Source organism: bacterium (assembly GCA_037147175.1).
GTDB lineage: Bacteria > Cyanobacteriota > Vampirovibrionia > Gastranaerophilales > UBA9971 > UBA9971.
Genome location: JBAWVS010000004.1, coordinates 1 through 57,671 on the forward strand (window position 1 = coordinate 1; position 57,671 = coordinate 57,671).

59 protein-coding genes (1 of these 59 running past the window's edge) are annotated in these 57,671 nt (G+C 33.7%); 30 read left to right on the forward strand and 29 right to left on the reverse strand.

Annotation, left to right across the window (positions count from 1 at the left end):
- The 4 genes from coaE to WCG23_01690 form a co-directional block, all read right to left on the reverse strand.
- The coding region (gene coaE, locus WCG23_01675; protein MEI8388571.1) for a dephospho-CoA kinase at window positions 1-901 on the reverse strand (901 nt) is incomplete at its 3' end.
- 1 nt (window position 902) lies between these two features.
- Window positions 903-1,553, reverse strand: coding sequence for a pantetheine-phosphate adenylyltransferase (coaD, locus tag WCG23_01680; protein ID MEI8388572.1), 651 nt, complete (start codon window positions 1,551-1,553; stop codon window positions 903-905).
- 122 nt (window positions 1,554-1,675) lie between these two features.
- On the reverse strand, window positions 1,676-2,203 hold the full coding sequence (locus WCG23_01685) for a bifunctional nuclease family protein (GenBank protein ID MEI8388573.1): 528 nt from the start codon (window positions 2,201-2,203) through the stop codon (window positions 1,676-1,678).
- A 68-nt stretch (window positions 2,204-2,271) separates the two neighbouring features.
- Window positions 2,272-3,660, reverse strand: a complete 1,389-nt coding sequence (locus WCG23_01690) for an aminotransferase class I/II-fold pyridoxal phosphate-dependent enzyme (GenBank protein MEI8388574.1) — start codon at window positions 3,658-3,660, stop codon at window positions 2,272-2,274.
- A gap of 109 nt (window positions 3,661-3,769) precedes the next feature.
- Here WCG23_01690 and WCG23_01695 point away from each other — a divergent pair, with 109 nt between their 5' ends.
- The 5 genes from WCG23_01695 (at window position 3,770) to WCG23_01715 (ending at window position 7,056) form a co-directional block, all read left to right on the forward strand.
- A complete protein-coding gene (locus tag WCG23_01695) occupies window positions 3,770-3,928 on the forward strand; it encodes a hypothetical protein (GenBank protein ID MEI8388575.1) in 159 nt (52 codons plus the stop codon).
- Between the two features lie 149 nt (window positions 3,929-4,077).
- The gene (locus tag WCG23_01700; GenBank protein MEI8388576.1) at window positions 4,078-4,278 is read left to right on the forward strand and encodes a hypothetical protein; all 201 of its coding nucleotides are present in this window, start codon (window positions 4,078-4,080) and stop codon (window positions 4,276-4,278) included.
- Between the two features lie 120 nt (window positions 4,279-4,398).
- Window positions 4,399-6,435 (forward strand): NAD-dependent DNA ligase LigA, encoded by a 2,037-nt coding sequence (ligA, locus tag WCG23_01705; GenBank protein ID MEI8388577.1) that lies wholly within the window; start codon window positions 4,399-4,401, stop codon window positions 6,433-6,435.
- An 18-nt stretch (window positions 6,436-6,453) separates the two neighbouring features.
- Window positions 6,454-6,792: a hypothetical protein gene (locus WCG23_01710; protein MEI8388578.1), complete on the forward strand. Its 339-nt coding sequence runs from the start codon at window positions 6,454-6,456 to the stop codon at window positions 6,790-6,792.
- 99 nt (window positions 6,793-6,891) lie between these two features.
- Window positions 6,892-7,056: a hypothetical protein gene (locus WCG23_01715; protein MEI8388579.1), complete on the forward strand. Its 165-nt coding sequence runs from the start codon at window positions 6,892-6,894 to the stop codon at window positions 7,054-7,056.
- A 32-nt stretch (window positions 7,057-7,088) separates the two neighbouring features.
- Here WCG23_01715 and WCG23_01720 read toward each other — a convergent pair whose 3' ends face one another.
- On the reverse strand, window positions 7,089-8,702 hold the full coding sequence (locus WCG23_01720) for a hypothetical protein (GenBank protein MEI8388580.1): 1,614 nt from the start codon (window positions 8,700-8,702) through the stop codon (window positions 7,089-7,091).
- A 255-nt stretch (window positions 8,703-8,957) separates the two neighbouring features.
- Between WCG23_01720 and WCG23_01725 the strand changes: the two genes are divergently transcribed.
- The 9 genes from WCG23_01725 to WCG23_01765 all read left to right on the forward strand — a co-directional run bounded on the left by WCG23_01725 (window position 8,958) and on the right by WCG23_01765 (window position 16,238).
- Complete coding sequence (locus WCG23_01725; protein ID MEI8388581.1) at window positions 8,958-9,212, forward strand: hypothetical protein; 255 nt, start codon at window positions 8,958-8,960, stop codon at window positions 9,210-9,212.
- Entirely contained in the window at window positions 9,212-10,363 is a 1,152-nt protein-coding gene (locus WCG23_01730; GenBank protein ID MEI8388582.1) for an anhydro-N-acetylmuramic acid kinase, read from the forward strand. Before WCG23_01725 ends, WCG23_01730 begins: the two co-directional genes overlap by 1 nt.
- Window positions 10,364-10,555: 192 nt before the next feature.
- Window positions 10,556-11,368: a hypothetical protein gene (locus WCG23_01735; GenBank protein MEI8388583.1), complete on the forward strand. Its 813-nt coding sequence runs from the start codon at window positions 10,556-10,558 to the stop codon at window positions 11,366-11,368.
- Between the two features lie 42 nt (window positions 11,369-11,410).
- The gene (locus WCG23_01740) at window positions 11,411-11,821 is read left to right on the forward strand and encodes a flagellar protein FlaG (GenBank protein MEI8388584.1); all 411 of its coding nucleotides are present in this window, start codon (window positions 11,411-11,413) and stop codon (window positions 11,819-11,821) included.
- A gap of 120 nt (window positions 11,822-11,941) precedes the next feature.
- Complete coding sequence (gene fliS / locus WCG23_01745; GenBank protein MEI8388585.1) at window positions 11,942-12,379, forward strand: flagellar export chaperone FliS; 438 nt, start codon at window positions 11,942-11,944, stop codon at window positions 12,377-12,379.
- Window positions 12,376-12,741 (forward strand): hypothetical protein, encoded by a 366-nt coding sequence (locus tag WCG23_01750; protein MEI8388586.1) that lies wholly within the window; start codon window positions 12,376-12,378, stop codon window positions 12,739-12,741. The genes fliS and WCG23_01750 overlap by 4 nt, the downstream gene beginning before the upstream one ends.
- Before the next feature lie 122 nt (window positions 12,742-12,863).
- On the forward strand, window positions 12,864-14,309 hold the full coding sequence (gene gcvPB / locus WCG23_01755) for an aminomethyl-transferring glycine dehydrogenase subunit GcvPB (protein MEI8388587.1): 1,446 nt from the start codon (window positions 12,864-12,866) through the stop codon (window positions 14,307-14,309).
- Window positions 14,306-14,914 carry a hypothetical protein gene (locus WCG23_01760; GenBank protein ID MEI8388588.1) on the forward strand — a complete coding sequence of 203 codons (609 nt, stop codon included), beginning with the start codon at window positions 14,306-14,308 and terminating at the stop codon, window positions 14,912-14,914. The genes gcvPB and WCG23_01760 overlap by 4 nt, the downstream gene beginning before the upstream one ends.
- A gap of 67 nt (window positions 14,915-14,981) precedes the next feature.
- On the forward strand, window positions 14,982-16,238 hold the full coding sequence (locus tag WCG23_01765; GenBank protein MEI8388589.1) for a glycosyltransferase: 1,257 nt from the start codon (window positions 14,982-14,984) through the stop codon (window positions 16,236-16,238).
- Window positions 16,239-16,282: 44 nt separating this feature from the next.
- Here WCG23_01765 and atpG read toward each other — a convergent pair whose 3' ends face one another.
- The 9 genes from atpG to WCG23_01810 form a co-directional block, all read right to left on the reverse strand.
- A complete protein-coding gene (atpG, locus tag WCG23_01770) occupies window positions 16,283-17,206 on the reverse strand; it encodes an ATP synthase F1 subunit gamma (protein ID MEI8388590.1) in 924 nt (307 codons plus the stop codon).
- Window positions 17,207-17,258: 52 nt separating this feature from the next.
- A complete protein-coding gene (gene atpA, locus WCG23_01775; protein ID MEI8388591.1) occupies window positions 17,259-18,779 on the reverse strand; it encodes a F0F1 ATP synthase subunit alpha in 1,521 nt (506 codons plus the stop codon).
- A 31-nt stretch (window positions 18,780-18,810) separates the two neighbouring features.
- Window positions 18,811-19,362, reverse strand: a complete 552-nt coding sequence (gene atpH / locus WCG23_01780) for an ATP synthase F1 subunit delta (protein MEI8388592.1) — start codon at window positions 19,360-19,362, stop codon at window positions 18,811-18,813.
- 18 nt (window positions 19,363-19,380) lie between these two features.
- Window positions 19,381-19,959, reverse strand: coding sequence for a hypothetical protein (locus tag WCG23_01785; GenBank protein ID MEI8388593.1), 579 nt, complete (start codon window positions 19,957-19,959; stop codon window positions 19,381-19,383).
- A gap of 5 nt (window positions 19,960-19,964) precedes the next feature.
- Window positions 19,965-20,537 carry an ATP synthase F0 subunit B gene (locus WCG23_01790; protein MEI8388594.1) on the reverse strand — a complete coding sequence of 191 codons (573 nt, stop codon included), beginning with the start codon at window positions 20,535-20,537 and terminating at the stop codon, window positions 19,965-19,967.
- Between the two features lie 137 nt (window positions 20,538-20,674).
- On the reverse strand, window positions 20,675-20,914 hold the full coding sequence (locus tag WCG23_01795; protein ID MEI8388595.1) for an ATP F0F1 synthase subunit C: 240 nt from the start codon (window positions 20,912-20,914) through the stop codon (window positions 20,675-20,677).
- Window positions 20,915-20,976: 62 nt separating this feature from the next.
- Window positions 20,977-21,666: a F0F1 ATP synthase subunit A gene (atpB, locus tag WCG23_01800; GenBank protein MEI8388596.1), complete on the reverse strand. Its 690-nt coding sequence runs from the start codon at window positions 21,664-21,666 to the stop codon at window positions 20,977-20,979.
- 105 nt (window positions 21,667-21,771) lie between these two features.
- Window positions 21,772-22,068: a hypothetical protein gene (locus tag WCG23_01805; GenBank protein MEI8388597.1), complete on the reverse strand. Its 297-nt coding sequence runs from the start codon at window positions 22,066-22,068 to the stop codon at window positions 21,772-21,774.
- 107 nt (window positions 22,069-22,175) lie between these two features.
- On the reverse strand, window positions 22,176-22,988 hold the full coding sequence (locus tag WCG23_01810) for a carbon-nitrogen family hydrolase (GenBank protein MEI8388598.1): 813 nt from the start codon (window positions 22,986-22,988) through the stop codon (window positions 22,176-22,178).
- 167 nt (window positions 22,989-23,155) lie between these two features.
- Between WCG23_01810 and purD the strand changes: the two genes are divergently transcribed.
- The 3 genes from purD (at window position 23,156) to WCG23_01825 (ending at window position 26,976) form a co-directional block, all read left to right on the forward strand.
- Window positions 23,156-24,439, forward strand: coding sequence for a phosphoribosylamine--glycine ligase (gene purD, locus WCG23_01815; GenBank protein MEI8388599.1), 1,284 nt, complete (start codon window positions 23,156-23,158; stop codon window positions 24,437-24,439).
- An 86-nt stretch (window positions 24,440-24,525) separates the two neighbouring features.
- Entirely contained in the window at window positions 24,526-25,944 is a 1,419-nt protein-coding gene (glmU, locus tag WCG23_01820; GenBank protein ID MEI8388600.1) for a bifunctional UDP-N-acetylglucosamine diphosphorylase/glucosamine-1-phosphate N-acetyltransferase GlmU, read from the forward strand.
- Window positions 25,945-25,998: 54 nt separating this feature from the next.
- Entirely contained in the window at window positions 25,999-26,976 is a 978-nt protein-coding gene (locus tag WCG23_01825; GenBank protein MEI8388601.1) for a ribose-phosphate pyrophosphokinase, read from the forward strand.
- A 57-nt stretch (window positions 26,977-27,033) separates the two neighbouring features.
- On the opposite strand, the gene WCG23_01830 is transcribed toward WCG23_01825, so the two are convergent.
- Complete coding sequence (locus WCG23_01830) at window positions 27,034-28,137, reverse strand: chemotaxis protein CheW (protein ID MEI8388602.1); 1,104 nt, start codon at window positions 28,135-28,137, stop codon at window positions 27,034-27,036.
- 21 nt (window positions 28,138-28,158) lie between these two features.
- Window positions 28,159-29,631, reverse strand: coding sequence for a diguanylate cyclase (locus WCG23_01835; protein MEI8388603.1), 1,473 nt, complete (start codon window positions 29,629-29,631; stop codon window positions 28,159-28,161).
- A gap of 331 nt (window positions 29,632-29,962) precedes the next feature.
- Between WCG23_01835 and WCG23_01840 the strand changes: the two genes are divergently transcribed.
- Together WCG23_01840 and WCG23_01845 are read left to right on the forward strand one after the other, a co-directional pair.
- The gene (locus WCG23_01840; GenBank protein MEI8388604.1) at window positions 29,963-31,060 is read left to right on the forward strand and encodes a methyl-accepting chemotaxis protein; all 1,098 of its coding nucleotides are present in this window, start codon (window positions 29,963-29,965) and stop codon (window positions 31,058-31,060) included.
- A gap of 60 nt (window positions 31,061-31,120) precedes the next feature.
- Window positions 31,121-34,432 carry a hybrid sensor histidine kinase/response regulator gene (locus WCG23_01845; protein ID MEI8388605.1) on the forward strand — a complete coding sequence of 1,104 codons (3,312 nt, stop codon included), beginning with the start codon at window positions 31,121-31,123 and terminating at the stop codon, window positions 34,430-34,432.
- Between the two features lie 12 nt (window positions 34,433-34,444).
- Here WCG23_01845 and WCG23_01850 read toward each other — a convergent pair whose 3' ends face one another.
- The gene (locus WCG23_01850; GenBank protein MEI8388606.1) at window positions 34,445-35,647 is read right to left on the reverse strand and encodes a serine hydrolase; all 1,203 of its coding nucleotides are present in this window, start codon (window positions 35,645-35,647) and stop codon (window positions 34,445-34,447) included.
- A 158-nt stretch (window positions 35,648-35,805) separates the two neighbouring features.
- Between WCG23_01850 and WCG23_01855 the strand changes: the two genes are divergently transcribed.
- Entirely contained in the window at window positions 35,806-36,186 is a 381-nt protein-coding gene (locus WCG23_01855; protein MEI8388607.1) for a hypothetical protein, read from the forward strand.
- 101 nt (window positions 36,187-36,287) lie between these two features.
- On the forward strand, window positions 36,288-37,163 hold the full coding sequence (locus WCG23_01860; GenBank protein ID MEI8388608.1) for a GGDEF domain-containing protein: 876 nt from the start codon (window positions 36,288-36,290) through the stop codon (window positions 37,161-37,163).
- Window positions 37,164-37,254: 91 nt separating this feature from the next.
- On the opposite strand, the gene WCG23_01865 is transcribed toward WCG23_01860, so the two are convergent.
- Window positions 37,255-40,032 (reverse strand): glycosyl hydrolase family 65 protein, encoded by a 2,778-nt coding sequence (locus WCG23_01865; protein ID MEI8388609.1) that lies wholly within the window; start codon window positions 40,030-40,032, stop codon window positions 37,255-37,257.
- Between the two features lie 542 nt (window positions 40,033-40,574).
- On the opposite strand from WCG23_01865, the gene WCG23_01870 reads away from it, so the two are divergent.
- The 5 genes from WCG23_01870 to WCG23_01890 all read left to right on the forward strand — a co-directional run bounded on the left by WCG23_01870 (window position 40,575) and on the right by WCG23_01890 (window position 45,410).
- On the forward strand, window positions 40,575-42,947 hold the full coding sequence (locus WCG23_01870; protein ID MEI8388610.1) for an endonuclease MutS2: 2,373 nt from the start codon (window positions 40,575-40,577) through the stop codon (window positions 42,945-42,947).
- Window positions 42,948-43,135: 188 nt separating this feature from the next.
- Window positions 43,136-43,381, forward strand: a complete 246-nt coding sequence (locus WCG23_01875) for a hypothetical protein (protein ID MEI8388611.1) — start codon at window positions 43,136-43,138, stop codon at window positions 43,379-43,381.
- A gap of 13 nt (window positions 43,382-43,394) precedes the next feature.
- Entirely contained in the window at window positions 43,395-44,285 is an 891-nt protein-coding gene (gene rnhC, locus WCG23_01880; protein ID MEI8388612.1) for a ribonuclease HIII, read from the forward strand.
- Window positions 44,286-44,528: 243 nt separating this feature from the next.
- A complete protein-coding gene (locus WCG23_01885) occupies window positions 44,529-44,954 on the forward strand; it encodes a CBS domain-containing protein (GenBank protein MEI8388613.1) in 426 nt (141 codons plus the stop codon).
- A 189-nt stretch (window positions 44,955-45,143) separates the two neighbouring features.
- Window positions 45,144-45,410 (forward strand): hypothetical protein, encoded by a 267-nt coding sequence (locus WCG23_01890; protein ID MEI8388614.1) that lies wholly within the window; start codon window positions 45,144-45,146, stop codon window positions 45,408-45,410.
- A 2-nt stretch (window positions 45,411-45,412) separates the two neighbouring features.
- Here the strand turns inward: WCG23_01890 and mnmE are convergent, their stop codons facing one another.
- On the reverse strand, window positions 45,413-46,786 hold the full coding sequence (mnmE, locus tag WCG23_01895) for a tRNA uridine-5-carboxymethylaminomethyl(34) synthesis GTPase MnmE (GenBank protein ID MEI8388615.1): 1,374 nt from the start codon (window positions 46,784-46,786) through the stop codon (window positions 45,413-45,415).
- A gap of 25 nt (window positions 46,787-46,811) precedes the next feature.
- Entirely contained in the window at window positions 46,812-47,948 is a 1,137-nt protein-coding gene (yidC, locus tag WCG23_01900; protein MEI8388616.1) for a membrane protein insertase YidC, read from the reverse strand.
- A 210-nt stretch (window positions 47,949-48,158) separates the two neighbouring features.
- Here yidC and WCG23_01905 point away from each other — a divergent pair, with 210 nt between their 5' ends.
- On the forward strand, window positions 48,159-48,470 hold the full coding sequence (locus WCG23_01905; protein ID MEI8388617.1) for a hypothetical protein: 312 nt from the start codon (window positions 48,159-48,161) through the stop codon (window positions 48,468-48,470).
- A 28-nt stretch (window positions 48,471-48,498) separates the two neighbouring features.
- On the opposite strand, the gene yidD is transcribed toward WCG23_01905, so the two are convergent.
- The 3 genes from yidD to rpmH all read right to left on the reverse strand — a co-directional run bounded on the left by yidD (window position 48,499) and on the right by rpmH (window position 49,592).
- Window positions 48,499-48,705, reverse strand: a complete 207-nt coding sequence (gene yidD, locus WCG23_01910) for a membrane protein insertion efficiency factor YidD (GenBank protein MEI8388618.1) — start codon at window positions 48,703-48,705, stop codon at window positions 48,499-48,501.
- Window positions 48,706-48,960: 255 nt separating this feature from the next.
- On the reverse strand, window positions 48,961-49,350 hold the full coding sequence (gene rnpA / locus WCG23_01915) for a ribonuclease P protein component (protein ID MEI8388619.1): 390 nt from the start codon (window positions 49,348-49,350) through the stop codon (window positions 48,961-48,963).
- 86 nt (window positions 49,351-49,436) lie between these two features.
- Window positions 49,437-49,592 (reverse strand): 50S ribosomal protein L34, encoded by a 156-nt coding sequence (gene rpmH / locus WCG23_01920; GenBank protein ID MEI8388620.1) that lies wholly within the window; start codon window positions 49,590-49,592, stop codon window positions 49,437-49,439.
- Between the two features lie 184 nt (window positions 49,593-49,776).
- Between rpmH and proC the strand changes: the two genes are divergently transcribed.
- Window positions 49,777-50,592: a pyrroline-5-carboxylate reductase gene (gene proC, locus WCG23_01925; protein MEI8388621.1), complete on the forward strand. Its 816-nt coding sequence runs from the start codon at window positions 49,777-49,779 to the stop codon at window positions 50,590-50,592.
- A gap of 33 nt (window positions 50,593-50,625) precedes the next feature.
- Window positions 50,626-51,540 carry a site-specific tyrosine recombinase XerD gene (gene xerD, locus WCG23_01930; protein MEI8388622.1) on the forward strand — a complete coding sequence of 305 codons (915 nt, stop codon included), beginning with the start codon at window positions 50,626-50,628 and terminating at the stop codon, window positions 51,538-51,540.
- A gap of 11 nt (window positions 51,541-51,551) precedes the next feature.
- On the opposite strand, the gene WCG23_01935 is transcribed toward xerD, so the two are convergent.
- Complete coding sequence (locus WCG23_01935) at window positions 51,552-52,601, reverse strand: sodium:calcium antiporter (GenBank protein MEI8388623.1); 1,050 nt, start codon at window positions 52,599-52,601, stop codon at window positions 51,552-51,554.
- 140 nt (window positions 52,602-52,741) lie between these two features.
- Between WCG23_01935 and WCG23_01940 the strand changes: the two genes are divergently transcribed.
- A complete protein-coding gene (locus WCG23_01940) occupies window positions 52,742-53,734 on the forward strand; it encodes a bifunctional oligoribonuclease/PAP phosphatase NrnA (GenBank protein MEI8388624.1) in 993 nt (330 codons plus the stop codon).
- A 14-nt stretch (window positions 53,735-53,748) separates the two neighbouring features.
- Here WCG23_01940 and WCG23_01945 read toward each other — a convergent pair whose 3' ends face one another.
- The 5 genes from WCG23_01945 to WCG23_01965 all read right to left on the reverse strand — a co-directional run.
- Complete coding sequence (locus tag WCG23_01945) at window positions 53,749-55,026, reverse strand: amidohydrolase family protein (GenBank protein ID MEI8388625.1); 1,278 nt, start codon at window positions 55,024-55,026, stop codon at window positions 53,749-53,751.
- A gap of 38 nt (window positions 55,027-55,064) precedes the next feature.
- Window positions 55,065-55,526, reverse strand: coding sequence for a deaminase (locus tag WCG23_01950; protein MEI8388626.1), 462 nt, complete (start codon window positions 55,524-55,526; stop codon window positions 55,065-55,067).
- A 65-nt stretch (window positions 55,527-55,591) separates the two neighbouring features.
- A complete protein-coding gene (locus WCG23_01955) occupies window positions 55,592-56,356 on the reverse strand; it encodes a hypothetical protein (GenBank protein ID MEI8388627.1) in 765 nt (254 codons plus the stop codon).
- 181 nt (window positions 56,357-56,537) lie between these two features.
- Entirely contained in the window at window positions 56,538-57,215 is a 678-nt protein-coding gene (locus tag WCG23_01960) for a response regulator transcription factor (protein MEI8388628.1), read from the reverse strand.
- A 167-nt stretch (window positions 57,216-57,382) separates the two neighbouring features.
- A protein-coding gene (locus WCG23_01965) for a folylpolyglutamate synthase/dihydrofolate synthase family protein (protein ID MEI8388629.1) crosses the window boundary here: on the reverse strand, window positions 57,383-57,671 show its end. The gene runs 938 nt beyond the window's last position; 289 of the gene's 1,227 nt are visible here — the last part of the coding sequence; its start codon lies beyond the right edge, outside the window; its stop codon occupies window positions 57,383-57,385.

Here is a 57,671-nt window from a genome sequence, read left to right on the forward strand (position 1 = left end):
TAATTTCATAATTTTTAAGTTCTTTTAACATTTTTTCAATATGTTTGATTCCATGGTAACTTCTGCTTTTATCATCATAAGCACTAATAACACTACTAAAACCCTCTGAAATATCAACGGATTTAATTCCAATTTGTTTCAAGGTTTCATCCCAAGTGTATTTAAGAAAGGGAATCCCAATAAATAAATTTGAGTTATTAGGTGTAAACGTCCCATTTAATTTAGAAATCAACGTGTCAACTTGTTTTTCAACACTCTTGGTTCCTTTGGAATTGTCTATTACAAAATCAGCACGGCTTTCTTTTAAGAATTGAGGCATTTGAGAATTTATTCTCTGTATAGCCGTTTCGGGAGTAAGAAAAGAATTTCTGGAAAGTAATCTTTTTAACTGTTCTTGAGGATCAATTTTTATCAAAACCACATAATCATAATGGCTTTGTTTATTAGTTTCAAACAAAAGTGGATTAAAAATGGCAACATTTTTATTGCTTTTATTTTTTTGAATAAATTCTTCAACTCGTCGTTCTACAGCAGGATGAACTATATCCTCCAAACTTCTTTTCAGTGCCTCATTTTGGAAAACGATATCTCTAATTTTACTTCTATCTATAAAATCATCATCTTTTAATGAATGAAATCCATAATCAGCAAATATTTTTTTTACATCTTGTATTACAACATTGTCATTGTTATATAGTTCGTGTACAACGTGGTCAACATCTATACAAGGAATACCTTTCTTTTCAAATAGTTCTTGCACGGTAGATTTTCCTGCTGCAATATTTCCCGTAATTGCGAGTGTTCTTGCCGTAAAAAAAATTGAAGAACTTCTATGTCTAATTTCATTCTTTCTTGATATGTTATTTATAACAAAAGAACTTTTAACAGGAGATATAATCATATTATTGACCTTTCTGGTGTTTATATAAATATTCTGCAACAGATTGGGGAACGAATTGAGAAATATCCCCATCATTGTTCAGAATTTCACGCACCGCACTAGAAGATATGGCGTTATTCTCTGAGCTTGCAGGTAAAAATATTGTTTTCAATTCAGGGTTCAGCCTTCTGTTTATTTCAGAAAGTTGCATCTCGCTATCAAAGTCCGACACCGTTCTTAAGCCTCTTAACAAGAAACCTGCACCTTTTTCCTTAGCATAATTAGCAGTCAAACCTTTATATGTATCGACTTTAACATTATTTAAATCCTCAACGGATTTTTTGATAAGATCAACAGCGTCATCAATAGGGATGTATCTTGTTTTTCTAGGATTCTTTGCGATAAGAACTATAACTTGATCAAAAAGCTTTGCGGCGATTTTAAGAATATCCAAGTGCCCCTTGGTAATAGGGTCAAAACTGCCTGCATAAACTGCTGTTGCCTTAACTCCAAATGGCAAAGTAATACCCTTATTTTTATAAATAGAAAAATCATAGCGACTATCATTTATTTTATTTTGATTAATGTTACTTTGTGACTGGCTTTGTGCTAATTTATTACGAGGAAAAACCGGCATTAAGTTTAAATAAGTTTTTTTTATGGCAACATTCATGAAAATCCCACCTTTTAAATTATTTTAAAACTAACAATTGCTTTAAAATTCAAACAAAAAAATTCATGATATTGTCCGTCATGAATTTTTACAATTCGTTACATCACTAGGACTTCACGGCTTTAACTATTTTCCTCGTTAAAGCCTTCGGGTTTTTCAAAATTTTCTAAAAGATTTTTAAAATCAGAAGGCTTGATGTCATTTACAAACTTTTTAAATTCTTCTGATTCCTGTTCATCTCTTTCTTCATCTGTAGAAATAGTTCCATCCGCTATAACATTAGGCGTTACAAATATCGGGGCTTTGTTTTTTAAGGCTATAGTTATAGCATCTGATGGTCTTGCATCTAATTTAAACTTCTCATTCTTTTTGCCTTTAATAAAAATGGTCGCATAATAAGTCGTATCGCTATAATCATTTATTTCTATTTTTTCTACGACAAAAGAGGACAAATCAAGCAAATTAGAAATCAAATCATGTGTCATTGGTCTTGGAGTTTTAATGTTTTCAAGTTGTCTTATAATTGCACTGGCTTCAGCCTGTCCGATCCATATAGGAAGAGCCCTTCTCTTTTCTACATCGTTAAGGACAACAATGGGAGAACCTGATTTGGTATCTATAGCTATTCCCATTACCTGCATTTCAATCATAAATTAACTCCATTAAATTTTTATAATTTAATTATACCTCAGTATAACATATTAGCTAAAATTAACGACTAGTCAAGAATGACATCTATTTCCTTTTTTCCTGCTTCAACTTCGCAAGCAAAAACTTCCAGATGCTCGGGTTTAATTTCTTCTCCTGCGATAATCAAAGGAATGCCAGGAGGATAATTAACGATAGTTTCTTTTGAAATAAAACCAACTGATTTTGAAATCTCAATTTTTTTGGACTTTTTATAAAAAGCATCAGCAGGGGAATAAATAACTGTCGGTTGTATAAAAGGCTGCAAAATTGATACATCTTGGGATTTTTGCAGAATTTTTTCAGCTTTAATTAAAGAAAAAGCAAACTTTTCAAGTTTTTTTCTTGTTGTTCCTATTCCTGTAAGCGCAAGAACACCTTTATTATTATCAAGTTCAAACTCTACATTAAACTTTTTGAACAAGATATCAGAAAGGTTATATCCTGATATGCCGTTTAATCCCATAAAAATTTTTGTAGGGTCATGCTGATAATTTTCACAACTTTCCAAAAAATTTATGCCAACATTTTTTTTGATAAAAGATTTTATTTCTTCAATATCCTTCAGCAACTCATCAATATTTTGCCGACCTTCTTTTGAATGCAGATATTCTATAGATGCCTCTATGCTTGATAAAATCAAATACGATGGTGAAGTTGTATTGACCAGATTAAGACTTTGCGACAATTTTTCGAAATTAATTCCGGAATTTTTGCTCAAATGAAGAACTGCTCCCTGAGTAAGACATGATCCTGTCTTATGCAAAGACTGGACACAGGCGTCCGCTCCAAGATGAATTGAAGATAACGGCAATTTTTCAGAAAAATTCCATAAAGCGCCATGCGCTTCATCTACAACAAGAAGAACTTTTTTTTCTTTGCATATTTTTGAAATTGATTCTATATCGGAAACTATACCCTCATAAGTTGGGCTTGTAATCCATACAGCTTTTATCTTTGGATTTTTTTCAAGTTTTTGCCTTATTTTTTCAGGGTTTATGCAGGAAGGAATATTCCATTCGTTTTCCCACTCAGGACTTATCCAGACAGGATGAGCCCCTGACAGAGTTAGTGCGCTTATAACGCTTTTATGGACATTTCTTGAAATTAAAACAGAATCCCCTCTGCCGACCGTGGCGAGCATTAACGCAATTATGCCCGAGGTCGAACCGTTGACGAGATAAAATGTATTTTTACTTCCGTAGATTTCACTTGCTCGAACTAACGAATTTTTTATTATACCTGACGGATTTTGAAGATTATCCAGACCTTCAAGCTCAGAGAGGTCTGCTTTAAAAATTTTTTTGCCTACAACTTCTTTATACTCATCTAAAACGCCTTTGCCCCCCGAATGTCCCGGTGTGGTAAACAAAATCGGTTCATGCCTGATTATTTTATTTATCGCCTGAATAATATACATAAACTAGCTCGTCTGTAATTTTATTAAGTCTTCCTGTTTAATATTAATGCGTCTAAAAAAAGAGTAACATCCAGATTATAACAAAAATACTTCGGAGGCAAAATTGGGGATGGAAAACAAACTTTTTTTAATAGCCGCCATCGGATTTGTACTAAATTTAATTATTATTTCATTTTGCACAACATATTATATTGCTTTCATAAATGACAGCAGCCCTCTAACACACATAAACAGGGCTCATTCAGTAATTAATATAAACGGATATTAAGAAATATTAAATAGATTATTTATCCATTATTAATATTTAAATCGTATTTTTTAAAAAACAATTTAAATTTGCTCAGCAATTTTTTCTCTTCACGTGATTTATAAATTTAGAAATTAAAAATAATTTAATAAAAGAAAAGGAAAACAATTATGGACGCAATTAGATTAGGATCAGCTATATTTTTACCAAATTTAAATGACAAAGGGTCATATGTAGATGTTTCTAAAGCCAGCAAAATGAAAACCTACCCAGGATCAGACATTATTTCTTTTTTTAAGGATACTGATGTGCCTTTGGTCAATGTAAGAGGCACAATAGATGACATTAAAAAATTAGATTTAAAAGCATAAAAAATCTAATGGCATAACCATTTTTATAGTAAAATCTTCATAATGTATTAGATTGCCGCATCGAACTTTCAGTTCTCCTCGCAATGACAAATTTACATACAGTGAAGGAAATATTTTGGAATGAGTTTGCAGGGTTTAACAAAACAGGAAATTGAAAAAAAAATTAAAGATTTGCGCGATAAAATAAATTATCATAATTATCTTTATTATGTAAAAGACATCCCTGAAGTCCCTGACAGCGAATATGACAGACTGTTTAACGAATTAAAAGAACTTGAATATTTATATCCGGAATTTATAACGCCTGACAGCCCGACTCAACGAGTCGGAGAAGTCCCGTCAGAAAAATTTGAGCAGGTTAAACATAAATACAGACTTTTTAGCCTTGATAACGCTTACTCGCAAGAAGATTTAACAGACTGGTATAACCGCATAAGAAAAGCTTTTTCCGATGAAAAAAACATAGAACTTTTCTGCGAACTAAAAATTGACGGGCTGGCAATCTCTTTAAGCTATGAAAACGGGCTTTTTGTAAGAGGTGCAACCAGAGGCGACGGCAAAATCGGAGAAGACATCACCGTAAACTTAAAAACTATAAAAAGCATACCCCTAAAGCTCTATTCCGGAGAAGTTAAAGAAGTCCCGGAATTCATAGAAGCGCGTGGAGAAATTTTCATGCCGGTTTCTTCCTTTGAAAAACTTAATGAAAAACGCAGAAAAAATGATGAGCCTGAATTTGCAAACCCGAGAAATGCAGGCAGCGGCTCAGTAAGACAGCTTGATCCCAAAATCACTCAGGAAAGAGATCTGGATATTTTTATTTACGCAGGAATTGTGGAGGGAAACCACAATCCTTCCTCCCACAAAGAAACTCTGGAACTTTTTAAAAAATTAGGTTTCAAAACCAACCCCACGAGCAAATTGTGCAATAATATCGATGAAGTTATCGAATTTTGTGAATTTTGGAAGGAAAAAAGATTTGAACTTAACTACGCAACAGACGGTGTAGTTATAAAAATTAACGACATCCCAACACAGGAAGAACTCGGTTATACATCAAGAGCTCCAAGATGGGCAATAGCTTATAAATTTCCTCCTGAAGAAGCTTTAACAACCCTTCTTGATATAGAAATAAATACAGGAAGGACAGGAGCAGTAACTCCTGTTGCAGTTCTTCAACCGGTAAAGCTTGCAGGGACGACTGTTTCAAGGGCAAGTCTTCATAATGCAGATGAAATAGAACGACTGGACGCCAGAATTGGCGATAAAGTATGGGTAAAAAAAGCCGCAGAAATCATTCCAAAAATAATCGGAGTGGATGTATCTCAAAGATGGGCCTTAAGCCAGCCTTTCAAATATCCTGACGTTTGCCCTTCCTGCGGAACAAAACTTGAAAGAAAAGAAAATGAAGTTATCACATACTGCCCTAACCTTGCAGGCTGCAAAGCACAGCTTCAGGGATGGCTGGAATACTGGGTTAGCAGAGGAGCTATGGATATTGACGGAGTGGGTAACTCTCTTGTTGCGCAGTTTATCGAAAAAGATTTAGTGAAAGACCCTGCTGATTTATATACGCTAACAATGGAAGATGTGCTTTCTCTGGATAGAATGGCAGAAAAATCGGCATTAAATATCATAAATGCTATTAATTCCTCAAAAATTCGTCCTCTTGCTAATTTAATAAACGCTCTGGGAATAAAATATGTCGGAAAAGAAACCGCTGAAATTCTAAGCCAGAGTTTCAATTCTGTTGAACTTTTAAAATCGGCATCTATTGAAGAACTTTCCTCCATAGAGGGTATTGGTGAAAAAATAGCACAAAGCATTGTAAAATATTTTGAAAATCAAAATGTCATGTCCATGCTAAAAAAACTTGAAGATTTAGGAGTAAAACTTGAAGAAGAAAGACAACAAACAGTCGGAGAACAACCGCTGGCTGGCAAATTTTTTGTATTAACAGGGGTTTTAGAGTCTATGGACAGAAACAAGGCTGGTGATATAATTAAAAAGCTTGGCGGTAAAGTTACAGGCAGTGTAAGCGCTAAAACTTCTTATGTGGTGGTTGGAGAAAACCCCGGTTCAAAATATGAGAAAGCTTTGAAATTAAATGTTACAATCTTAAATGAAAATGATTTCTTAAAATTAATTTCCCGATAATTTTTATCAAGGATGCTTATGAACAAAAATTTCAAAATATTTCAAATACACGGCTTATCAGGACTTTTATTAGTAGGATTTATTTCAACTTGTCTGTTTTTTGGATTTATCGTCTTTCCTGTCTGGTTAGTTATGGCGGGATGGAATGAAGTAATAGCAACAAGACTCCAGGCTCCCATAATAAATTACGTTCAGGCATCTCTTTTATGGGCTTTCGTCATAATCTCAATGTATCTTGTTTTCCGAAACAGTATTTCCATCAAAATTCACACTTCTAACGAAGAAATGACAGATGATGAAATAAAAAAAGTTATACATGAAGCTGACGAAATACAGGAAAAAGCTTCAGAAGACTAGTTTAAATTAAAATATTTTTACAAAAAAATCCTTTAAATCATCTACGCCGTAAAAAAATAAAACTGCTAAAATAAGGGTTATTAATGTAGGAGAAAATAAATGAGTAGTGTTCAAATTTGCCCTTTAATCAGCGCAGGAAAAGAAGTTACACAGCTTTGTCTTGAAGAAAACTGTGCCTGGTATCTAAAAAATTATAAAGCATGCAGCGCATATATCCTTGCTTATGACGCAGCTCTGGATATTAAGAAAAAGCAAACAGGTTAGAAGAATTTCTAACCTGCTTAAATTAAGATTTACTATTTCTTTGTATATCTATTAAATAAAGCGTTAGTTTTTTCGAATAATTCTTCTATTGGTATTGTATAATTTTCATCTTTTGTAGCATCTGTCATAACTTGATTGATTTTTTGATTATATTCAGGCGCGTTACTATTAATATCCATAAACTTTTGCGTTTTACCGTTCAAGGTGATTGCCTTTAGTTCTGAGTTATACTTAAGGTTTTTCACTGACTTAACAACTAATGTTTGTCCATTGGGTCCTTTTATTTCAATTGCGTTTAGAGGCTGCCCCTGCCAAATCGATTTGGATATTTTTATTGTACCTTTAGGCTGTTTTATATAAGTAGCCGTTATATCGCCACTGCTGTTAAACTCAATTCTTCTAATAGGCTCTGTTTTGGCAGCATCAGCATATATAGTCTTTGAAGCTATTTGTCCATTAGCATGCGTCGTTTCTATAACATTTGGTTCTACTGGCGCTATCGGCTTGGCTGGTGCTGATGGTTGCACAGGTGCTGGAGGTTCGACTGGAGCATTTGTTGTTTGCGCTTTGGGCGGAGTCAATAGTTTTTGCGCTTTAGGCGAGGGTAATAGTTTTTGTGTCGTTACCGGATTTGATGATACTTCCGTATATTCTGTAAACTCTCCTACGGGTGAACCGGAAGTTTTTCCTGCCATTTTTAAGCCTGCTTTAGCGCCTAATAAGGATAATGCTATCCCTGTAGTTCCTGAACCCATTTCACTATAAGCGTTTTTGGCTTCGTTATCCGTTTTTGCATTATTTGCTTTCATTACTCCTTTAACAAGTTGAGTTGCTCCTATTGCTGTTCCAACAACAGCTGCCCCTACAATTACGACAGGAGAAGCCACAACAGCTGCCGCTGTAGCGCCTAGAAAACCTGCTGCAGCAGCAGTAACAGCTGCAACAGTACCAACTGTTGCAGCTGTTCTGCCAAGACTAAATCCTTTTTCATCACAAAACATTCCTTTAAAAAAGTTTCCAACGCCGCCAACAAATGCTTTTGCTTTTTCTCCAAAAGATATATTTCCATCATCTTTGCTGTCTGTTGTCTTTGCAGGCTTATTATCTGTAACAACTTTATTTACAACTTTTTCAGGTTTTGCAGGCAACGCAGCTGCGCTTGCGGCAGCTTCTGTTTGTTTGACTGTAGTTCCAAAAGGTTTTTTGCTGCCACTAGCCTCAACTGCCTTTGCTGATGCAGGGGTAGTTTTCCCTTCTGATTTTACTTCTGTGGGTTTCACAGCAGATTCTTTAACCGAATCCAAAAGTTTTTTCAAGTTAAATGATTTATCTGCAAACATTTTACTCGTGTTATTTTGTTGGATTATTTTTTCGTTTTCAAGATAGGTTTGAAGTTTTTTATCGTCAATTTTTTCATTAGTCAATTTTTCTAAAGCTTGGTCAAGTTCTTCAAAAGTATACCCATTTTCAATTTTATATTCAAAATCATTGTCATTGATTCCTTTTTTCTGAGCATCTTTTTCTTTTTGTAAATTTTTAAAGATAGCATCTTCTACGGTATTTGTTTTTTGCTCTTTGCGAAGATTAGCTCTTGTTTGCCCCCATGACAAACTTGAATCTTGTTTTTTTACACTTTCTAATGCCATTCCAAATTCCCCCACGTTCTCTTATTTTTTTATCTCTACCTCTTAAATATATAAAGTATAAAAATAATAAAAAATTGCCATGTTTTTTCTTTTTTATGCTCAATTATTAAGTTTTTTTAATAATCAACCAAATATTAAATTCAGAATTAAAATCATAATAATAATCTAAAAAAAGTATGACAATTATAAATTTTATTAATATAATTAAATTTGTGCATGATTAAAGTTATGCAATAAAAAGAGGTATTATATAAATTGCTTCCATTAATTACAGAAGAGATAAAAGAATCAATACTGGTAGAAGTTCTTCCTACTGTAGCCGACTGGCGAAAAAAAATGATTCACTACATCAAGGAAGAAAATCCTGAAGTTAACGCATTAATAATAGAATCTGCTCAACAGACGAATTTAGACCCTAAGGCGATTGCGCTTGGTGCATATTTAACTTACGTAGCTCTGGAAAAAGCTGATAAAGCAGAACTGAACGTCATTGAAGACATATTGGAATAATGGCGGAAGCGTTAAAACCTAAGCTCGTAATAGGATTAATGTCAGGAACTTCTGTTGACGGTATAGATGCATGCCTTGTCAGAATTAACTCATTCCCTGATTTTTCGTTTGAAATATTAAGCACTCTTGTTTGGGATTATCCGGAAAATATAAAACAAAATATTTTCAAAATCTTTGAAAATAAAGCCTCCATCGAAGAAATTTGCTGGATGAATTTTGTTATAGGAGAATATTTTGCTCAAGCGGCTCTGGAAGTAATAAAAAAAGCAGGAATTACTCCCAAAGAAGTTGATTTAATAGGTTCTCACGGTCAAACTGTTTATCATAAACCGATTGATGAATTTATAAACGGATTTACTAAAAAAAGCACTCTGCAAATAGGCGAATCTGCAATTATTGCAGAAAGAACAGGAATAACCACTATTTCTGATTTCAGACCGGCAGACATTGCCGCAGGAGGTCAGGGCGCACCGCTCGTGTGCTTTGCCGATGAAATTCTTTTCAAATCAAGCACAATCTCTAGAGCAATCCAAAATATCGGAGGAATGGCAAATGTTACTGTAATAAGCCCTAATGCCGACATTTTTGCTTTTGACACCGGGCCGGGAAACGTAATGATTGATTATTGTGCAAGAAAATTTTTCAATCAGGCTTATGATAAAGACGGATTACTTGCAGCAGCGGGGCAAATTGATGAAAACTGGCTTAATTATCTGCTTGACGAACAATATTATAGCCTAATCCCTCCAAAAACAACGGGGAGAGAGTTATTTTCTCCTGAATATGTAGAAAAAATGCTCTTAAAAGCACCTCCAAATCCTTACAACATCATGGCAACTATAACTGCCCTGAGCGCAAAAACTATTTTTAATGCTTATGATCAGTTTATTTTCCCTAAAACAAAAATTGACGAGCTTATTATAGGTGGAGGCGGAGCTTATAATCCGCAACTCTTGAAAAGGATGGGGAAATATTTCGGAAAATCCGTAAAAATATTGAGCCACAAAGACTTTGGAGTTTCAGACAAATTCAAGGAAGCTCTGGCTTTTGCTATGTTAGCCTATACTACTTTTTATAAAATTCCAAATAACGTGCCTTCCTGCACAGGCGCTAAATACAAAAAAATTCTCGGTAAAATTTCTTATGCATAAATGGTCTTCCTCTCAAAAAAGGCCATTACCGTTTGTTTAAGATTAACGTTACAACATGTAAAATGTTCTTAAAAACATGTTTGTAATTCCCCTGAAAGGGTATATAGTTTTTATAAGTTTTGTCAACAGTATGCATATTTTATCATTGAATTATCAAATTAATTTACGGAATTGGTTGTTGGAGTACAAAATATGTCGTTTGCCATGGATGACTTAAGTAGGTCTTATGGAATAGATTCCGCTCTCCAGACAAAATTGGCTGAAGAAGCACGAACGGCTGAAAAAACAAATAATACTAAAGCAACAGACTCTACAGTAAAAGAGCCTGTGGTTAATGATGTGTTTGAAGCTTCATCGCAAAAGCCTGATACTGCTCAAAGTTCGTCTGAAAATATTCAGAGCCAATCTACAGCTATTGATATTACTAATGAGTCCCTCAACAAAATAGCTTCATTAGTTACGGATATTAAAACTAATGTTGAAAAAGGAAATACAGAAGAGGTTTTCGGACAAAAAATTAATGAAAATTATGACAAAATTAACCAAATTGCAAAAGAAACTTCTTTTAACGGCACAAGTTTGATTAAAGCAACAGATGATAATACAAAAAATGCTCCTGATAGCAAAACAGAAGCTGTTTCTCTTGCAGAAATAAAAGTTTCTGACATTAAAAACCTTGAAACGGCAACAACAGAACAACAAGACAAATCTGTTAAAAAACTTAACGACATAATAGATAACATAAAAACTAAAGAGCAAGATCTTAATGATAAAAAAGAAAAACTGGCTCAAAGTGTGAATAAAAACAGTCTTGTTGAAATTAAGCGCTCATCTTCAACAGCAACGGAAGAAGATACAGAAAAAAGAGATGAAGCCTCAGCAGAAAAACTAAAAAACACTACTATAAAAAATATAAATGAAGCTCCCAGTAAAAGTATAAAAATGCATATAAGACATCTTGATAAAAATCTGCTTCTTGCTATGCTTAGTTTAAGAGGTGCTTAAACCATTTACTCAGAAATCTGAGAAAACAGGAATTAGACAATAATGCCTTTTGACGGAATATCATTTACAGAAGCCGGCTACAAAATCACACTTCCTTCCGAATTGAATATTCAGGCGGAAATGTCTGCTCAAACGCAGGCAAAAACTTTTGTGAAAAAACTTGATGGAAGCCATAAAGTTCAGGCTGACGGCAAAAATAAACAAAATTCTCAAAAACAGAATACCCAAGAAAACAATTCCGATGAACTTTCTGACGAAAATTCTCCGGAATTTCTTAATAAATCTAACAAAATAAATAAATTCAAAGTGTTGTTTAATCAATCAAACGACATGGTAGAGCTAATTGACAGAGAATCAGGCAACATTATCGAAACCATTTCGCCAAATGATCTCTTACATCTTGTTTCAAAGAGCAAAACAGCTTCTGGAATTTTGGTTGACAGAAGAATATAATGCGTCTGTAGGAGAAATTTATTTTAGAAAAGTTTAAAATAAATATATATACCTGCTTGTGCTAGACTTTAAATACACACTTGCTAAGATAAAGAGGGAATGAGTTTAAAAGGTTAATTAATGAATCCATATCTTAAACAATACCAAACAAGCCAAATTCAAACAGCAAGTCCTGAAAAAATACTAATTATGCTCTATGACGGAGCTATTCAGTTTTTGAATAAAGCTAAAAAAGAACTTGAAAACAAAAATATTCAAGAAGTTCATAATAATATTATAGGGGCGCAAAAAATCGTTGCCGAATTTATGAACACACTTGATATGGAAATTGGCGGGGCTACAGCTGTTAATCTTTATAATTTATATGAATATATGCACTTTAGACTGGTGCAGGCAAACATGAAAAAAGACGTTGCTATGATTGATGAAGTTCTTATCCACTTGAAAGACCTAAAATCAACATGGGAAGAAGCTATAAGAATTGCCAACAGAGAAAAATCAAGCGTAAACATGCTGGATGATGAAGAAGACGAAGAGGATTCAATCCGAAAAGCATGATAAAAGAAATGAAAAATCTTTATGAAAAAATTTTGGAATTAAATCTTCAAATAAATTTAATGCTTAATAATTTTCCTAAAGATGATTTTGACAGTTTTAACGAAAATTTGCAGGATTTTCTTGAGCAGAAAGATATATTTATTCAAAAATTAATTTCTTTATCTAAAACAGGTAATGAAGAAGATTTAAAAGAAATTTCTGAACAGGTTAATAAGATTGAAGAAGAAAATCTCAGACTTATTCAAGAAAAAAAGCATTATTTATCAACTGAAATAAACAAAACTGCTAAAACTGTAAAAGCTTTGTCTGCCTACAAATTTGATAAACAAAACACACCTCGTATTTTTGACGAAACAGATTAAGAGCCGGTCTTTTTAAAAACTTGCCATTGCAACCAAAATAGCTTGCACAAGCTTTGGCAAGACAGCTTTTAAAGTTTGTGCTAATATACGAATGTCCTGAAGTTTAATTAAGGATACGAGAAATGGCAGAAACAGTTTATACAAAAAGCAAAGCCGGCAGAAGAGGAATAAAATTTCCTGCCTCCGGTGTTGCAGAAAAGAATTTGTCTGAATTTATTCCTGAAAATCTTTTAAATAAAGAACAAATTAAATTGCCTGAATTAACAGAACTTGATGTAATGAGGTATTTTACAAATCTGTCACACAAAAATTTCTCTATTGATAACGTATTTTACCCGCTCGGTTCGTGTACAATGAAATATAACCCGAAAATAAACGAATTTGCAGCAAATTTGGACGGATTTACAAATACCCACCCTGAACAAAACGAAGAATATGCGCAGGGTTCGCTGGAATTAATGTATGAGCTTCAGCAAAATCTTAAAGAAATTACCGGTATGGATGCAATTTCTTTGCAACCGGCAGCCGGAGCCCACGGCGAACTTGCAGGAATGCTTATTGTAAAAAAATATTTTGAAAAAATCGGAGAAAAACGAACTAAAGTAATTATTCCTGATTCTGCACACGGGACAAACCCTGCTACAGCAAAAATGTGCGGCTTTGATACAGTAGAAATCAAATCTAATTCTGACGGTCTTGTTGATGTAGAAGAACTTAAAAAAGTTCTCGATAACGAAACTGCCGCTATCATGATGACAAATCCCAATACGCTCGGGCTTTTTGAAGAAAAAATACTTGAAATTTCAAAACTTGTCCATGAATCCGGAGCTCTTCTTTATTACGACGGTGCAAACCTGAACGCAATAATGGGAATCACCAACCCGAAGATTATGGGATTTGATATAGTTCACCTTAACTTGCATAAAACTTTCTCCACTCCTCATGGCGGAGGCGGACCCGGAGCAGGACCTATAGGGGTAGTAGAAAAGCTGTCCGGCTTTTTGCCTGTGCCTGTTGTAAGTTTTAACAACGAAAAATATTATTTAAACTTCGATTTAAAAGATACCATTGGAAAAGTTAAAGCATATTACGGAAATTTCGGGGTGCTTGTAAGGGCTTACACTTATATTCTTATGATGGGAGGAAAAGGGCTTAGACAGGTTAGTGAAGATGCTGTACTTAACGCTAATTACCTTAAAGAAAAGCTTAAAAAGACTTATAAACTTCCCTACGACAAAGTTTGTATGCATGAATTTGTACTTTCAGGCGATATTCAAAAAGAAAAAGGCGTAAACACAATGGGTATTGCAAAAAGACTAATGGATTCAAATATCCATCCGCCCACAGTTTATTTTCCGTTGATTGTACATGAAGCAATGATGATTGAGCCGACAGAAACCGAATCCAGAGAAACTTTGGATAATTTTATTGAAATTATGGAAAAAATCAATGAGGAAATCAACGAAGACCCTGAACTTGTGCTTGAACGACCCGTCAAAACGCCTGTATCAAGAGTGGATGAAACACTTGCCGCCAGACAACCAAACTTGAGATGGAGAGAACTATGAAATTTTCGAAAATCATAATAACAACATCTGTAGGATTTGCTATATTAATTATAATGGCTGCAATCGGTGTATTTTCTCTTAAAAACGTTGTAAGCGTGCAACTTCACCCGCAAAAATCGGAATTAATACAAAGAGCTGAAAAAATTGCCGATTTTTCAAAAATTCTTAATACTTATACAGTTACAAAAGCCTTAAACGTAATAGGAGTAACGGCAGTAGTTGCAGAACATCCAAAAACAGGTCAATATATGGCAATAATAGATCCGGGATGGGCTATGAATATTTCAAAAAATGATATTCAAACAGGCAGACTTCATCAAAAGCTTACGGATTATGCCTCAAAAATATCTTCGCCAGGTATAAAACTAAACAAACTTGAAATTATGCCTAAAGGAAATTTTAACGCCTTTAATCAGTCCATTCCTTATGCACAAATAAAAGTAAAAATTTCCGGACTCAGCTCTGAAACAACCTATGACGGAATGATAGGAATTGTTGTAAATCCTGAAACAAGTAAAAGCGAACTTATAGTTTCACTAAACAAAAATGGAACTTTTAAGCAGAAAATCGCGGAAAACTTCTTTAAAGACGTTAAACTCCAGTAAGAAACTGTTTACAAAACCCGCTTTCAAGATTATTATTATCTTGATATAAATTATTTGGAGAAGATATATGCCTAACTGGGTTAATTATCATAAAATGAAGCAATATTATACTAATCCCAATATTGACAAACCTTTAGACCAAATTTATTCAGATTTAAATGATCATACAAATGAAATCTTCGAAGGTGATACTGTTTATCACAAACATCTTGTATCTTTTGTGCTGCTACCGCCTCTTTTTTACGAAGGTAAGTTTCTAAAAGGCATAATTTTTAGTCAGGGTGTTGATTTCCTGTACAAAATTAATCCCAGACTTCAAGATGTTTTCCTGTCAATGGCTTATTCTATGTGCTGCGGCTATCCATGGTCAGAATCAGCGGACGCTTATTTTACATTATATAAAAACCCTCAAAGAGAAGAATGGTTCAGAAAAAACCATCCGGATAAAGCCGATAAAATACTTATCCCGTTTGAAGATTCGGATTATACAAACGAATATATAATGGCTCCAACTGAAATTAATAAAGCTAAAGATATTGATATTTTGTGCATATCAAGATTTATAGACCTTAAAAATATTCCGATAATAGCCGAAGCATTAAAAATATACAGGCAAAAATATCCTGAAAAAACAATAAAAATGTCTCTAATAATCGGCAAAGACTTTGGTTCAAACTTTGAAGGAATTGATGAACAGGAAAAAGCAGAGATTCAAAAGGTAGAATCGATTCTCGATGTTCCGAAAGACTACATCGATCTTATTCCCAGAGTTGATTACCACAAGCTTCCCGAATATTATTCAAGAGCCAAATTAACAATATTAGGAACTTTAGTTGAAGGCAAAAATCGTTCATTGCATGAATCAATGAGTTGCAATACACCTATAGTTTATTTTAAAGATTTTAACAAATATCTTAGGGGAGATGATTTTGCTTTCCCTGAAGGTGCAGGACTTTGCGCCCCTGAATTCACTGCAGAATCTCTAGCAGACACTATTCATACTGTTCTTGAAAATCAGGACGCTTTTAAACCGCGCAGAAAATATCTTGAGTTTTACGGTCGGAAAAATTTCTTTAATACATGTATTAACAGTTTTCCTTACTATAAATCGAATTTGCCTGAATACAAAGAAAATGAGCATTTCAATAATTTATGGCTGGATCTTGCTATGCAATATAATTATCAACTTAGCCTGAACGATTTTATATATGACAAAAACACCGGTCTTTCCTGGTCTTCAACTCCGGAAAATATTAACACGCTTATTAATTTTTACCTGTCCAGATTTGATTACTTTAGAGATGTAATGAAATATGAGATATAAAATTAATAAACAGTAGCAAATTTATTCTTTAATAGTTATAACTTTTAGCCCTCAAGAGCTTGCGCTCCGCTGACAACTTCAAGAAGCTCCTGCGTTATAGAAGCCTGTCTTGCTTTGTTATAATCAATAGTAAGTATTTTAATCATATCTCTTGCATTATTCGTCGCCGCAGACATTGCCTGCATTCTTGCTGCCAGCTCACTTGCGGAAGCTTCTGTCATTGCTTGAAAAATTCTGTTTGTAAAATAAAGAGGAACAATTTTTTGTAAAACTGTTTCTATATTAGGCTCAAAAAGCATTTCAGGCTCAATTTTTTGTTGCTCTTTCTCTTCACTGCCTTTTTCAGGAGCAATGATTACCGGCAAAAGCTGCCAGAGCTGAACTTGATACGATAAAGTTGATTTAAAATGTGTTGTTATAATTTCAATTTTATCAATTTCTTTATTCACGTAGCTTTCAGCAAGATCTTCCGCTATAACTGAGCACCCACCAGGTGTTGCAATAGCCGGAAGCTTGGTATAAGTCTTAATAGTTTCAATATTATATTTTTTTAATGCCTGAACACCCTTTGTCCCGACAATAAAAAGCTTTACATTCAGACCTTCTCTTAATATTTCTCTTACTCGAGAAACTGCTTTTCTCACAACATTTGCGTTATAAGCACCTGCAAGCCCTTTATCTGATGTAATTACCATCAGACCGACTGTTTCAAGTTTTCTTTGCTTTAAAAGTTCCGGATAATTATCCAATGGATTTAAAGAAGTCACTTTTTCCTTGTCAATTTCCGGTTTTGCAGCTATCAGTTTTGTAAAAGATCTTGCAAGCTCATTCGAAAACGGCCTTGATGATTTAACCTGATTTTCGGCTTTTTTTACTTTTGCAGCCGCAACCATTTTCATTGCCTGTGTTATTTTTTGAGTGTTTTTAACACTTTTTATTCTTGTTTTTATAAGTTTTAAATTGGCCATTTTTAATTCACTCTCGTTGCTCTTCAGCCGGACTCTTCAGAATGACTGTTGACTAGTCTGCAAAACGCGTTTCTTTAAACTTTTTAAGTTCATTTTCAATTGTTTTAACATCCTCTTCGCTTGGTTTCTGAGCAGAAGCTAATTTTTGCTGAATCTCAGGAATAATTCCTTTGAGATTGATAAACCATTCTCTTTTAAATTCAGCTATTCTGTCAGTTTCAACATCATCAAGAATACCTTTGTTAACTGCATAAAGTATTGTATACTGCTCAGGCACTGATAAAGGCTGGTATTGAGGCTGTTTAAGTACTTCAATAAGTTTTTGACCACGTTTTAACTGGTCTTGAGTCGCTTTGTCAAGATCACTTGCGAACTGTGAAAACGCTTCTAACTCTCTATATTGAGCCAAATCAAGTCTCAATTTTCCTGCAACTGACTTTATACCAGGTGTTTGCGCTGCTCCGCCAACCCTTGATACAGAAATACCTGCGTTTATTGCAGGTCTTATTCCTGCGTTAAACAAGTCAGACTCCAAGAAAATCTGTCCATCGGTAATACTGATAACATTTGTAGGGATATATGCGCTGACATCGCCTGCCTGTGTTTCAATAATAGGTAAAGAGGTCAAACTTCCCGCTCCAAGTTTATCGGAAAGCTTTGCGGATCTTTCAAGCAGTCTGGAGTGAAGGTAAAAAACATCTCCCGGATAAGCTTCTCTTCCAGGTGGTCTTCTTAGCAAAAGACTCATTGTTCTATACGCCCATGCGTGTCTGGTAAGATCATCATAAATTATAAGAACATCTTTGCCCTGTTCCATAAACTCTTCACCGATAGTAGTTCCTGCAAAAGGCGAAATATACTGCAACGGTGCTGTTTCATTAGCTGATGCCGCAACTACTATTGTATAATCCATAGCTTTATTTTCTTCAAGAGTTTTAATTGTTTGCGCAATAGTGCTTGTTTTTTGACCTATTGCTACATATATACAAATAACGCCGGAATTTTTCTGGTTAATAATTGTATCGATTGCTATTGCAGATTTGCCTGTCTGCCTGTCCCCGATAATTAATTCTCTTTGTCCTCTTCCTATTGGAGTTAAAGCGTCAATAGCCGTTAATCCTGTTTGAAGCGGTTGGTGAACTGATTTTCTTCCGACAATACCGGGAGCAACTTTTTCAATTGGCATTGTTTTTGTGCAATTAATAGGTCCTTTACCGTCCAAAGGCTCGCCGAGAGGATTGATTACCCTGCCTATCATTGCATCGCCAACCGGTACAGAAGCGATTTTGCCTGTCGTTTTTACAACCATACCTTCTTTAATATGAATGTATTCACCCATAATTACAACGCCAACATTGTCTTCTTCAAGGTTTAATACTAATCCGTAGGTTTCATGACCATCTTCGAACTCTACCAGCTCTCCTGACATTGCTTTTCTTAAACCATAAATCCTTGCAATACCGTCCCCTACTTCTATAACAGTTCCAATATCCGCAACTTCAAGACTACTTTCGTATTGTTCTATTTTACTTCTGATAATTGAACTTATTTCATCAGGTCTAATGCTTGGCATACCTTTTTACCTCTTTTATATTGATTATCGATTAGATTACTTGTTTTTTCATATTTTCAAACTTGGTTTTTATACTTCCGTCAATTATTTTATCGCCTACTTTTACAATCATACCGGCAATTATTTCTTTATCTATTATTGTTTCTATTTCTATAGTCTGACTAAACACTCTTTCAAGCTTTTCTTTAACTCTATTTTTAGTATCTTCATCTATTTCAACAGCTGTAATTATTTGAGCAGTTGAAATATTACGCTTCTTATTAAGAAGTAATTTATAATGATCTGTAAGAAGGGCTATGATATGAGTCCGATTTTTATCGATCAATAATTTAACCAGATTCAGTGTATATATAGAAACACTCTCCCTGAAAATCCTGTCAATGACATCTTTTTTATCATTTAACTGAATCAAAGGGTGTTCCAGAAAGTCCTTCAGGTCTTTATTGGCGTTAATAGTTTCTTTAATAAGCGCAAGATCAGAGTTAAATTTATCAAACAAATCGTGCTTTTCAGCCAATTCCATAAATGCCAGTGCATACCTGTCAGCTATTATTGATAATCCAAATGTATTTGTATCACTCATTATTTGTTGTTCCAAATCCTAATTTTGTACTGCGTCGAGATCTTCTATAAATTCGTTGATGTATTTTTTATGAAGCCTGTCATCGATTGAATTTTTGATGTGCTCTTCTGCGATGAAAAAAGCAGCACCTGTGATTTTTTCTATAACATCACGGGAAACCAATTGCTTTTCATTACCGACAGAAATCACAGCTTTATTATGCATATCTTCAGCCTGTTTTTGCGCATCAGATATAATGCTTTCAGAGAGATTGCCCGCAATTTGCTCTCCTTCAACAACAATTTTCTGCACTTCCTGTTCAACATTACTAACTTTAGTTTTAGTAACCAAAAGTTGATTTTGTTTAATTTTTTTCTCTTCGGCAGCGTTTTTAATTAACTCGGCAATTTCTTGCTGTTTTTTAGCTAAAAGCTCGGATATTTTTGCTTTTTTGATTAACCAGACTATCAATATAACAACAATAACAAAATTCAGCACATTTGAATGAAGAATAATATTCATGGCGTTATTTTCCGAAACATCAGTACTGTTTTTAACCAGAGTGATTTCTTTTGTCTGGCTTGGTGAATATTTTAAATTAAGTGCTGTTTCAGCCATAAATTTTACCTTTCGGTTTCACAAATCGCTTTATTGACTATTTCAGGGCTTAACCCTTCCATTGAAACTTCTTCTCCGAGTATTTTTGTTGAAATTCTGTACGCATAATCCATAACCTGACTTTTAAGAGCTTCAATAGCCTGAGCTTTGTCATTTTGAATAATTTTTTTTTGTTCACCTAAATACTTGGAAATTTCTTGTTTTTTATCATCCAGAACTTTGTTTTTTTCTTCGTTTGCTTCATTCATCTGTTCTTTAGTCTGTTCGGAAACTTTTTTACGAGCTTCTTTGATGTTTAACTGGTAGTCTTTATTAAGTTTTTCAGTTTCCAGAAAAGCCTGATCAGCTTCGTCTATCATCTTTTTGATATATTCGCTTCTCTTGCGTCTGATTTCTGTGATCGGACCATAGAAAATCTTCTGCATCAAAACAACAAATATAATGAAGCTTACAACAATTACAACCAGCGTACCGTTAATTGTTAACAGCCCGCCTTCATCCTTTTTTTCAGGGAGATTTACAGGTTTTGCAACTGTGCTGATTGCTTTCATATTATGATTTTGATTTTCTGAATTCATTTTTCGCCTTTAAATCAATTTCCTCTGTCATCCTGAGCGAAGCGAAGAACCTGCCTAATAACGCAAACAGTCAAATGGACTGACTCTTCGGACTAAAGCCCTCAAAATAACAATCTATTATTTGAACAAACGATTTCTTAAAATAATTTGAATACGTATTTGCAAAGTAATACGCCCAAAATTGCGTAAATTACGAGCACTTCCATAAATACTATACCCAAAAGAAGCATATTTCTTGCTCTGCCTTCAACTTCCGGTTGACGGGCTACAGCATTAATAGCAGCAGCGGTTGCGATACCCATACCGATACCGGGACCTACAGCCGCAAGTCCTAAACCTGCAATTATCGCTAATGTTGAAATACCTTGAACATCCATTTGAATTTTCCTCCATAAACTATTATTTTTATAAACTAGCGTTGTCTTTACTTAACCGAATATTAGTGGTGCTCCTTTGATGTCGCTGCCGCTATATAATTTGTTGCAAGCACCGCAAAGATGTAAGCTTGCAAGAATGCAACAAACAATTCAAAAAGCATCATCGGAATTGGTGCCAGATAAGGAACCATACTTACCAGAATAACTACTATCAGCTCTCCCGCAAGTATATTACCAAAAAGCCTCAAAGAGAGGGATAAAGGTCTTGTGAAATCTTCCAGAAGGTTAAACGGGAATAAAAACCACATAGGTTGAAAATAATGTTTAAAATACCCGAAACCTTTTTCCAGAATACCTGCGCCTATATAATAAAACGAAACAATGAGAGCCAGTGCTAATGTAGTATTTATGTCATTTGTCGGAGATGCCGGTTCTCCGGGAAGAGGAAATAACCTCCAGGGAAGTTGTCCTTCAAGGTTTGCTATAAGTATAAATAAAAACAACGAAGCAATTAAAGGCGTATGTTTAAGCCCGTCTTTGCCCATATAACCTTTTATTATTCCTTCTATAAAACCCATAAACTGTTCGGCAACAGTTTGTAAACTGTCAGGAATTATATCAAGTTTTCTTGTTACAACAAACGTCAGCAACATAATTGCAATCATTGCAATCCACGCTGTAAGTACTGTATCCATATTCACAGAAAGATGTAAAAAATTAACTATCCAGTGTTCGCCAACTTTTATTTCCAACTTTTTCTTTCACTCCAGCCAAAATTCAAACAATTTTTTCGAGATTTTATTACCATATTTTTAACTAGTAAACCATAAAAATGGCTTTTAGGCTAGGGGAAATTTTTACTCGGATTTTTCGTTTTCATAAACTTCCGTATTTTTTTTATTATCGGGAGAAGGAAGATTTGAGCAGACTTCCACCACGACTCTATCCAAATCAGGGCTCGCGATTATTACTTCAATAATCAAATTCGGATTAATAAGCACCACTTCGTAATAATCAAGATTATCTCTGTCGATAATTTCAAATTCTATAAAATCACGTCCGACATATTTAATACGTCCGTATTCTTCGGTATCTTCCCATCTAATGAAAACAATTTTTCTTTCATAAGATTTTAATTTTTGTATTAAATTCATTTTAACCATTACTCCTCAAAGATTTTTTTTTAAAAATGTTCTTTTGATCTCATCTTAATGAAATTATGAAAGAATTACTTGAATTAGTCAAATAATTTACAAAGACGCTAAAGCTTGTAAGCATCGAGATTTCTATCATTCAAAACGGGGAATTCCTCACGAATTTTGCGCAAATAATCAAAATTTATTTCTCCAAAAAATACTCCTTCATCTCCGCCAGCTGAAGCCACAACATCACCCCATGGATTAACAAGCATAGACATTCCAACATTTTGTCTTTTTGGATTTACTCTTCCTGCTTGATTAACCGCAATCATGTAAGCAGTATTTTCGACAGCTCGCGCCTTATTTAAAGTAATCCAATGATCAAGTCGTGGATAAGGCCACGCGGCGACGCATGTAACAATTTCAGCTCCCGCATAAACTAAAGCCCTGTATAATTCCGGAAATCTTAAGTCATAGCAAATACTTAGTCCTATTTTACCGATATCTGTTTGAACAACAACAGCTTTATCGCCACAGGAAACATAATCGCCTTCATTGCTGCCATAATAGTTAAACATGTGGATTTTTTGGTACTTGCCTAGGATTTCGCCTTTTCTGTCAAAAACAACTGATGTGTTTCTGTATTCAGGGCTTTCTCCTTCAATTTCTTCTATAAAGCTGCCTGAAATTATATTTGTTTCATATTTTTCTGCAATTTTAGAGAAAAATTCTGTTGTTTGGCCGCCCGGAATTTTTTCTGCCAGTTTATGAAGGTATCTATGGTCAACACCCGAATTGAAAACTTCCGGCAAAACGATTAAATCTGGCTCAAATCGGATATTTTCTTCGATAAGTTTTTGGACTTTATCGAGATTTGCCTTTTTATCGCCTATTTCCGGCTGAATTTGTATCCCAAGTACTCGCGCTTTAGTCATTTTTCATCCTTATTTTTTTAATATTATATCAAACTTAAAAACTTTTAATTCTCTTGATGTTTATTTCTTATTTTTCTTAAAATTATTTATCAAATGATTAACAAAAATTTACAAAAAAAAATTTATTGCTATAATTAAAATTGTATTCGGTTGAAAGTTTTTTATTTATGAAAGTTTTAGTATTAGGTTCCGGCGGAAAAGAACACGCCATAATTTGGAAACTCTCACAAAGCAATAATGTTGAGAAAATTTTCTGCACTTTTAAAAATGCAGGGATAAAAGACCTTGCCGAATTCATTGATATCAGGGAAGATGACACAAAAAACCTGATAGAATTCATAAAAACCAACGAAATAAATTTAACGGTTGTGGAGTCTGACACCGCTATAAATTCAGGAATAGCTGATTTATTAAGAATGGAAAATATTCCTGTTTTCGGCTCAGGTGTGGCTTTCTCCAAAATAGAAAAATCAAAAAACTTTGCAAAGAAATTTTTTCACAAATACAAAATCCCGACAGCCCATTTTGGAACGTTTGACAAGGAAGCGCAGGCAATTGATCACGCCAGAAAAGCTAACTATCCCCTTGTTATAAAGTTTGACAGCAGATCTTCCTCTTCAGGAACAATTATTTGCGAATCTTTTAACGAGGCCAAAAACACAATACTTTTTTGCCTGAATAATTTGTATAAACCTATAATAATAGAAGACTTTATAATAGGCAGACATGTTACTTTTCACGTAATTACAGACGGATATAATGCCCTTCCTCTCTCTTCTGCTTATGTATACAAAAAATCAGACGAAGGAAACAGCGGATATCTCACGGAAGGAATCGGAGCTTATGCGCCTGTTTCTTATATGGACGAGAAACTTGAAGAAAAAATAGCCCATCAGATTTTCTTTCCGCTAATTGACGGTCTAAATTCCGAAAAAATGACTTCTTGCGGGGTTTTAAAAGCAAATATAATAATAGATGATCATGATAATCCTTATCTTACCGGAATTAATGTGAGTTTTGGCGACCCTGAAGCCCAGACAATACTTCCTCTTTTAGATGAAGATTTATTTGCGGTGATGTACTCGGCGGCTATTGGTGCTTTATCAGATGATTACGAGTTTTTAAATATAAGCGAAGACCATTCTGTTTGTGCAACCCTAACTTCTTCCGGATACCCGAATAAATTCAAAAAAGGTCAACTTATAGAAGGTCTTGATGAAATTGATGATGACAGTGTTCTGGTTTTTCATTCTGCCACCGCAAAAAATATCTATGAAGAAACCATTACAAACGGCGGACGTGTTTTATCTGTAGTTACAAAAGCATCTACTCTTCGCAGAGCGCGTGATTTGGCTTATGAAACAATTGATTTAATACATTTTGACGGAATGAAGTACAGAAAAGACATTGCAAAGCAAAAAATTCTCGAAGAAATTAATGAGCTGAAATAAAACTTCATAAATTTCGCCCATTAAACTATGTTTGTTTCATAATAATTTATGTAAGAAATTTTATTCCAACGGGTAAAATTGAAAACATGAGTGATTCTGTTAAAGCCATAATACTTGCAGCAGGTAAAGGAACAAGGATGAAATCCTCGCTTCCTAAAGTGCTGCACAAAATTTCAGGCAAAGCTCTGGTTGAAAGAGTTATAGATTCAGTTTTAAAAATTAACAACCTGTCAGAAATTTTTGTTATTACAGGGCATCAATCAGAATTAGTTACCGATTTTTTAAATAATAAATACAAAAACGAAATTGTCAAAACAGTACTTCAAGAGCCGCAGCTCGGCACAGGACACGCTGTATTCCAGGCTTATGAAGATATCAAAGATTTCAAAGGGACAGTTATTATTCTTTGCGGAGATACTCCGCTTTTAACTACTCAAACCCTCCAAAATTTTATTGAATTTCACAAAAAATCAGAAGCTGCTCTAACTGTGATGTCAGCTTTATTTGATGATCCTACAAACTACGGCAGGATTTTAAGGGATAACCCCGGAAACATAAAAAAAATCGTTGAAGAAAAAGATGCAAACAACGAAGAGAAACAAATAAAAGAAATTAATGCAGGTGTATATTGTATAGAATGGGAAAAAATATCACCTGCATTTTTTGAACTTACTACAAATAACGAACAGGGTGAATATTATTTAACAGATATTATTGACTGGTCGGTAAAAAAAGGTTTAAAAACCTGTGGATATATTCTTGAAAGTAATAAAGAGATTTTTGGAATCAATTCAAGGCAACATTTGGCAGAAGCCTCAAACTTCTTAAACACTATAACCGTAAAAAATCTTATGGACAAAGGTGTTACATTTATTTCTCCTGAAAACACTTTTGTTTCTCCTGAAACAAAAATAGACCGGGACAGCATAGTTTATCCGGGATGCGTTTTTGAAGGCTCTAATGTCTTCGGTGAAAATTGTATAATAGGTCCGAATACTTTTATTGAAGGCAATGTTAGAACAGGAAATAACGTAAAAATAATTCAATCAAAAATATCAAATGCTTATTTAGGGAATAATTCAACCATCGGTCCTTTTGCACACCTGAGAGATAACGTGGAAATCAGGTCTGATGTAAGAATAGGCAATTTTGTCGAAGTCAAAAAATCCACTGTGGATTCTTCTACTAATATTTCGCATTTAAGCTATATCGGGGATTCTTCTGTCGGAAAAAATGTAAATATAGGAGCCGGCACAATTACAGCAAATTATGATCCGCTTTCAAAAAAGAAAAGCCGGACCATAATTGAAGACAACGTAAAAATAGGTTCAAATTCAGTACTGGTTGCACCTGTTACTGTTAAAAACAGTGCAAATATAGCGGCAGGATCTGTAATTACAAAAGAAGTTCCCGAATTTTCACTTGCAATAGCTCGTGAAAAACAAAAAAATATAGAAAATTGGGTAGAAAAAAAGATGGGTTGTGCAATTAAAAAAGATGATTGACACTGCCTTTAAAGAATACGGAGGATTACTAAATTGGCATTGGAACTAAGCGAAATGACTCAAAAAAATAAAATAAAAGTTATTCAAGATATCAAGATTTTTACGGGAAGAGCAAATCCTGAAATTGCAGAGGATATTGCAAAACACCTCGGCGAAGATCTTGGAATTTTACAAATCAAAAACTTTAGTGACGGAGAAATTTATGTAAGAATTCAGGAAAGCATAAGAGGCGATGATGTTTTCGTCGTTCAATCATTATGTGATCCTGTTAACAAAAATATTATGGAATTGTTGATTATGCTTGATGCCTTTAAACGTGCGAGCGCAAAATCAATAACCGCAGTTATTCCATATTATGCTTACGGAAGACAGGACAGAAAAACTTCCGGACGAGAAGCAATTACAGCAAAGCTTGTTGCGGATTTGCTTGCAACAGCGGGGGCAACCAGAGTTTTGGCAGTTGATCTTCATACCGGTCAGCTTCAAGGTTTCTTTAATATTCTTGTTGACCATATCAGCGTTACGCCTGTTCTAATCGACTATATAAATCAAAAAGGCTTTTCAACCGATGAATTGGTTGCTGTCAGTCCTGACGGTGGCGGTGTTGCAAGAACAAGAAAATTTGCAGAAAAACTTAATTGCTCACTTGCTATTGTTGACAAAAGACGTCTTTCTCACAACGTAGCACAAGTCGAACACCTCATAGGGGATGTGAAAAACAAAATTGCCATTATAGTTGATGATATGATTGATACAGCAGGAACTATAACTGAAGCAGCCAAGCTATTACTAAAAGAAGGTGCAAGAGAAGTTTATGTATGCGCAGCTCATGCTGTTTTTAGCGGTCCTGCCCTCGAAAGACTTGAAGAAAGTCCTATTAAAGAAGTTATAATAGCAAATACAATTCCTTTAAAAGGCGGCACTCCTTCAAAAATTACCCAGCTTAGTATTGCACCGCTTTTAGCAGAAGCAATAAAAAGGATTCAAAGCAACGAATCAGTAAGCGAAATTATCGAAACTTTTAACGGATAAAAAATTATTTACAAAAGATAAAAGGGTCTGCAATGCAGACCCTTTTATCTTTTTATTTTAAACAGCATCTTCTATGAATAATCTTTCATCTTCGAGGAATTTTTTCAGGTCAAAAACAGACATTATCTTGTCATTAAAAATAATTTCCGCGGAAGTAAAATTATTTTTCTCATATTTACCATGCATATTATGACTTAATTTTTCATTCGGAATGTTTTCAATACCAAAAATATCATCGACAAGTATTCCGATTTGCATATTTTCTGTTCTTATAACAATAATCTTTGTTTTTTCAGTTATATCGGCCTTTGGGATATTCAAAAACTTTTTAATATCAACAATAGTGATAAAATCTCCCCTTAAATTTATGAGTCCGATAATAAAATCAGGAACACAAGGTACTTTTGTAAGGCTAACATGTTTTAACTTTGTTATTTCCTTAACAAATTTTAAATTTATGCAATAAATTTCTCCGTTTAAAGAAAACGAAATAAAATAATCTTCCTGATAATTTAAGCTGTCCGTTTCATTTCTTAACTCTTTTTGAAGTTTTAAAGCTCTTTTCGCAAATTTTTCAACAGAAAGTTTGTCTACAGCAAATTTACTTGCTATATCATTTTTTATCTCTCCTGAATAAACTTTTTGCAAAAAATCATCATTTTCATAAACACTTGCTCTTCGTTCTTCACTAATTTCAGGATTTTCTATATTATTAATAACTTTATCAAGGTCAAGAAAGGCGATAAGACCATTATCATCCTTATATACACCTGTTATAGTATGTTCTTTTGAAGCGTAGGGAAGCGGCTCAAGCAATTTTTTTTCAAACTGCATTACATCTTTTACAGAATCAATAATTATGCCGATTTTTTTATTATTAACATTTAAAATCAATACCTGACATTCTACGGAGTAAACTTTTCGGTGGAATCCAAGTATCATCGAAAGATCTATTACACTGACTACAGTTCCTCGCAAGTTCAAAAGTCCAACAATATACTCAGGAGCTTTTTCCAGAAGAGTTAAAGCAGGAAGCTGGACAATTTCAATAATTTTTTCCGCCTGAATCGCATAAACTTTTTCCAGAAGATTAAAAGTAATATACAATTCAGATGTTTTATTTTCCGTAAAATCACTTAGTGCAATAAGATTCTGTTCCATTAAATTCAATAAATCCTTTATTTAATCTTGATATATTGTGGTTTGGTTTCTACCATTTTTTTTAGATTGATATAGTGCTTTATCAGCTCTTAAAATCAAATCCTCATAAGTACTTACATCTGGTTCTATTGATGCCAGTCCACAGCTTACGGTAACCTGAACAGGTTTTTCTCCGCAAGTAAAGCCATGTTCTTGTATTTTAATTCTTATTCTTTCAATAGGAATCATTGTTTGACCAATTGGCGTTTCCGGAAGAATAAGAACTAGTTCTTCTCCTCCATATCTCGCTACATAATCGGTTTTTCTTAATGAATTTCTTATAATTTTTGAAATTTCTGCAATAACTTTATCACCAAACTGGTGTCCATAAGTATCATTAATGCTTTTAAAGTGATCTATGTCAAAAAAAGCTAAGCTGAGAGGATTTTTGTATCTTTTACTTCTTGCAAATTCCTTGTCAAGCATTTGCTGGAAGTATCTTCTATTATAGAGTCCTGTCAAGCCATCAGTTATAGCCAGATATTTTGTTTCCGAATAAAGCCATTTAATTCTCATCAATATTTTTAATTCCTGAAGAATTATTTCCAGTACTCTTGAACAATCAAATCTGGCATTTCTTTTATGATACAAAGCAATACCACCAATAACTTTATTCGCATAAGTTATTGGAATAATTATTTTAGACTTTAAAACACTTAAACCTTCCACCAGTTCAGGTGTTTTAGTATGATTATCAACTATTTCATAATCATAAAGACTTTCTTCCTGATAATAGTCCTCTCCAAAACATGATAGAAAAAAAGCCTGTTTAAAGTCTTTGAAATCTTTATCATCAAGGACAATCCCCTGAAGACTCACATTAATTGTTTTCTTTTTCTTGTCGTCTCTTTCATTAAAAAAAATGGCTGCTGCATTAAAATCAATCAATGAAAATATAAGAGAAAAAATTTCATTTGAAAGGATTTTGGTGGCATAAATAAATTCAGAAAGATTTCGAAACTCGTTTATAATGGTAGATTCAATAAGAGATTGGTCAAGAAGATTATTTATTCTTGTCTGAATATTTTTATTTTCCAGCTTTTTTTCTTCAATAAATTGTTGGCGTTCTTCCTGCGAAATAGTTGAAGCATTTTCAAGAAAATTTCTCACATTATTCAGGAAATCTTCGGGATTTTCGCTCTTTACTATAAAACTGTCGGCTCCTGCTTTTATTCCCCAGAAATTATCCAATTTTTCATTGAGCTGGGTAAGTAAAATTATTGGAATTCTTTTTAACAGGTCGTCATTTTTTAAAAGTCTGCAAAGCTGATAACCATTAATTTCAGGCATAATAATATCCGAAATAATCAAATCAGGAAACGTCTGATAAGCAATTTCTATTCCGTCTATTGCATTTTTAGCTGTTAATATTTCATGCCCGAGCTTAGAAAGAGTTAATTCAAGGCTCTTTAATTGTAGTTGGCTATCTTCTATTAATAGAATTTTCTTTTTCATAAATTTTTTATACCGGCACCTGTTTAAATTTGTAGTTTTTATTATTTATATTTAACTTTGCTGAGCCTGTTAATAAATTCAAAAACAAATCTTGATTTTATTCAATATAATTATACTATCAGTTATATCAAAAAACAGGAAGTGTTTAAATGATATTTACAGATTTTCAATATTATTGTTGATTTACTCTCACTTTATATTTTATACTAAAATAAAATTTTACATGTTTTACTTGATTTAAATATCTATAAAAAAATGCTTAAAATAAAAAGATAGTGTACAATTAGGTTAGCCAAATAAAGAGTTACTTTAATAATAAAGAGGAAAAATAATGTTTGAAAAATTAAATCTTAAAGAAAAAATTAAATTAAAATCTTTATTGAGCCAGAGCTCAATTTTGATAATAGCTTCTATAGCTCTAATAGCACTTTATAAAGTTCAAATTAATAATGAAAGCGCTCTTAACTGGGGAATAGCACTTCTTATTGTTACTGTTATCTTGATTTTATTTATAGAAATAATCCAAAAAACAATAAAAGACTCTCTGACAAACCCTATATACAGTGCTTTATTCCATACAGGGATTGTTTCAAATGAAATTAAAAAAGAAACAAACCAGCAAGAAAATTTTGTAAATAAACATCTACAGCTTTTAAAAACCACTGATCTTGTTTTAGCTAAATTGAAAAAATCTTCTCAAAAAACAAAAGAAAGTGCCATAAAAGTAGCTGATAAATCTCAAGAATCCCTTGATTTATCTGTAAAAGAGCAAAAAGCCGTTAAAAGTAATATTGAAAAAATGAACACTCTTAAACAAAAAATTGAAATTATTGCAGAACTAATTCTTGAATTAAGCGAACATACTCAACAAATAGGAAGCATCGTAGGCGTTGTAGAAGATATTACGGAGCAAACAAATATGCTTGCTCTCAATGCGGCTGTTGAAGCAGCTAGAGCCGGAGAACACGGAAAAGGTTTTGCGGTAGTTGCAAGCGAAATCAGAAAACTCGCAGATGAAAGCAAACAAGCAACTACTAAAATTACTTCACTTATTTATGATATCCAACAGGCGACAAATTCTACTGTTATGGCAACTGAAGAAGGAACCAAAGAAATTGAATCCGGTGTGGATCTCGCCCATCAAATAGCGCAAAATATTGATTTATTAAGAAACACCATCAACGAAACTGTTCATGCTGTTGATAATATTGTTAAAGATGCAGATCAACAAATAGAATGCACCGGTGATGTCTACAATTCAATAACCCAAATTGACAAAGGGCTTCTTGAATCTGAAGCAAGTATAAAACAAAATCTTATATCCATCAGTGGACTTATAGAAGTATCAAAAACATTAAAAGAAAATGTTATGGGCGCTTCTGATGTCAATACAAATGACAGTTTTAAAAGCAGAGAATACCCGAATTAAATTTATAACCGGCTGAAATATTAATCTAAAAAGAGCTAATCTACATAAAAGGTATCTTAAATGGACTTCCTCGAAAGCGAAATCGAAGAAATTCTGAATATATTCAGAGAAGAAAGCGATGAGCAAATTCAAAAACTTAATAAAAATCTTTTAAAACTTGAAGCTAACCCAAAAGACAGTACGGCAATTTCTGAACTTTTTAGAGAAGCTCATTCGTTAAAAGGCGCATCAAGGATGATCGGATTAAACGATATCCAAAATATAGCTCATAAACTTGAAGATGTTTTTGGGATGGCAAAAGAAAACCAACTTGTTGTAACTTCGGAAATAGTTGATGTTCTTTGCAAAGCGGTAGATTGTATAAGCTCAATAGTTGAAGAATCAATCAAAACAAGGGGTCAATCATCATTTGATCAAGTTCCGGATATGATAAAACTGCTTGAAACTATAATAAATCAAGAATCTTCTGAAACATCTGTCCAAAATAATATTTCTTTCAAAGAAAATTTCTATTCAAACAAACCTCCTTCCCTTCATGAATCTTTACCCATGAAAAAACCTGCTTATGTTGATATTAAAAAATTGGGAAAAGAAAACAAAACTCTTATAATTCAAATAAAAGTTAATATAGAAAAAATTAAAGTGTTTTCTTCAAGCTCTGACGCTATAGAAGAACTGCTTCATTTTATTATACGTCTTGATTCAGTAATAAAAACAATTAATAACCCGAGAATAAACGGAATCATTGAAGAAATAAAAATTAAACTTGAAGCAGCACTTAAAGGTAGAGGTATTTTAAATTCTGATGAAGTTTTGGAAATTGAAGAAAATTTTGAAACATTTTCTTCTTTGTTTGAAAGATTGACTACAGGCCTTGAAAATAATGAATCTTACACTCAGACTGAATCAAAAAGCACTGATATTATTGACGGTAATTTGCAAATAAAACAAGAATCCAAAAAAGAAGAAGATAATACTTTTATTTTAGATGGAAGTATTGATGAAGAGTTAAAAACTGATATTTTAAATGCAAGCTCTAAAAATCAATCTCTGAATGAAGATCTAAAATTCATAAAAAAGAATATAGCTGTTTTTTCTGTTCATTCACAAGAAAATTTATTGAAATTTGACGAAGTAATTAATAAATTAAACAATTTTATAAACAAAATCGAAAATGAAAACATAAGAAATATCATTGAGAAAATTACAGAATTACTTACTTATTCAAAAGAAAAAAATATTCCGATAAATAATGATGTTATTGAAATAATAAAAGAAAGTTTTGAAACATCAATTTTAATGGATAATTCTCCTTTTGAAACAGAGGAAAATCCTGTTTTGATGCTTCAACGGATATCTGTTCTTCTCCAAATGATTAAATTATCAGCCCCTTCAAATCAACTGTCTGCTACCGAAGAAGAATCAAACGAAGAAACTTCATCTTACGAAGCAATCTCAAACAGAGCTAACTCTATTTCACAAAAATTATCTACTGCAAACACAGGTACGGAAATTTTATCTAAAAATACGCTCATGGCAGAAAATGATAACTCTTCCTACGAAATAAAGCCCGGAGACAGTAATACCATAAAAACTCTCAGGGTCGACACAAAAAAACTTGACCAGCTTGTAAATCAGGTTGGAGAATTAATTATTGCTAAAATTAAAGCAAAAGAACATTTATCCGAATTGGCTAAGATGATTCAATCCGTTGAAGAATGGCACAGGGAATGGAACAAAACAAAACAATATTTCAAGCATCAAGATAAACTTCATTATAGATCTGCTGACTTGCCTGCAGGGTCATCCGTTTATTCCCAAAATAAAAATCTTCACGTATTTTTTGAGGAAAATTCTTCTAAACTTACCGGTTTAACGAATAAAATGAACTACCTTTATAAAATTATTCAGGAAGATGATACAAGACTTGATTTAATAGTAAATGAACTTGAAGAAAGAATAAAAAGCGTAAGGGTTTTGCCTCTTGCAACAATTTTTCATATGTTTCCCAGAATGGTTAGGGATATATCCCGAGAAAAAAATAAAAATATCGAGTTTGTAATTTCCGGCAGTGAAACAAGTGTTGATAAAAAAATAATTGAGGAAATTAAATCCCCACTAATTCATTTAATACGAAATTCTATAGACCATGGAATAGAAGACTCTGAAACAAGGATTAAAAATGGGAAAAATCCGGTCGGAAAGATTTTTCTTGCAGCTTATCACCTTGAAAATAGCGTTCTGATTGAAATAATTGACGATGGGCATGGCATTAATATCGAAGCAATTAAAAGAAAAGTTCTTCAAAAACAGTTGCTATCTCAAGAAGAATTAGATTCTATGACAGAAGAACAAATTATGAACATAATCTTCTGGTCTGGATTTTCAACAGGAGAAACGATTACAGACATTTCGGGACGAGGAATCGGTCTTGACATAGTTTATACAAAAATTTCCCAGCTTAACGGAAAAGTTAAAATAAAATCAACTTTAGGAGAAGGCTGCAGAGTTTCAATACAACTTCCTGTTACAATGGCGACCATCAAGTCTTTCCTCGTTGAAATTAATCATCAAAAATTTGCCATTCCGACAAGTACTATCAAAACAACCCTTCTTATTTCTCCTGAAAGTATTTTTTACAAAGAAGGAAAGCAAACAATTATTGTTGAAAATACAACAGTGCCGATTTGTAACCTTTCTGATGCACTTGATTTGCCTGAAAGCAGGAAAAAAAATAAGAAGCTTGTAGTAATTGTAGTCCAGTCAGAAGATATTCAAGTTGGGTTTATAGTAGACAAACTTATAGGCGATCAGGAAATTCTCCACAAAAACCTTTCTCCTCCTTTATTAAGAGTAAGAAATATTGCAGGAGTTACAACATTAGGTTCCGGTGAGCTTTGTCTTATTTTAAATATCGGAGATCTTGTAAAATCTGCTTATTCAACATTCGGAATGGTAGAAAAAAGATTAGTTACCGAAAAAGTCCCTTTATCTAATGATTCAAGCGAAAAACATATACTTGTTGTTGATGATTCTTTAACTACAAGAATCCTTGAAAGGAATATTCTTAAAGCAGCCGGCTATAATGTAACCGTAGCTGTTAACGGTCTTGAAGCCCTCACGAAAATAACCTCTGAAGATTTTGACCTCGTCGTGACAGACGTTGAAATGCCTGAAATAAACGGCTTTGAACTTACAGAACGATTAAGATCGCAGGAAAAATTCAATAAAATACCTATAATCCTTGTAACCTCTCTTGCTTCGGAAATTGATAAAAGAAAAGGCTTAAACTTTGGGGCAAATGCTTACCTTACCAAAGGGAATTTCAATCAAGATGAACTGCTTGTAACAATCAGGCAATTATTATCCTAAAATTATAAAAAATTACTGATTTTGCCTCATATACGAGTCATAAGTGATTTTTGACGCGTTTATTATAAACTCTTTCGCGGCAAAAGAATTCCACGGACGTTTTACCATTATTACAATTATGTATTTTCTACCGTCAGGAAGTGCTACAACTCCTGCATCTCCGAGCATTCTTCCTATATCACCTGTTTTGTGAATAAATCCTGCATCAGCACCCAGTCCAGCCTGAATTAAACGATTATTTCTCACATGGCTCATAATATCTACAATTTCAACTCGTGTTTTTAGTGAAAGCAAATTTGTGTTTCCAATGTTATAAAGTAAAGTTCCCAGCTCTTTCGGAGTTGAAACATTTGTTCCGTCAAGATCAGGGAGCCAGTTTGACAGGCTTGTTACTTTCAGTCCCCATCTTTTAATTTCTCGGTCAAGTTCGTTCATTCCTCCTACTGAAGATAAAAGCATATTAGTAGCTGTATTATCGCTTTCTTGAATCATCAAGCCGGCAAGCTGCCTATAAGTATGTCTGGTTCCTAAAGGAGAATATTGTAAATAACCTGATCCGCCTGATACATAACAATTTGTCAGACTTATTTTGTCATTTAAGTTAATTAAACCCTTTTCAGCTCTTCTGAACAGCTGAAACATAACAGGTAATTTTATTATACTGGCTGTCGGGAAAACTCCGTCCCCATTAATATCTACATATCTTCCCGTATTGTAATCCCATACAAAAATCCCTGCCTTTAGCTGCGGGTATCCTGCAGAAAGATATTTAAGACGATTTGTAAGGTTATACATTTTTCCGCTAAATACAGGTGTCTTCATTAACGAATTTTTAGTGTTGATTTCGTCTAAAAACTTTGTATCAAGAAAATCCCCGTTATTTGCTATCGCAGATTCAGCCTGATTCAGATAAGAAATATTTTTTGGGATTTGTATATTTTGATTAGTCAATTTATTAAAAAAGAGATTATTATAATTTTCAATAAATATTTTTGGTAAGACCATACTAAATACAACAAAAAATATAACTAAAAATCTTATTCTTTCAGATTGTTGTTTTTTTATATTTTTTCTCATTTCGGATCTCTGCAAAGAACTGTTACATGCTTCTTCAAGATGTTTTTTATTTATTATTCTATTATTTTTTATTTGGTCATTTCGGGACTCATTCCCGCCTATCGATTGTTTCAGTTCGCCTGATTTATGTAAAGCCAAGATACAACTCTCCCGCTTCGCTATATTCAACAAACACACATAATAAATAAAATAATACTACAATCTGTTAAAAAAGATGAGAAAAGATACATTTCTTAAAATAAATACTTTACTTATTTGATACAAAAATTTAAAAACCATTTAAAATAAAAGGTATTATGGATTTTATTTTAAATAAGCTTTTAATAATTTTTATAGCATCAAATGTTTATCTGGGAACTGACTTTGATTTGCCGCGCCATGATCTTTTGATTCTTGATAACGGGGAGGAAATCAAGTGTCAAATTCAATTTGCGGCTGGCGGAATGATTAGAGCAACGACAAAAAACGGCGAAAGAACTATTGTTAGAGAAATCAACGCAGATGCGGCAAGGGATATGGTTGAAGCGGGAATTATAAAAAATACCAGATATTCCGGCAAACTGCTGTCCTTTGATTCCGAAAATCTTGAACTTCAAACTTCTTCGGGAATTATAAAAATAAAAAAAGGATTGTTAAGAAAAATTGTAATCTCTCAGGAAAACTCTTTAGGTTTATAAAAAATAAAAGCTTTATAAATTTATAAAAATTTATTAAAATAATAATAATCGGAATTAAAATGTAAAATTTAGAAAGAGAAGAATAAACAGGCGGTGTGAAAATGAAAAACATTATAATCTACAATTCTGAAGGAAAATCAAAACTCGAATCACAGCTTTTAAAAGGCTTTGATTACTCTGTAATCGCTAAAAAAATTGATGAGATTAAACAGGCAGAATCATTAAGCCCTGACTTAATCATACTGGAAGGAAAACAGGAAGTTATAGAAGACGTTCTCGTAAGAAATAAAATTTCGGTGCCTTTGCTTATAGCAACTGATAAAGTGCTTGAAATTATGGTCAGGGCAGAAGCCTTTGATTATATTTTAAATCCTGTAGATAATACTGAATTAATGATACGTGTTGCAAATATGCTTAAAATCAAAGAGCTGAAAGATACAATTAAAACAGTTTCAACTACAGACGAATTAACGGGCTTATACAACAGAAGCTGCCTTCACCAAAGGTTGGAAGAAGAATTATCAAGGGCAAAACGTTATAATTTACCTTTATCCACTATTTTGCTGGATATTGACTTCTTTAAAGTCGTAAATGATATCTATGGCTATGCATGGGGTGATGTGCTTCTTAAACAAATCACTGAAATACTTAAACGCAGAGCCAGAAAAGAAGATGTACTTACAAGATACGGCGATGAAGAGTTTATCCTTGTTCTTCCTAACACAACAGAAGAAAATGCCTATATTTTTGCGGAAAGAATCAGAAAAGACATAGAAGAAATGGAATTTATTCCTGAAGGAGAAGAAGAAAAGCATCCTGTTACTGTAAGCAGCGGCATTTCCAGCTATCCTTTCCTTTCTGCGATTGATGAAACAGCAGATACAATTATCAGATACTCAGAGCATGCTCTTTACGCAGCCAAAAAAAGAGGCAAAAATCAGGTTGTACTTTTCTCCCAGATGAATCTTGAAATTTAAGAAACTTTAAAACTGATATCATACAAAAAACCTCCGATAAAGTAATAAATTACGAAAACGGAGGTTTTTTGTATAAAATTATTTACAAATTCTATACTAATTGAGTTTCAAGATTTTGATGACTTTGCGAATTGATTTTCTTTCCAGCATCTATCCATTTCCAGCCTGTTGAAGTTTTTTCTGCCGAATAAATTTTGCCGGCTTCAAGATTTCTAAATTTATCTTCTCCAAGTGTGTCTTTTGAGATACTCACAGGAATTGAGGTTTTATTATCAATACCCACCTTAAATTGAACTTTCTGATCGTTGGTAATATTCTTGGTAATAGTTACATTTAATTTTTGACCATGCCATTTAACATTGTATGCGAGTCTGTTCCATCTATTAGGAAGAGTAGGAGCAAACGCTAAACCGTTTTCTTTAAGATCCAGACCGCCAAAGCCTTTTATCAAAGCTATCCATGTTGCTCCAAGAGTTGCAGCATGAATACCGCCTTTAGCATTGTTCATCACATCGTCAATATCCATCCCTCCTGATTGGATAAAATATTTGTATGCTTCTTCTTTTTTTCCAAGCCTACTGGCGATTTGACTATGTATACCTACACTCAAAGAACTGCCATGGCTTGTTTTTGGTTCATAGTAATCATAATTGGCTTGAATTATTTTTTGAACATCGATACAGGGAAAAATTTCTCGAAGTCTGTCAGGGAGTGCTGAAGCTATCATCAACACATCAGATTGTTTTACACCCTGATAAGCATTTGCATCCAGCGGCTCGCCATGTTCATCTAAAATATTTTTTTCCCTATTTTCTTTTTTTATTACAACATCAAATTTCTGCGCAGGTTCTTCTCCGTATTTTTCTCTAAAATACTTTAAATCAACAGGCGGCAGATCATTAAAACCCTTAAACTGTTCTATAACAAGATTTTTATAATTTTTAGACACATAAATTTTTTCTTTAGCCTCATCCCAGTCTTGTAGTTCCGAGTCCTGCAATTTTATTTTGTTTGATACTGTTTTATAGTCGGCAGGATATTTTTCTTTAAGGAAGAAAGCTACTTCTCTGGCTTTATCCAGATTATGTTTGATAAAAATGTTGGTATACGCATTATCATGGACACCTTCTTTTTCACCGTTGCTTTTTATAGCAAACTGTTCATGATATTCATCAGGACCAACAACATTTTTAGTATGAAGTTTGCCGTCATTTTCTTCTACAAGTATACTTCTTGAATATCTGGCAGTTTCAAACATAATTTCAGCGCCGTGACTTTTCATAAATTCATCATCGCCTGTTGCTTTCCAATAATCATAGACAGCACAAGCAACATCGGGGACTATGTGTCTTTCTGCCACAGCACTCATAATTTTAACTTTTTTCCCATCTTCGTTAAACACCCAGGGCGGAGTTCTTTCCTCTCCGTTTGATGAAGATTCCCATGCATATCTTGCGCCTTTATAATGAGTCCCTTCTCTTTTATTTTCTATCTCTGTATTTTTTCTTGCGCCCGCGAGTGTGTGGTATCTGTACATAAGCATGTCTTTAGCTTTTTCAGGGTTGGTAAGGATAGTATGGGGAAGATCAAATATTTCGTTATCCCAAAACACATGTCCTGCATAATTTGGTCCTGTAAGTGTTCTTGCGGAAACAGAGTGATACTCGTCATTATTTTCAGCAGCCATTACAAGACGGGCATTTGCATAATTGGCATATCTTTGAGATTTGCTGTCACCGCAAATATTTATACCGCATTCTTCCATTCTTTCGTTCATTTTTGACACATGAGCTTTATAATTTTGAGCATAAAAATCATCTGACATGGAATCCAAATGGGTAATACTTTTTTCAGAAGGGTCTTTCACTTTTGTGTTTATATTTTCATTGGGATTTTTGTCATCTACGCTTGAATGTATTGCCACCAGACTGTCAATTTTATATTCTTTACCCTGTTTCGCATCAAAAGTCCAATTTTCATAAACGGTTTTATCTTCTTTGTTATATTGTTTTGATGAAGATTTTTGTTCAACGCTTATAGAATCATCATCAGAAGAAAAAGTGCTTCTTTGGGATACCGAAAGTTGTTTGGAATGCTCTATTATTCCATTTTCTTTACCGTTGCCGTCTTTAAATTGCTGTTGTGGTGTTTGTACGCTTACTGTGACTGTTTTATTTAAAATTTGAGGAGAAATTTTAGCGTTCGGGACATTATCCTTTGCTAATACCACACTTGCATCTATTCCCGATTTTACCGATATTTTTCCTTTATAATTTACAAGAGTTACAGAAATGCTTTTTCCGCCAATATTTCTATCTTTTAAAGACGCGAATTTTTCTGTTTTTATTTTAGTAATTTGACCTTTATCATCCTGAACTTCTAATTCTCTTACGGTAACACCTTTTTTTGTATCAAAATATCTAATATGGCTAATAATCTTTTGTTCGCTGATATTTATGTCTTTACCGTCAACAAAAACCTGCATTTTTGTCCAATCCGGCATAACAGCGAGTTTATCTGTTTGTTTGTTATCGGGGTTTACAATATACATGCCTGCAACATACGTACCTGCTGTTGAAGTAGCTTTATAGCCTTCTTCCAGATCACTTCTTGCGCCAAAATACCCGTTTTCTATCGATAAAACAGATGAAAGAGCAGCGATTTTGTCCTTGTTTTCGGGAACAGGTTTTATATTTGTCACATCATAAAAAACCATATCAGGATTTTCAATAAGTGATGTGTTTTTCTTATTAAGTTCTTTTATTTCTGTAGGAGAAAGGAGCGATTTAATACCAAAAGATAAACTTGAAAGTTGTCTTTCAATCGAATTCAAATCATTCAAATTTGTATCTTGAGAAATGTTTAACATGTTCCAGCCCTCTTTAATAATTTATAATATTATTATTTTTCTGCTTTCCTTTATAGATTGTGAGATCTTAAAACTTTCTAAAAATATAAAACCTCTAAAAATAAAAATTGACCCCCATGTAAATTGGTTTGTTAAAAAACTGTTACAAATAAATGCTTTAAATAACAAAAACCAAATTATACAAAAAATATTTGATCTAATAAAAATTTATTAACCAAATATTTTCAACAAAAAGCCATGTCGAATTAAATCATGACATAATTTTTAATCTTTTATTATTAACGAAATCATTATCTTTAAAATACAAATTGTCTGTATTTTATGTTATTAAATTATTATGAGAATATTAATGGTGTTTAATATTTCCAGATTATATTAATTAACTCGAATTGCTAAATCGCCAAAATCGTCATTGCGAGCATAGCGATGCAATCTATAAAAAATAAAATGGATTGCCGCGTCGAGTTTATAGCCTCTCCTCGCAATGACGCGTAAATTTAACTATCAATTAGAGTTTATTAGTTGATTAAAAATATTGAATTATGAATACAATTGAACAAACTATAAAAGTACTTGAATGGAAAACCATTCTTGAAGACCTTTCAAAGCACTCTACCTGCGAAATCGGCAAAGAGCGTTGTTTAAATGCAGAAATCTTTTTGAATGCCGAAAAAATCAGGTACGAGCTAAAACTTACAACTGAAGGGAAATATTTATTAGACCATACTATATATCCTCCTCTCAGCGGTATAAGAAATATTGCGGAGTTTCTCTCAATTGCCCGAACAGGAAAAACCCTGAGAGGTGAAGAATTAATTGATATAGCCAATACAATGGGGGCTTCAAGGCGATTAAAGTCGTTTTTTGAAAGGTACAAAGAAGAAGTACCCGCATTACACAAGATTTCAACGGGTCTATATGAAGATAAGCTTCTGGAAGAAGATATTCTCGATATTTTTGATGAGGCAGGGAATATGTACGATACAGCAAGTCCCGAGCTAAAAAGACTGCGAGTAAGCCTTAAAGACCAGACTTTTAATCTCAAAAACAAACTTAATTCCCTTATAAATTCAGCTTCTTTCTCGAAATTCCTTCAGGAAAGCGTTTTTACTTTGAGGGATGACAGGTATGTAGTACCAGTAAAAGCCGAACATAAGTCGCATGTTCCGGGTATTGTCCATGACATTTCGGCGAGCGGTTCAACAATTTTTATTGAACCTCGGATAATTGTTGAGCTTAACAACAAACTCAGAGAAATCGAGATAAAAATCGACGCTGAAGTCAAACGAATTTTGACAGAACTAAGCGGCAGGGTCAAAGAAATTACGCAGGAGATGACTTATACGCTCGAGATTCTTGGCGATATAGATTTTGTTTTTGCTAAATCAAAATACAGTATATCGATTAAGGCGACAGAACCTGAAATTAACACTGAAAAATATATTTCTCTCAAAAGTGTAAGGCATCCTGTTCTTTTGAGAGTTGTTGAAAAAGTCGTCCCGAACGATATAAAAATCGGGAAAAGCTTCAATATAATGATAATTACCGGTCCGAATACGGGAGGAAAGACGGTAGTTCTCAAAACAGTAGGAATTTGTACACTTATGGCTCGAGCAGGTATGCATATCCCTGCTGTAGAGGCAAGTATTTATCCTTTTAAAAACATTTTTGCGGATATCGGGGATGAACAAAGCATTATCCAGAGCTTATCCACGTTTTCCGGACATATCAAAAACATTATCAATATTCTTGAAAACGCAGATGATGACACACTTATTTTGATTGATGAAGTCGGAGCAGGCACTGATCCTCTAGAAGGAACAGCTCTTGCCGAGGCAATCCTGCAAGATATTTTTGACAAAGGCTCAAGGGCAATCATTACGACCCATTTCAGCGAACTTAAAGCACTTGCTTACACAAAATCAGGCTTTTATAACGCAAGCGTAGAATTTGATACTGAAAGCCTCGAGCCTACTTATAAATTATTAATGGGAATGCCGGGCAAGAGTAATGCCATTTATATAGCGGGAAAACTTGGACTTAATGAAAATATTGCAAAAAAAGCACGGGAAATATATTTAACGAAAAAAGACCCGACAGGGCAGGTTCTTGAAGGACTTCAAAATACACAGCAAGAACTTTCAAAAAATGCCAAAAAAGTTGAGGAAACAAAGGAAAATCTTGAAAAGCTTGAAAAAGCTTACAATGAAGATATTGAAAAAATCAAAGACGAGAAAAAAAAGATTATCAGTGTTTACAGGAAAAAATTTGATGCGGAGCTGCTCAAAGCAAAGGAAGAAATTAAAGATATTCTTGAAGAAATCAGGCGAACAAAAAGCGAAAAAGTTTCAAGGCGAACCCTTTCAAAGCTTGGCGGGACAGAAGCTGAACTCAGGCAGTTTAGTCAGGGAGAAAAAGAGCTGCTTGAACCTGAATTTCAGCCACTTGACTGGGACAATATTAAAATTGGCGATACAGTGCTTATAAAACATCTGGATCAGGAAGCTGTTGTTTCTGCTTTGCCTGACAAAAATAACAATGTTCAGGTGCAGATAGGTTTACTTAAAACAACAGTAAAAGCAGATGAGCTAGTAAAAACAAAATCGGGAAAATCTGCCAAATTTAAGACTAATATAGAAAAACCAAAATATATTCAGCTAAAAAGACACCAAATAAGCAATGAGCTTGACTTAAGAGGAATGAGCGCAGAAGATGCGATAGACAAAGTAGAATTTTTTCTTGATGAAGCCAGTCTGGCGAATCTTTCTCCTATTTATCTTATTCATGGGCATGGGACGGGTATTTTAAGAAAAGCAGTCAGAGAGTACCTCAAAACTTCGCCATATATCAGCAAATTCAGAGCAGGAGAACAGACAGAAGGCGGTGACGGAGTTACTGTCGCAGAATTAGCTTAGACTCTTGAAGCAGCAGCCCCTAAACTTGCCTTAAACGCTTATATATCTTGATTTTTGTATTTTTAACAAAATCGGCTCTTAATTTTAAAATCACAAAAATAAAAAGAACAATTGATAAAGCATTTTTAGCGTAGTATAGTTTAATAAAGCTAGCAAAATAAAAGATTTGAATTTCCGGAGAAAAAATAATGGATGCAATGATACGTGTTTCACTTGATACAACAGAAAAAGCAGAAAACAAGTACAAACTTGTTTATGAAGTAGCAGCTCTTGCTAAAAAACTTGTTGAAGAACAAATTGTTAAAAAACAGCACGAAGAGTTCGGCTATGACGTAGAGCCTACTTTTAACTCTTCAATCAAAAAAGAAAAACCTGTTCAGCATGCAATAATGGTTAAAGCCAGTGAATCTGACGATAGCGGACTTGTTGGCTAGTTTTTAGTTTTTAATGAACAACACTTATACAGCGAAATTTGATTTAACAAAAGAACCTGAATTAAAACAAAAGCTCGAAAAAAGCGGTTTTAATTTCCAGCAAGTTCAGTATGCTTTTTGGCGGGGACAAAAAAACGGTCTGTCTGTTACTCTTTACAATAGCGGAAAACTGCTTGTACAGGGAAAAGAAACCGATGCTTTCCTGAAAGAATATTTGGGGATAGAAAACAGCACGCAGAGTGTTTTGGCTTTGCCTGAAACAAAAGCAAAATACTCAAGCTGGATTGGTACTGACGAATCGGGAAAAGGGGATTATTTTGGTCCGCTTGTGATTGCAGGTGTGCTTGTCGAAGAAGAAAATATAAAAAAACTTTCCGCTTTTAATATTCAGGACAGCAAAAAGCTTAATGATTCCATAATAGAAAAAGTTGCCGTGCAGATTAAGGCAAACAGCACTTTTTCTGTGGTAGTAATTAATCCTGCAAAGTACAATGAGCTTTATTCAAAGTTTAAAAATTTAAATACACTGCTGGCGTGGGGACATGCCAGAGCTATAGAAAATATTCTTGAGAAAAAACCATGCCGGAATGTTCTTTCCGATAAATTCGGCAATGAATCTTTGATTAAAAATGCTTTATTGAAAAAAGGAAAAACAATCAATCTGGAACAAAGAGTCAGGGCTGAATCCGATCTTGCAGTTGCGGCAGCCTCTATTTTAGCAAGAAATGAATTTGTTCAGAGAATAAAAAAACTTTCTGTTGAACATGGAATAACTTTTCAAAAAGGCGCTTCACCTAAAGTTAAAGAACAGGCTTCTGAATTTGCAAGCAAACATGGATTCGAATCACTCAAAAATATTGCCAAATTACACTTTAAAACAACAAAAGAACTACACATCAAATAGTATATATATACAAACTATATATATATAAATTCTTTGTATAAGAAAATGTAAATCAATAACATGGCTAAGTGATTTATGTATAAATTTTTTATATAGTTAATTAAGTTAGTTAATCTAGCTAAACTGTACATTAAATTGTTATACAAAACATAAATTAAACACAAGAATTTTAATAATTTTTATCGAAATATATCAGCATAAATTAATTATTCTAAATTCACAACCGTAGAGGAAAAATTAAAAATGAGAGAAAAAAATTTTTTCGTTAGTTATTATATGAGCCGTTCACCGGTTTACGTTCAAGAAACAGACACTCTTTACAGTGCAATTAAAGCAATGAAAAAATTTAAAGTAGATGCTATCTCGGTTGTTAATGAAGATTTTGCAATTATTGGCTGTATTACAAAGAAAAAAATTAAAAATATTCTCAAACTTAATTTAAGCAAAAATATTAATCTTTTTGAAAACATAATGGTTAAAGATATTATCGGAAAAGACAAGTTTCCTGTGATTGTTTATCCAAACATGGAAATAGAAGATGCTTTTTCTATTATGAAATACCTTAACAATACCTGTATTCCGGTAGTAAATGAGCCATGGGAGAAAAAAATGGTTGGCGTTCTCTGGTTAGAGGATATACTTTCTATCATAAAAAAATTGCCGGTATAGACTAAACTGTTAGTGTATTGAGAGATTAAAGTTACTACTGTTATACTGAACTCGTTAAAATGAGTTTAGCCTTCCAGAGAGGCAAAGCCGCTCTTCAGGCTTTCGCTCCTGCTTCGCGAAAAAAATTAAGATAAGAAAGAGTTTTTTGCGAAACATTTTATAGTCTCAATACATTATTAGGATAGATATATGAACAAAGTTAAAGCCGCTGAAGACTTCCTTAAAAGTCTCGAAAACCCTCAGATAACAATGGATATAATGGTTGACAGAATTGATGTCCAAATGCTTTATGTAATTAACAATTATGCCGATTTGATTTCAAAAGTCAGAAAAAAAACCAGCAGCCTTGAAGAAAAAGACATTGTAACCTGTTCTATGATAATAGGCTATTTGTTAAAAAGCCATTTAGACCGTTACGAACTAGATCAGAGCTTAAAAATAAATGTTATGGATTAATCTTACTTGCCAATACAGAAGTTATCAAAAATATTATTAATAATTTCTTCTGAGATGACTTCTCCTGTGATTTCTCCAAGTGCGATGAGGGCAGACTTTAAATCAATTAAAATCAAATCCTGAATTTCACTATTTTTGCAGGCACTTAATGATTGTTCAAGTGAAGCCAGGCTTTTTGCAAGACATTCCTGTTGACGTGTATTTGTACAAAATTCATTTGAAGCGTCTTCAGTTATTATAAGTTTTCTAATTTCTTTTTTGATTAAATCAAGCCCTATTTTTGCTTTTGCAGAAATTTTAATAGTGCTTTGACTGTCATTGCAGCTTTCCACTAAATCTGATTTTGAGCCGATTTTTATTACTTTTTTGTTTTTTATCTCTTCATAAATTGCAAGGTCTTCAGTTTTGAGTCCTTGAGTTAAATCATAAATAAAAAGAATTAAATCTGCATTTTCTATACAGCTTTTAGTTTTATTTATACCGATAGATTCAATATAGTCGCTTGAATTATTGGAATCCAGATTTCTTATTCCTGCCGTATCCATTAAAATTACAGGGATTCCGTCTATATCAACGGATTCTTGAATAATATCTCTTGTTGTACCGGGAATTTCTGTTACTATTGCTCTTTCCATATCAAGAAGGGCGTTAAACAAAGAGGATTTTCCCACATTGGGTTTGCCTGCAAAGGCAATTTTTAAGCCATCTCTCATTAAATTCGAGGAATTTGCCGTTAATAAAATAAGATTTATCTTTTTTATAAAAAAATTGAGTTTTTCCTCTATAAAAAAATACTCGGGCTCATTGACTTCTTCGGGAAAATCAATAGCTGCTGTCATCATCGATAAAAGATCTAGAACTTCCTTCCTTAAATTATTTATGTGATTAGAGAGATTCCCCGATAAATTTCCTGCCGCAGCTTGAGAAAACTTGTCAGTTTTCGAATGAATAAGGTCAAGAACAGCTTCTGCTCTACTTAAGTCCAATTTTCCGTGCATAAAAGCTCTCTTAGAAAACTCGCCTTTTTCCGCAAGTCTTGCTCCTTCTTTAAGGCAGAGCTTTAGGATGTTTTTTACAACATTAATGCCTCCATGACATTGAATTTCAAAAACATCTTCTCCCGTGTAGCTGTTCGGGTTTTTAAAACAGAGAACAATTACTTCATCTATAGGTTTTTTGTTACTGATTATCCAGCCATGATAAATTTTATTTGGCTTAAAATCAGGCAGGATCTTATCTTGCAGCGTTGTAGAAAATATTTTCGAGATAATTTCCTGCGATTTTTCTCCGGAAATCCTTACGATACCGACCCCGCCTGTTCCAAGAGGAGTTGCAATTGCTGCTATTGTATCATTTTGGTTATAAATTTTTTTCATTTTGCAAGGAATCAATTTTCCCTATTTACCACTTTGATTTATTATTTTTTTTCTCGGAAGAATTTTCTTTAGCCGCATCACCAACACCTTCTGTAAGACTTTTTGGTTCAGAAGCCACTATGTCTATAATATCAGGTTTTTTAGGATTTTCTGCCTCTATTTGCTTGTTAATTACAACAGTTTGTATCACTTGAATAACATTGCTCACTACCATATACAGCAAAACACCAGCTGGAATCGGAACAAATACAAACATACCCGTAACCATTATCGGCATCATCTTGCCCATACTGTCTTGCATTGCTTGTTGGGCAGGATCAGCAGGTACATTTTTCTTTCCTGATGTCATTACCTTCTGAGAAAGGAACATTGTGAGACCGAACAGAATAACAAGCACTAAAACGTCAGGATGAAAGACTGTTTTTGCCTTGACTGTCGAAACTTGGGCTACCAAAAGGCCGTCTCTCTTATTAAATGTTACATTCTCAATTTCCTTTGTTGCATTGTTTATTATAGGAACTTGGGCTGTCTGAATTTTATCCATTTCACTAAATTTCAAATCCGTTATTTGATTTTCAAGATTTATTTTTAAGTCAACAGGTTCTCCCGGAATTATATTTCCCTGAATTTCAACAGACTTATTAGGATCTTTAACTGCCACTTCCTGTTTTTTATTATTAATATAAACAGTGATAGTTTTTTCTGTTGAAAATGTATCATGTTCTTCTACACCAAATATCTTGTCTCCCACGACTCCGGCATGGCTTCTCATTGTAGAATCGAGCCTTTTAACGAATAAAAATGATGTTTTGCCTGCCATTTGTATAAATTGAGGACTCATAAGGGCAGAGTAAAGCATAATGAATATCGGCAGCTGAATCAACATCGGAAAACACCCTGCAAACGGATTAAAACTGTGTTCTTTATAAAATTCCGCGATTTTTTTCTGCATCATTTGAGGATTGCTTTTGTATCTCTCCTGCAATTCTTTAAGTTTTGGAGCAAGCTGTTGAGTTTTTATCATTGAACGCTGCTGTGCAACACTCAGGGGCCACATTGCAAGCCTTATAATCACTGTCAAAAGAACTATAGCTAGACCGTAACTTCCTGCTATATCTGCAAGAGCTTTTAATATTTGTACTGTTAAAGCTGAAAAATCCACTATATTAACCTCACTTCACGAATCTTCTTTTTGTTTATTTTTTTATAATCCCATAAAAAAAATTTTTATCCTACGCGTTTATTTAATATTGTAGCTTATTTATGTAAAGTTTTGTAAACAACACAGGGGGAAACTGTCAATTTCCCTTTTTTAGAGACCTTATAACATCTGGATTCAAAAATTATTTAAAGAAAAATAGAGTGAAAAACGATGCAAAATATTTCATTTAAAGGTGTTGTTAGAATCCCTACACCTAATAGTCAAAACGATTCTAAAATACAATCTGCTTATTATGACGCAATTAATCATCCAAACCTCGGATGTATGGAAATAAAAAAGAATGAAATTGTTGTGCGTTTTTATGAAGACAGTGTAAAAGATGGAAAAGAAAAAAAATTCTTGGACGAGTTAAATAAAATAGGGGTGGATTATTGTCATTTAAAAAATGATGCGTTGAAATATAAAGATGGAATATATCCTGAAGCAGAGCAATTTGAAAAAGCAAATATATGGACTGCTTAAAATATTTTTGATTTTAACAAAACAGCTTCTAAGGAACAGGGTCATATCCGCCAGGATTAAACGGATGGCATCTTACAATTCTTTTAATCCCCAAAAAAATTCCTTTTAACAGTCCGTATTTTAATATTGACTGTTTTGTATATTCCGAGCATGTCGGGTAAAACCGACAATTTTTCGGAAAAAATCCTGATATTCTCTGATATATTTTTATAAGTAAAATTGCTATTCTTTTCATGTTTTTCTTTTTTTTATTACTTAATGACTTGAATTGCTGAATAAATTTTCGCGTCATTGCGAGGAGAGGCTTTAGACTCGACGCGGCAATCCATTTTGTTTTTTATAGATTGCTTCGCTACACTCGCAATAACGATTTTGACGATTTAGTAATTCCAGTTTAATAATATTATACAGTAAAAGCATTTTTTTATTTATAAAAGAGGCTAATCGCCACTTAAATCAAGCGTTTAATCTCTTTTTACATAAAGATACCTTATAAATTAAATCTTTTAGCAGCTTTTTTAAAACAATCTATAACACCGGCATGCACTTGATTATAATCCGCTTCAAGAATAGGAATACGCGCTAGAAAAATCAAAAATTCATAATTTTTCAACAAAAATTCATCGGTTTTTCTGATATTTCTATAAGTTTCACGCATAAGCCTTTTAGCTCTATTTCTTTTAACGGCTCTCTTATGAACTTTTTTGCCTACAACAAAACCTACTTTTGTCGGGATAGACGGATCTGCCTTTTTTCTTCCCACATATAAAATAAGCAGAGGATTTGCAACTGACCTTTTCAGGTTGTAAATAGTTGAAAATTCTCTGCTTGTTTTTAATCTTTCATCTTTTGGCAGCACTATTTTTATACCGATTATCATTCCTGGTTTAGATTTCTGTTTTCGGGACGGAACTATATTTTTTTACAAATCTTCAATATTTTCCCGAGAACAAACTCAAATAAGGACTAAGCCCTTTTTTTAAGCTGAATACCAAGTTTATGACGACCTCTTCTTCTTCTTGATTTAATAACATTTCTGCCTTCAGAAGAACTCATTCTTATTAAAAAGCCGCTTACGCGCTGTCTTTTTCTTTTTGTACCTTCAAGTGTACGTTTACTCATTGCTAATTGCTCCTTATATATTTTAATATTGTTAATTTTTCAATCGTAAATTCATTTAATCATGATAATAAAAAATAATAAAGATTAATTTACAAAGTTTACAGCGACTTTAAAATTAGTTATAAAATAAGTAGAATTATTTGAATTTAGAAATGATGCATAATTTATAAAAAAGGAGATTTTCATGGCAATTAATAAAAAAATAGGCTTCATTGGCGCAGGAACAATGGCAAAAGCAATAATAAAAGGTTTATTAAATTCCGGAGCTGTCCCTTCAGAAAACATTATGGCTTCCGAAGTTTCTGAAGAATTGGCTAAACAAGCTTCTGCTGTTCTTGGAATCAATGTTATTACCGACAACAAAGAAGTTACAAAAAATTCTGACATAGTATTCCTATGTATAAAGCCTTATGGAGTTATAGAATCCGTTTTATACGAAATAAAAGACTTTATTACCCCTGAGAAACTTGTTGTTTCAATAGCAGCAGGCGTAAGCACTGATTTTATTGAAGACACACTGAGCCGTAAAACTCATGTAATCAGAGTAATGCCAAACACTCCCGCAGTTGTCAACGAAGGAATGTCTGCAATCGCTAAAGGTCGTCATGCAACTGATGAACAGGCTGATTTAGTGCTTGAATTATTTAAAAGCATTGGAAGAGCCATCAGAGTGCCTGAGAGGCTTATTAATACCGTAACCGGCATTAGCGGCAGCGGTCCTGCTTTTATTTTTCTGATAATAGAGGCTCTTGCTGACGGTGGAGTCAGACTTGGATTGACAAAACAGGCAGCCCTAGAACTTGCAGCCCAAACATGTTTAGGTGCTGCAAAAATGGTTCTTGAAACAGGCAAACATCCCTCTGTACTCAAAGACGAAGTTACAACACCTGGCGGCTGTACAATAGCAGGCTTGTTGGTAATGGAAGAGGAAAAAGTAAGAGCAGCCATGTCCAAAACTGTTATAGAAACTGCTCATGCCGCTTCTGGTTTGGGAAAATAAGATAATTGAAAACAACTTACAAAAAGGTCTTTCATGGAAGTATTCAAAGAAAATTCGGAAAACACAACTGATTTAAACACTTTTTATGAGTTTCTTTCCGAATACATAGAATATTTGTTTATAGAAAGAGGTCTTTCTCCTAATACAGAACAAGCTTACAGGAGAGATTTAACTTTTTTTATCGATTTTCTGGAACAAAACAGCATTCATTGTTTTGAAAAATTGACACGTTCTATAATAAACGCTTATATCAGGGAAATGAAGCAAAATAAGCTCTCTGCTACGAGCATAACGAGAAAAATTGCTTCTCTTAGGGGCTGGTTCAAATGGATGACAGCCAATGAACTAATTGAACACGATCCCACTCTCAGTATAGAGCAGCCAAAACTCGAGAGAAGGTTGCCTAAAGTTCTGACTACAGGAGAAATGGAGAATATTTTATCCCAGCCGCTGTCTTTTCGTGATAAAGCAATTATAGAGCTTCTTTATGCGGCAGGATTGCGGGTTTCTGAACTGGTAAATCTCGACATAGGAAACATAAGTCTAGACGGCGGATATGTCAGGTGTTTCGGGAAGGGTTCAAAAGAAAGACTCGTGCCTGTAGGAGAAGAAGCAAAACTTAAAATTAAAAATTATCTAAAAGAAAGAGATTTTGTTCTTAGGAAAATCAAGAAAAAAACTGAAGTTTTGTTTGTTTCGGAAAAAGGGGAGCGAATTTCGAGGCAAGATGTTTATTTGCTGGTTAAAAATCTTGGGAAAGTTGTAAACAAGCACATAACTCCTCATACGATAAGGCACAGTTTCGCCACCCACCTGCTTGAAAATGGAGCTGACTTAAGAATTGTTCAAGAATTACTGGGGCATTGCGATGTTTCAACAACACAACTGTACACCCATATAAGCAAAAAACGCCTTAAAGACGTTTATTTTGCTATTAATAATGATTAAATAAAATATTATTAACCCTGCGAAATCTTAAAAACAACATAAATCAGGTAAATAATATAAAACAATCCGCCTGTCATAAGTGCTGACGGCTGCAAAACTCCTTTGTTGCGGATGATATTGAGATAAACAACCCCTACAGAAAGATAAACAACTATCACATTTGCAAGAGCATCCATACTTAATACCCAAGGAGTAAGCGATAACCCAACCGCTGTAGGGATACAACTCTGAAAAACCATTGCTCCCGTTATGTTTCCTAAGGCAAGTGTATCTTTTTTTGCTCTTATCCAAATTACGCTGTTGAATTTTTCAGGAAGTTCGGTTGCAATCGGTGTAATGATAAGACTTAAGATAAGCGGATTTATTTTGAAAAAAGTAGACAAAAACTCTATTTGCCCAACAAATACATGAGCAAGAAGAATTATGCCGACAAGAGAGAGCAATAATTGAAACAAAATAAAAGGTAGCTGCAAAGCCTCAGGCGGTTCTATATATTTTGTAAGGTAAAGGGCTGCAAGTTCTTCCTGTCCGCCTTCTTGCTCTTTACTTGCTGTTTGGATTGTTTTTACAACATATACCAGATAAATCAGCAATAAAAGACCTGCCATAACTAATTTTAAAGGTTTAAACGGAATGAAAGAACTTAAAATAGAAATTGTATAGGCAAGTGCAAAATAATGAAGATCCCTAAACATAACAACTGTATTGACAGGCATTTCTTTAGTACGTCTTCCTGCCTTTGTAAAGATTATTACAGCAAGCCCTGTTACGAAAAAGGCAAGTGTACCGAGTAAAAATGGCGCACCAAGTATTGCTCCTATCCCTATTTCTTGGGCTTTTTCCATATTTGTCCCTGCAATATAAGCCCCTATTATTGCAACAAGTGGAACTATTGTTTCAGGGAGAGCCGTTCCGACAGCAGCAAGTACACTTCCTACAGCGCCTTCAGATAAATTCAATTCTTCGCCCAGATGCTCCACTGCATTCGTAAAAACCACACAGGCAAGCACTATCAGCGCTAAAATAATTAATATTGATACAAATGATAAAAAAACTTCCATAATTCACTCTTCTTTTTTAATTTATTTCAGATTAGTTATGATTATGCTACAATTTTGAGGTAAACGCAAAAAATTTATTGCGAAGTGGCAGTTATATTTTTTTAAAATTAAAACCAGCCTAATAAAAAGAAATTTAATTGATGATGAATACAGTTCAAAAAGTAGCGGAAAGCATTAAAAAAGCAAAAACTGTTATAATTTTCCACCATGTCGCTCCTGACGGAGATGGACTTGGTTCTGCACTTGCTCTAAGAGAAATGATAAGCCAGCTTGGCAATGTGAGTAAACTGGACGCTGTTATTACAGGGAAAATCCCTGACTTATACAGATTTTTGCCCGGTATAGAATATTTAAAAAAATCAAATGATACCGAGCTGCATCAGAGCTATGATCTCGCAATCACGGTTGATTGCGCATGCAAAGACAGGTTAGGAGACGCTACTGAGTTATTTAACAACGCCAGAAACACAATAAATATAGATCATCACATAAGCAACGAAGGTTTTGCCGATATTGACTGGATAAACCCTATAGCATCGGCTACAGGTGAAGTTTTATTCGGATTAATTGAACCTCTTGGCGTTAAGTTGACACAAAATATTGCTATTGACCTCTATACAGCCATATTGACAGATACCGGCGGGTTTAAATTCGAAAATACAAAGCCGGAAACATTTAAAATTTGCGCTGAATTGCTTGAAGCAGGAGCCAATCCGGTTAATATTTACGAAAAATGCTATGAATCAAAGCCTCTTGCCATGGTTCAACTTCATGCAAGGGCTATTGATAACGCAGTTTATATCGAAAACAATGAAATAGTATACACCACCATAACAAGAAAGCTTCTTGAAGAGATAAATGCAAGTGATGAGTACATAGATGGGATTACAGAAGCATTAAGACAGATTAATTCGGTAAAAATGGCGCTTGTGTTTAAGGAAACCATTAAAGGCTCAACTAAGGTAAGCTTTAGAAGTAACGGCATAGATGTTTGCGAAATAGCAAGCTTCTTTGGCGGAGGCGGTCATAAGCTTGCAGCAGGATGTTTGCTGGAAAAAAACCTTAACGAAGCGGTAAATGATGTCATTAAAACTGTTCGAAAACAGGTTATAAAAGCTAAAATACACGTTTAAATAAAAATTTTATATTATTCCGATTCATTAAGGAATTCCCACTCTCTGGAGATGAATTTCCCGTTTTTTGATATCTGAATCCCTTTAATAAAAACATTATCAGGCTTCTCTTTATTCAAAATATCCTGATAATTCTCATCATCTGCCAGATTAAAAACTAAAAAATCAGCGTCTTTGCTTTTTTGAAGAGAACCTGTTTTGTCGTCAATTTTTAATATACGCGCTGAATTCATTGTTAACATATCGATAATTTTGTGAAACTCGAGCGTTGTGTGCGCTTTAGCATACTTCGCCTCATTTAAAATACTTAAATCATAATTACTGAACCTGCTGTCCGTTCCTATACCTGTATTTTCAAGAATATTTTGAGGCAAATTGTTTAAATTCAAAGTTTTTTTATGAAGCAGAATATTACTTCTCGGACAGTGTGCAATTTTTACCCCGTAATTAACAAGTTTTTCCAGAGATTTTTCGTCCAATTCCACACAATGAGCGGCTGTTAAATTTTCCTTAAATACCTCTAAAACTCCAAGATTTTCCAGATATTCAACAGGCGTTAAGTTGGGCTCATAAGGCTTCATGTTATTCCAATTAATCAGTTTATGTATTTTATCTATGCCTGATGGCATATTATTCAGCCAGTTAGTTTCATCATGTGATTCTGCAAGATGTGTATGAACCAAAACATTTTCCACTGCTGAAAATTTAGCTATTTCTTCCCATAAAAGCCTGTGGACATTATAAATAGAATGTGGTGAAATTCCGATAGTAACATTTATTGAGGTTTTTTCTTTAATTTGTTTTTTGAGTTTTTCAATTTCTTTTTTACTGTTTTCCTCAGTATTTGAAAAAGTTTCCAGAAACACAAAGCTTTTCAAGTCAATATTATTCAGGATATCTATAAAATATTCTTCCTGTGAAAGCTGGGCTATACAGGTACATCCCGACAAAACAGCTTCTCTTAAGCCATTTTTAAATGATTTTATTTTTCTTGATTCTGACCAGAAATAATATTGTTTCATCAAACTTATTATCCAGTCCGCAAAATTAATATTTTCAGACTCTTGTCCCTGTTTAAATATCGGTTTTAAGTCTGTATATTGCAAATGAGTATGCAAATTTATAAAGCCTGAAGTTATTACAGCGTTACCAAAGTCAATAATTTCTGAAGTTTCAGGAAGTTCATTGTTTTTAATTATGTCAAAAACTTTCCCATCTTTAACGGCAAGAATACTATCCTCGCAAACGGTTTCCCCTGAAGAGATTATATATTTTGATTTGTAAAATTTCACAATTTCAGGCTTTCTTTATCATTGCAAAAAGGCAAAGATTAAATAGTTGTTATTTTTTGACTGTTGTTCAAATCATATCGCAGGTCTTCAACTTTAAAATGAACAATTTTTGAGCTTTCATTTTTTTGGATATAAATATCGTTCAATCCTGCCTGAACTATAAATCTTTTGCAGAGAATACAAATCTGGTCATGCCCGTAAATATAAATTGTTCCATCCTGGCATGTTTTTTCTCCCGCCTGAATAATAGCATTTTGCTCGGCATGAATTGACTGGCATGTCTCATATCTGGTTCCGGAGGGAATGTTATTTTCTACACGATAGCATAATCCCTTTTCGAGGCAAGAAATTACTTTGCTTGGCGTACCATTATAGCCCGTGGATTTAATTTTATTATTTGTATCAACAATAACTGCACCGACTTGCGCTCTTATGCAACTTGAACGAGTTGATGCCTGTCTGGCAAAACCCATAAAATATTCTGTAAAACTTGGACGCATTTAATTTATACCTCCCATATACCTGTTTTGATTTTCTATAACAGTATAACATTTGAAACTATAAATTAAAAATTATTGCTCGCAGCAATAGCTCTTTGCATTGAGCAGAAAACTTTTTGTCTTGCTTTCTCATCAAATTTTATTGTTACATAACAGAAATTAAAAGAATTAATACTACAGCCATTTTCTACAGTAAGAAGAAAACTTCCCAGAGGAGTTCCTTCGACACCTCTCGTAATTGCACCGTCAATTCTTGTTTTGTCTATATCAGGATCGACAAAACCGGATACAAATCCTCCTAATGCTGATGCTCCTATACTTACGGCTGCTATAACTCCGTTACTTAAGGGTGATGCTGCTCCCAACGAAATAGAAGTTGCCAGACCTCCAACAAAAACCGGCGCTCTTTGCAAAACTCGTCTTACAATATTTTTATAATTAGGATCGACTATTCTGAGTTTTATAGGTTCTTTTTCTAAACATATATTACAGCCTGAACTCATTTTTATATTTGTAATTAAAAAATCAATATACGCATCAGATCTTAAGAAAAAACTGTTTTTGACCTTGACAACTTTTCCCTCGATTATACTATCGCATGGAATTATAGTTCTATTGCCGCAATTTATATCCTCGAGAACCTTTAGTTCTATTTTATCGCAGGGTTTAGTTGTTTCGCTGCATAGCTCGGATAATGCTTTTGTCAAAACCAGATGTTCTTTTTCAAGTCTGCTTTTATAATCCGGTGTTTTTGCAGTTACGCTTTTTGAGAAAATTTGAGTTATAAATAACATTATTAATAAAATTAATAAAATTTTATTTAATTTCATGTTTCAAAATACCTCTTATTTTATTAAAAGTATTTTGACAAGAAAGCTCTTAAATTTATTTAACTATTTAGTTATCTATAAGGGCTATTTATTATTTTTTCAAGACTAAAATGAGCTAAAAAAGACCTCCTTTTTTTAAGGAAGTCTTTTTATTTTAGTTATACTAAAGTCCAGCGATATGCTAAATAATATTTTCCCTGATAGCTTTTACAGCTGCTTGAACTCTGTCATCCACACAAAGTTTTTGCAAAATGCTGCACACATGGGCTTTTGCGGTATGAACACTTACAATAAGGTCTTTTGCAATTTCTGTGTTGCTTTTTCCTTGAACTAAAAGTCTTAGAACTTCCATTTCTCTTTCTGTGAGCTGAGCCCGTGCATCTGAAATTTCGGAAGGGTTAATAACTTTTGTAGATTGAGGCTTGGGGAAAAGATTTAATGCGACTTTTGCAACTGCAGGATCTAACCATGCTGCTCCTTGACTGACATTTTTAAGCACATTTACAAGTGTATTTGGTTCTATATCCTTAAGACAATAAGCGTTTGCTCCTGAACCAAGAGAGGCGAGAACTTCTTCATCTCTGTCATGTGAAGTAAGAATAACGACTTTTATCTTGTCATCAAAAGCTTTTACCTGCTGTGTTGCTTCAATTCCGTTAATTCCGGGTAACCCCAGATCCATAAGAACCACATCCGGCTTTAATTCTTTAATCAAAGCCATTCCTTTTTCTCCGTCTTCAGCTTCTCCTATTACTTGAATTCCTTCAAATTCATTTAAGGAAGACCTCAAACCCACACGTGTAAGCTTATAATCTTCTACAATTACTATTCTTACAGTTGATGTTTCAATAGACTGCATAAATTTTTCCTTTTCTAATACTAGTTAAGCTAACGCCTTTTTACACTTTTAAACAATTATTTGTATTTATATTTCAAGAGCAATACTACCATAAAATACAAATCAGATGAGCGAATTTATGAAAAATACCCTAGTCGGGTAGTAGTTGAAATTTAAAAGTATAATTTTTACACGTTATATTGAGACAAAAAATCACCTGCGCTATATAGCGATCCTGCCATTATACCTATATTTTTATTTGTTACCAATCCGGTATAAATATTTATAGCTTCTTTTGTGTTTTTAGTTGTATATATTTTACATGGCATGTTTGTTTTTATCAATCTGGTTCTTAAAATTTCTGATGAAACAGCAGCACCCGAGTTTGACTGCGTAAATACTACTGTATCGCCATGCCGGAATAAAATTTCCATCACTTCTTCATAATTTTTTGTACTTATAGAAGAATAAATCCAG

Bases quoted from the DNA above. Each gene is read 5' to 3' on its own strand.
- coaD (MEI8388572.1), bottom strand. From the start codon at position 1,553: ATGAATGTTGCCATAAAAAAAACTTATTTAAACTTAATGCCGGTTTTT.
- WCG23_01685 (MEI8388573.1), bottom strand. From the start codon at position 2,203: ATGATTGAAATGCAGGTAATGGGAATAGCTATAGATACCAAATCAGGT.
- WCG23_01690 (MEI8388574.1), bottom strand. From the start codon at position 3,660: ATGTATATTATTCAGGCGATAAATAAAATAATCAGGCATGAACCGATT.
- WCG23_01695 (MEI8388575.1), top strand. From the start codon at position 3,770: ATGGAAAACAAACTTTTTTTAATAGCCGCCATCGGATTTGTACTAAAT.
- WCG23_01700 (MEI8388576.1), top strand. From the start codon at position 4,078: ATGGACGCAATTAGATTAGGATCAGCTATATTTTTACCAAATTTAAAT.
- ligA (MEI8388577.1), top strand. From the start codon at position 4,399: ATGAGTTTGCAGGGTTTAACAAAACAGGAAATTGAAAAAAAAATTAAA.
- WCG23_01710 (MEI8388578.1), top strand. From the start codon at position 6,454: ATGAACAAAAATTTCAAAATATTTCAAATACACGGCTTATCAGGACTT.
- WCG23_01715 (MEI8388579.1), top strand. From the start codon at position 6,892: ATGAGTAGTGTTCAAATTTGCCCTTTAATCAGCGCAGGAAAAGAAGTT.
- WCG23_01720 (MEI8388580.1), bottom strand. From the start codon at position 8,702: ATGGCATTAGAAAGTGTAAAAAAACAAGATTCAAGTTTGTCATGGGGG.
- WCG23_01730 (MEI8388582.1), top strand. From the start codon at position 9,212: ATGGCGGAAGCGTTAAAACCTAAGCTCGTAATAGGATTAATGTCAGGA.
- WCG23_01735 (MEI8388583.1), top strand. From the start codon at position 10,556: ATGTCGTTTGCCATGGATGACTTAAGTAGGTCTTATGGAATAGATTCC.
- WCG23_01740 (MEI8388584.1), top strand. From the start codon at position 11,411: ATGCCTTTTGACGGAATATCATTTACAGAAGCCGGCTACAAAATCACA.
- fliS (MEI8388585.1), top strand. From the start codon at position 11,942: ATGAATCCATATCTTAAACAATACCAAACAAGCCAAATTCAAACAGCA.
- WCG23_01750 (MEI8388586.1), top strand. From the start codon at position 12,376: ATGATAAAAGAAATGAAAAATCTTTATGAAAAAATTTTGGAATTAAAT.
- gcvPB (MEI8388587.1), top strand. From the start codon at position 12,864: ATGGCAGAAACAGTTTATACAAAAAGCAAAGCCGGCAGAAGAGGAATA.
- WCG23_01760 (MEI8388588.1), top strand. From the start codon at position 14,306: ATGAAATTTTCGAAAATCATAATAACAACATCTGTAGGATTTGCTATA.
- WCG23_01765 (MEI8388589.1), top strand. From the start codon at position 14,982: ATGCCTAACTGGGTTAATTATCATAAAATGAAGCAATATTATACTAAT.
- atpG (MEI8388590.1), bottom strand. From the start codon at position 17,206: ATGGCCAATTTAAAACTTATAAAAACAAGAATAAAAAGTGTTAAAAAC.
- atpA (MEI8388591.1), bottom strand. From the start codon at position 18,779: ATGCCAAGCATTAGACCTGATGAAATAAGTTCAATTATCAGAAGTAAA.
- atpH (MEI8388592.1), bottom strand. From the start codon at position 19,362: ATGAGTGATACAAATACATTTGGATTATCAATAATAGCTGACAGGTAT.
- WCG23_01785 (MEI8388593.1), bottom strand. From the start codon at position 19,959: ATGGCTGAAACAGCACTTAATTTAAAATATTCACCAAGCCAGACAAAA.
- WCG23_01790 (MEI8388594.1), bottom strand. From the start codon at position 20,537: ATGAATTCAGAAAATCAAAATCATAATATGAAAGCAATCAGCACAGTT.
- WCG23_01795 (MEI8388595.1), bottom strand. From the start codon at position 20,914: ATGGATGTTCAAGGTATTTCAACATTAGCGATAATTGCAGGTTTAGGA.
- WCG23_01805 (MEI8388597.1), bottom strand. From the start codon at position 22,068: ATGAATTTAATACAAAAATTAAAATCTTATGAAAGAAAAATTGTTTTC.
- WCG23_01810 (MEI8388598.1), bottom strand. From the start codon at position 22,988: ATGACTAAAGCGCGAGTACTTGGGATACAAATTCAGCCGGAAATAGGC.
- purD (MEI8388599.1), top strand. From the start codon at position 23,156: ATGAAAGTTTTAGTATTAGGTTCCGGCGGAAAAGAACACGCCATAATT.
- glmU (MEI8388600.1), top strand. From the start codon at position 24,526: ATGAGTGATTCTGTTAAAGCCATAATACTTGCAGCAGGTAAAGGAACA.
- WCG23_01825 (MEI8388601.1), top strand. From the start codon at position 25,999: ATGACTCAAAAAAATAAAATAAAAGTTATTCAAGATATCAAGATTTTT.
- WCG23_01830 (MEI8388602.1), bottom strand. From the start codon at position 28,137: ATGGAACAGAATCTTATTGCACTAAGTGATTTTACGGAAAATAAAACA.
- WCG23_01835 (MEI8388603.1), bottom strand. From the start codon at position 29,631: ATGAAAAAGAAAATTCTATTAATAGAAGATAGCCAACTACAATTAAAG.
- WCG23_01840 (MEI8388604.1), top strand. From the start codon at position 29,963: ATGTTTGAAAAATTAAATCTTAAAGAAAAAATTAAATTAAAATCTTTA.
- WCG23_01845 (MEI8388605.1), top strand. From the start codon at position 31,121: ATGGACTTCCTCGAAAGCGAAATCGAAGAAATTCTGAATATATTCAGA.
- WCG23_01855 (MEI8388607.1), top strand. From the start codon at position 35,806: ATGGATTTTATTTTAAATAAGCTTTTAATAATTTTTATAGCATCAAAT.
- WCG23_01860 (MEI8388608.1), top strand. From the start codon at position 36,288: ATGAAAAACATTATAATCTACAATTCTGAAGGAAAATCAAAACTCGAA.
- WCG23_01865 (MEI8388609.1), bottom strand. From the start codon at position 40,032: ATGTTAAACATTTCTCAAGATACAAATTTGAATGATTTGAATTCGATT.
- WCG23_01870 (MEI8388610.1), top strand. From the start codon at position 40,575: ATGAATACAATTGAACAAACTATAAAAGTACTTGAATGGAAAACCATT.
- WCG23_01875 (MEI8388611.1), top strand. From the start codon at position 43,136: ATGGATGCAATGATACGTGTTTCACTTGATACAACAGAAAAAGCAGAA.
- rnhC (MEI8388612.1), top strand. From the start codon at position 43,395: ATGAACAACACTTATACAGCGAAATTTGATTTAACAAAAGAACCTGAA.
- WCG23_01885 (MEI8388613.1), top strand. From the start codon at position 44,529: ATGAGAGAAAAAAATTTTTTCGTTAGTTATTATATGAGCCGTTCACCG.
- WCG23_01890 (MEI8388614.1), top strand. From the start codon at position 45,144: ATGAACAAAGTTAAAGCCGCTGAAGACTTCCTTAAAAGTCTCGAAAAC.
- mnmE (MEI8388615.1), bottom strand. From the start codon at position 46,786: ATGAAAAAAATTTATAACCAAAATGATACAATAGCAGCAATTGCAACT.
- WCG23_01905 (MEI8388617.1), top strand. From the start codon at position 48,159: ATGCAAAATATTTCATTTAAAGGTGTTGTTAGAATCCCTACACCTAAT.
- yidD (MEI8388618.1), bottom strand. From the start codon at position 48,705: ATGAAAAGAATAGCAATTTTACTTATAAAAATATATCAGAGAATATCA.
- rnpA (MEI8388619.1), bottom strand. From the start codon at position 49,350: ATGATAATCGGTATAAAAATAGTGCTGCCAAAAGATGAAAGATTAAAA.
- rpmH (MEI8388620.1), bottom strand. From the start codon at position 49,592: ATGAGTAAACGTACACTTGAAGGTACAAAAAGAAAAAGACAGCGCGTA.
- proC (MEI8388621.1), top strand. From the start codon at position 49,777: ATGGCAATTAATAAAAAAATAGGCTTCATTGGCGCAGGAACAATGGCA.
- xerD (MEI8388622.1), top strand. From the start codon at position 50,626: ATGGAAGTATTCAAAGAAAATTCGGAAAACACAACTGATTTAAACACT.
- WCG23_01935 (MEI8388623.1), bottom strand. From the start codon at position 52,601: ATGGAAGTTTTTTTATCATTTGTATCAATATTAATTATTTTAGCGCTG.
- WCG23_01940 (MEI8388624.1), top strand. From the start codon at position 52,742: ATGATGAATACAGTTCAAAAAGTAGCGGAAAGCATTAAAAAAGCAAAA.
- WCG23_01950 (MEI8388626.1), bottom strand. From the start codon at position 55,526: ATGCGTCCAAGTTTTACAGAATATTTTATGGGTTTTGCCAGACAGGCA.
- WCG23_01955 (MEI8388627.1), bottom strand. From the start codon at position 56,356: ATGAAATTAAATAAAATTTTATTAATTTTATTAATAATGTTATTTATA.
- WCG23_01960 (MEI8388628.1), bottom strand. From the start codon at position 57,215: ATGCAGTCTATTGAAACATCAACTGTAAGAATAGTAATTGTAGAAGAT.